This is a genomic window from Komagataeibacter sp. FXV3, from assembly GCF_015155755.1.
In the GTDB taxonomy this organism is placed as follows: Bacteria; Pseudomonadota; Alphaproteobacteria; order Acetobacterales; family Acetobacteraceae; genus Komagataeibacter.
Genome location: NZ_VWPI01000133.1, coordinates 1 through 57,671, shown reverse-complemented (window position 1 = coordinate 57,671; position 57,671 = coordinate 1). Strand labels below are relative to the sequence as shown.

The following is a 57,671-nucleotide window of genomic DNA, read 5'->3' as shown; positions in this document are numbered from 1 at the left end:
GCCGCCAGTCATCAACGCGCGTGCGGTCATTCGCATCAAAATAGAACATGCCCGTCAGCGGCGCGATGCCGGATTCCGCAATGGCCTTGCGGGGATAGAGATAGGACTGGACATCAAAGATCGTCGTCTCACCAGGGCGGATGGTAAAACGGAACGCGCCCACCAAAGACGGACTGTCCAGCAGCGCATGGATGACAACGCTGTCCACGCCAGCCTTGGGCTTTTCCAGCCAGAAGGCGCGGAACAGGGCGAATTCCTCCCCCTTCGGGTCGCCGGTCCCGTTGGCGAAGCCGCGCGCGGACAGGCCGTAATTCTGCCCCTTGGCCACCGCACGGAAATAGGACGCGCCAAGGAAGACGCAGAATTCCTCCATCACGCCGGGCGTATTGATCGGCGCACGCAGCCGCAGGCCGGCAAAGCCGATATCATCATTCACCCGCAGGGCCGGATCGTTATAGGTGAACATGTCGGGGTTGAAGGCAATGGGCCGGGCCTGCCCGTCAATGACTTCATGCATGTCAATGCGCGGGGCGTACAGATAGCCACGGGGAAAGAATTCAACATCGAAGCCCAGGTTCTCGCCATGCCACAGGGCCTGTTCCGAACGGAACGCCATGGAATTGTACTGGTCGAAATTCAGGTTACGCAGCGCGGAAGGCAGGGACTGTGACGGGGCCTGATACGCCTGCTGCGACAGCTGGTGCGCCAGCGTGCGCACGGTGGTGGAATCGAAATTGCCACTCTGCGTCGCGCGGGCAGGACGCGCCACGCCAATCCCCGCCACGGTAATGGCGGACAGGGCTGTTCCCGCTTTCATGAAATCACGTCGTAACACTGAGTTTAACTCCAGTCATTTTTCTTGTTTCACCGTAGTGGCACATCATTTTTACCAATTGGCAAAAAAATAATGCCTGAACGTCCGTGATCGTGACTGCCTATGGCTTTTTCACGGCGAAGGCGCGCACATGGCCGCCAGGGTTTCCATCTGTCCCCGCACGGCGTCCCGCGCCGCGTGTTCGATTTCACGGTACAGCCGCAGCACGGCCTCGCCTTCCGGTGACAGGCCAGCGCCCCCGCCCCCACCAGGCCGGGCGGAAACCAGCGGTCGCACGAAGGTCGTGTTCATGGCCTCGACCAGCAGCCACGCGCGGCGATAGGACATGCCCATGGCCCGCGCCGCAGCGGAAATGGAACCGGTCTGGCCAATCTGTTCCAGAAGCTTGATCTTGCCATGCCCCAGCAGGGGCGAGCCATTCGCGTCCACCCGTAATGTCAGGCGCATTTCTGTCATGGTTTCAAAACTCCTGACCACAGCTATATCATCGCCCCTTCTACCGGAAACGGCTTCACCTGAAACGGAATTTTGCCGCAATGACCCAGCCCATTTCCCCATCCGGGCCACCGTCGGGCACATGGCGGCCCATGGGGGTGCAGGATCTGCCCGCCGTCATGGCGCTGGCCACCGCCATGCATCCCGGCTGCCCCGAACGGATGGATGTGCTGGATGAACGCCGAAGGCTATGCCCGGCGGGCTGCCTGATCCTGCCCGATATGCAGGGAAACCCGGGCGGTTATGTCTTAAGCCATCCATGGCGCATGGCCCGCCCGCCCGCGCTGGACACCTATCTGCACCAACTGCCCGCGCAGGCGGATTGCTGGTACCTGCATGACATTGCAATCATCCCCACCCTGCGCGGACGGGGTGCGATGCATGCGGCCCTGCGCATCCTGATGCAACATGCCCGCCAGCACGACCTGCGCTGGATGACGCTAATGGCAGCGGAAGGGGCACGCCCGGTCTGGGCGCATATGGGATTTGAGCCCATGACCAACATCCCGGCAGATATTACCGCATCCTACGGGACCGATGCCTGCCCCATGCGCCGCGCCATTTCCACAACGAGGCAGGCATGAAGGCCGTCTGGAAATCAAAGAAATTTCTGGCGACGCTTTTTTGCAAAAAGCTTCAGGGAACGCCGCCTTTTTGAAAAAAGGCGGCACCCGGAAACTTCCATTATTTATTATTGCCGGTTTATTCTGAAACAGGTCCTTATGCAGGCAGGCTGGCCCGCACGCCATGATCCCGAATGGCCCTGCGCGCGGCGACAACCGCCGCATCCAGCGCGGTGGTATCCATGTCCCGCCAGCCATCAAATGCCGGCAGACGCAGGGCTGCCGCAAGATCACTGTCATTGACCAGCGCCATCTGGTCGGCATCCAGCGTGGGTTCGATCGGGGCATAGGCCTGGCCCTTTTCATCCTGCCCACGCAGCATTTCCAGATAGGCGGCAATCCCGAAGGCAATCCGGTCCAGATCATGCCCGCTATCCAGTGACCGGCGCACGGTATCGGTCCAGAACACGCGTACCTTGGATGCGCCATCGCTACAGATCCGCAGCAGCGTATCGGCCACGGCATGGTTGGAAAACCGGCTGAGCAGACGCCTGCGGTAAGCATCCAGATCCACGCCCGCCGGGGCATCGATCTGCGGCATCGCGTCCTTTGTCCAGTAAGCGTTGGCCAGGCGGACCAGATCGGCGTCCTCCACCGTTTCATGCGCATAGCGGTGCCCCAGCAGCAGGCCCGCGGAACCCAGCAGCACATGCGACGCGTTGAGCATGCGCACCTTTACCTGTTCATACCCCGCCACATCATCCACGAATTCGACCCCCACCCGTTCCAGCGCGGGGCGGCCGTTGCAGAAACGGTCCTCCAGCACCCACTGGCTGAAATCCTCGGCCAGTACCGGCAGATCGTCATCCAGCCCGCTGGCCGCGTTCAGGGCATTGCGGGTTGCGGTATCCACCCCCGGCGTGATGCGGTCCACCATGGAACAGGGAAACGTCACGTTAGCGTCGATCCATTCCGCCAGATCCGCATCCAGCGCACGGGCATAGCCCACGAACGCCTCATGCGCGACATGGCCGTTACTGCGCAGGTTGTCGCAGGACAGGACGGTAAACGGCCCGGCACCCGCCGCCCGCCTGCGGCGCAGGCCTTCGACCACATAGCCAAACACGGTCGTGGGGCGGCCCGGATCCTTCAGGTCCGCCTGCACGGCGGGGGTGTCGAGGCGGAACTGTCCGGTTTCCTCGTTGATGTTATAGCCCCCTTCCGTGATCGTCATGCTGACGATGCGCGTATGCGGATCCGCAAGGCGGGTCAGCACGGCTTCGGGATCGGCGGGAGCCAGCAGGTATTCACGCAGCGCCCCGATGATGGAGACCGCGCGCCCCCCGTCCGCCGCGACTTCCGTCAGGGAATACAGGCAGTCCTGATGTGTGAAGGCATGGGCCTTGGCCTCGCCACGCGCGCCACCGCCCAGCCCCACGCCCACGATGCCCCACTGTGCCTGCCCCGGCAGGGCGAGGCATCTGTTGACGTACCATGCCTCATGCGCGCGAAAGAAGTTGCCGACACCAAAATGAACGATCCCTCGCCCTACTTCCTCCCGCCTGTAACGCAGCGGCTGGACGCTGGCAGGAAGGTGATTCAGGGTTTTTTCGTTCAGCATGGTGCCTTTTGCACTCCTTGGTTGTGGTCTCAGACCCCGTTCTGTCGCATCACGACCTTATCGGTGGAAGCAGGCTCGAACGAAGCCTCGGCCAGGAATGGATGACCCGAAAGCGGAAATGGCCCGTCATCCGTCTGCCCGTTTGACCAGATGTTACGCACGGCCAGCCGCATGTCCGCATGCAGCAGCCCGATAGCGAAACGCATGACAGGGGTCCAGTGTTCCCCCTGCCGTTCCAGTTCGTCCAGGATATCGCGCATTCCGTCATCGGGCAGCGTGCGCCCGCGACGGGATGCCGCCAGCGCATTACAGCGATCGGCCATCTGGCCCAGTATGCGCGCCAGCATGTCACGCTCCTGCTGCAGGATATCACCCGTCCGGGCGGTTTCCCCTTCCACCGCCGCTCGTGAAATGAAGATGGCGTCCGAACGGATCCGGCGCAGCAGTCCGGGCAGGCGCATCACCAGCGGATCATGCCGCGCCAGTGATCCGGGATGTTCGACCTCCGCCTCCTGCACGCCGTCATTGATGTCCTGCAGCAGGGAACGGCACATCACATCCACCGTGCCCAGCGCATCATGGTCGGGATGCTGGTGCAGCGCCGCAGACAGCAGGTCGGACAGGCGGCGCAGCAGGCTTGCGGCATTGCCCAGCACTTCACGCCGCGCCTCATTGCGCAGCACGAAAAACGAGACCGCGAACGACACGACAACCCCCGTCATGATCGAGGCGATACGCTGCAGCGGCCTTGAGAACGGTTCCCCCGTGGCGGGAAACAGCAGCACGACCATGAGCGTGACAATAGCCACCCGCATCTTGGGCCGCAGCGCCACCAGCACCGCCAGCGGCATGAGCATGACCCAGAACACCATGCCGACCGACAGCGCGCACCACTGTTCCAGCGCGATGGCCGACATGCCCGCCGCCGCCCCGATCAGGGTGCCGACGATCTGTTCACGCCCGGTGGACAGTGTCTGGGTCAGGCGCGTCTGGGTAATGACGATGACCGACGTGATCAGCGCCCAGACCGGTTCATCCAGATGGATGATGGTGGCGACAATACCCGACAGGATGAGCGAGACGTTCATCCGCACGACCTGCCGCCACGTTCCCCGCCGCATGATGGAAAGCAGCAGGTTCTTCAGGCGTTCACGCATACGGTTCAGTGCCCGGCGCCATCCGGCAGGGGAAAGGGCACCCAGCGCAGGCCATCGGAATTCTGCACGAGGAACAGCACGGTCTTGCGATGCTGGGTCCGCGCGGTGTCAAGCTGGCGCCGCAGGTCGGCAGGCGTGTTCACGGCCGACTGCTGCACTTCGGTCACCACGTCACCGGGGCGCAGGCCGCGTTCGGCTGCCGGGCTGTCATCGGTCACGCCAGTAACCAGCACGCCCTTCTGCCCTTCCGCCATATTGTATTTCTGGCGCGCGATATCATCCAGGTCACCCACCGTGAAGCCCATGCCGGTAATGGCCATGCTGCCCTGTGCCGGTTTTTTCGCGGGCGGGTTGGCGCCATCGGCCTTGTCGGCCTTTTCCTCGGGCAGGGCGCCGATGGTGATGGCGACATTCATCTGCTGGCCCTTACGCCAGATCCCCAGATGGGCCACGCTGCCGCCCGCAAGTTCGGCCACAAGGCGCGGCAGGGCGCGGCCATCGATTTCCTTGCCGTTCAGGCTCTGGATCACGTCGCCGGTCTGCAGGTGGGCCACCGCCGCCGGTCCCTTTGGCTCCACCCCCGCGATCAGCGCGCCATGGGGGCTTTTCAGGCCCAGCCCATCGGCGATTTCCTGCGTCACGTCCTGAATGCGCACGCCAATCCACCCGCGCGTGACACGGCCATGGCGGCGAAGCTGTTCGATGATGCCCTGCGCCTCGGCGGAAGGAATGGAAAAGCCGATCCCGATCGACCCGCCCGAAGGTGAGAAGATGGCGGTGTTGATGCCGATCACTTCCCCATGCAGGTTAAACAGCGGGCCGCCGGAATTGCCCTTGTTGATGGGCGCATCGGTCTGGATGAAATCATCATACGGACCCTGTTCGATATTGCGCCCGCGTGAGGAGACGATGCCCGCCGTCACCGTGCCCGACAGGCCGAACGGGTTACCGATCGCCAGCACCCAGTCCCCCACGCGCGCATGGTCGCTGTCACCAAAGGGCACGGCGGGCAGCGGCTTGGGACTGTCCACCTTCAGCACCGCAAGGTCGGTGCGGTCGTCATGGCCCAGCAGTCGCGCCTTGAGCACGGTATTGTCCTGCAGCGTAATGGTGATCTGGTCGGCATGGCGCACGACGTGGTTGTTGGTCACGATCACGCCCGATGGGTCGATGATGAAACCCGAACCCAGCGCCTGCATCTTGCGCGGCGGAGCATTGGGGCTGTCCTGCCGGTTCATGAAATCGTGGAAGAATTTCTCGAACGGCGACCCTTCGGGGAAATTGGGCACCTGTGGCGCGCTGTCGCCGTCGTCGCCATCATCATCGTCCTCACCGGGACGGACCATCTCGGTGGTGGATACATTGACGACGGCGGGCAGCAGTCTGGCCGCAAGGTCGGCAAAGCTGTCGGGCATGTTCCGCCCCTCGCCCGGCAGGCGCAGGGGCGGTGTCGTGGCCGCAGGGGCCGTGGCGGCAGGTGCTGCCGCGGCCGGGGCGGGATCAGCCGCGCACGCGGCATGCCCCCCAAGGGCCGTAACCAGCCCCATGGCAAGGCAGGATCGGGAAAAGGCAGCGGCACGAAAGGACATGGGGCTCATATATCCTGCTGAACGGGGTCTGACGCAGTACCCTATATCACGCCCTTCACGCACGCGGAAACCGCGGCCTCAGTTCCGGCATAACGGTGCATTCGCCGGCAGGCCACCCGGTGCCGATGGCGTGGGCCTGCGGGCCGCCACACGGGCGCGTTCGCGGTTGCGCGCCACCCACAGCAGCACCACGAACCCCACTCCATTCACCACCACCTGCATCACCCAGCCCGTGCCGAAACTGGTCAGCACCAGCCGCCCGTACAGGTCCACCAGCGTGCCCGCCGTAAAGATTTCCAGCGAATGCCGCCCGAACAGCGCCATAAGCTGGCCACCGCGCGTCCCCGCCAGCACGGTGGCCAGCGGCGAGGACTGCACCAGGTAGAACAGCGCCAGCACATCCAGCAGCCGCCACGGGGCAAGGATCATCTTGTCCGGCACCGCCATGCCGACGGGCCGCAGGTCGGCAAAGCCCCAGTCCGTCCATGGAAAGGACTGCACGAAGGAAAAGACCAGATACAGCCCGCACACCGCCGCCAGCACGCGCGAACGCGGCAGGCTGCCATCATGCCGTCCGGCCACCCGCGCGCCGCACACCCCCAGCACGAACAGGAACTGCCACGCCAGCGGGTCGAAATACCATCCATCCGGGTCAAGCCAGTTGGGAAAGTTCAGGCGCGGGTCATAATTGACCAGCAGCCAGACCGCCCCGCTCAGCCCCAGCACCACGGGCGTCCCCACCCCGCGCAGCAACGCGTATAACGGCGCGAATCCCAACAGCAGCACGATATAAAGCGGCAGGATGTTCAGGTTACCCGGCAAGGCCTGCAATGACAGCACCCGCCATGCGGAATCCAGCCCGTGGGCCAGTTCGGGTTCAAGAAAATCGACCGGCACCGGCCAGAAATGCCGCCATATGCGGATGGTGGAAATGCACACCACCACCATCGCCATCTGAAATACATAAAGCTGCCAGCACCGACGCCCGATCCGCGCCAGCACCGACGTGACCGGCTGCTTCCTGCCAAACGCACGGCCATAGGCCAGCCACGAGGCATAGCCCGCCAGCAGCACGAACACCTCCGCCGCATCGGCAAAACCGACATTGCGCATGGTGAAACGGTTCAGCACATCCTGCGGGATATGGTCGATGCACATCATGAGCAGCGCTACCCCGCGCAGCGCATCAATCCGGTGATCGCGCCGGTGGGGTACTGTCCCCTGCGATATGGAAATGCCCATCGTGTCCCCTGTCCGCCTGAACGATGCACAAAATGGCTGCAACCATTGTGGCGCAGCGAGCGTAAAGCAGCAAACCGCACAGCCTGCCATTCCCCCCATGGCAGGGATGCCCCGCATGCCGGGCATGACACACGACCGGCATGCGGGCGGGTGCCCACCGTTTCATGACTCGACCACCATGGGCCGCCCCTTCTATACCCGCACGGGCCAGATAGGCAGACAGCAGGGAGCGCACAACCATGACCAGTCCCGACAGGGCAACCATCGAAACCGTGCTGCAACGCGTGCGCACCGCGGATCACGCCATCAGTGTTGCGGATATGGGCAGCCTGGATGCCTTCATGGTGCGTGATGGCGTCCTGCATGTCGCCATCGCGACCGACCGCACGCGGGCGGGATCGCTGCAACCGCTACTGCCCGAACTGGAACGTGCCCTTGTTGGCGCGGTTCCCGGCTGCACGGCGGCCAGTGTCATCCTGACCTCGCATCGCACCACACCGGCGGCCCCGGTGCCACAGGCGGCGCCTGCCACCGCTGGCGGGGGGCATCGTCCCCTCAACCTTGGAGGCAAGACGCCAAAGGCCACGACCGGCCCGCTGCCGCCGGGCGTGGGCGTGGTCATTGCCGTGGCCTCGGGCAAGGGCGGCGTTGGCAAATCCACTACCGCCGTCAACCTTGCGGTGGGCCTGGGGCTGGAGGGGCTGAAGGTCGGGCTGCTGGACGCGGACGTGCATGGTCCCTCCCTGCCGCGCATGATGGGTGTTGGCGACCAGCCCGAAGTGCGCGATGGCCGCCTGATCCCGCCACACAAATGGGGCATCAGCGCCATGTCGATCGGCATGCTGGTGGATGAAAGCAAGGCCATGATCTGGCGCGGGCCGATGGTCATGGGGGCCATCGGGCAGTTGCTGGGTGATGTGGAATGGGGCGCGCTGGACGTTCTGGTGGTGGACATGCCGCCGGGCACGGGGGATGCGCAGCTGACACTGGCGCAGAAAACCGCGTTGGCCGGTGCCGTCATCGTCTCCACCCCACAGGATATCGCCCTGTTGGACGCGCGGCGCGGTGTTGCCATGTTCGAGAAGATGAACGTGCCGGTGCTGGGTGTCGTGGAAAACATGTCCTATTTCTGCTGCCCTAACTGCAACCACCGCACCGAACTGTTCGGCCATGGCGGGGCAAAGGCGGAAGCGGAAAAGATGGGTGTGCCGTTCCTGGGTGAAATCCCGTTGCTGGCCGATATCCGCGCCAGTGCCGATAATGGCGCACCGATTGTGGTCGCCGCCCCCGACAGCCCGGCGGGACAGGCCTATCGCACGCTGGCCCATACGGTTGGTGGCGCGCTGCGTCGCCTGCTGGAACAGAAAAAAAAGGCCGCGCGCCAGGCGGGGCAGTAAAAAGCAATAAAAGTTTTTGGGTGCCGCCTTTTTTCAAAAAGGCGGCGTCTTTCGAAGCTTTTTGAAAAAAGCTTCACCAAAAACTTTTGATTTCCCAGAATGATTTACAGACAGGTTTCTTTACAGCCTGCGGTCACGCTTGATCCGGTCCCATGCCGCATTGATCTGGGCAATGCGGGCCGCACCCTTCGCCTGCTGCGCGGGTGTCGCCCCACGCGCGGTCATGACATCGGGATGGTGTTCACGCACCAGCCTGCGCCAGACAACGCGCACCTCGTCATTGCTGGCATCGCGTGAGATACCCAGCACTTCATAGGCATCCACCTCGCTCACGCCCGGTCGCGCGCCACCGTCACGTGCCCGGTCCCATGCACCGGGGCTGAGGTTGAAGGCCTTGTGCACCCCGCGCAGGAAGGTTTCCTCGCTTGCATTGACCTCCCCATCCGCGCGCGCGATCACGAACAGGGATGCCAGCGCGTCTTCCAGCATGCCGGTCTTGTTGGCAAAGGCGCGGCCAAGTTCGGTAGCGAAGGCGCGATAGTCATCCGTGCGCTGGCGCGCGCTGTCGAACAGGCGGCCAACTTCGCGCATATTCTCGGGCGGCAGTTGGAAACGGCGCTTGAAGGCATCGATTTCAGCGCGGTTCACCGGCCCGTCGCACTTCGCCATCTTGGCGGACAGGATGATGATGACCAGCCCGTACATCTGGTCGCGCTTGCCCATCGCGGCCGCCATCTTGGCCGCCATGAAGGTTGCCGCGCCATTCGGGTCCGCGTTCAGCCGGGGTCCCCAGCGGTCGGTCCATCCTCCCACCGGCGTTTCCAGCAGGGAACCGTTATCCGCGGCGTGACCTAGTGCCGTGCCCACGACAGCGCCCATGGGGCCGCCAACCGCGAACCCCGCAACGCCACCAAAAAGTTTGCCCCAGATTGCCATGCCCCGACGCTAGCACGGATGTCCGGTCAACCCAACTGATCTTCCCTGTCCGTACCAGCGATTTCCGGCAATGCAGGCATCCATTCCCGCAATGCCTCTACCCGCAATGCGGATGCCAGCGGGCGGTCCGGCGGGCGGCCGGCATCAATGCGTCCCACCAGGCCCGCAAGGGTCAGGTCACGCTTTTGCGCGATCAGGTGCAGGGCGTGCCAGAACTCCGGCTCCAGCGCCACGCTGGTGCGGTGACCTGACAGGTTGATGCTGCGTTTGCGCAGCAGGCGCGCGCCACGTTGCGCGGGCAGCGGCATGCCCGTAGCCTCCGGCCCCGTCATCGGGGTAGCCTGAGCGTGGCCCAGCGCGCGGCGTCGGCCACCACGGGGTCGGCATCATCGCACAGCGCCGCGACACCGGGGCGCAGGGCGGGCTGCCCGCTATTGCCAATGGCCACCGCCACGTTGCGCACGAAACGCCCGCGTCCGATGCGCTTGATGGGTGAGCCGGAAAACCGCGCGCGAAAGCCTGCATCATCCAGTGCCACAAGCACACGCAGCGCGGGCGCGCGCAGATCATCCCGCGCGGCCAGCTTCATGTGGTTGGTGGCCACGGCAAAGCGGTTCCACGGACAGACGGCCAGACAGTCATCGCACCCGTAAATGCGGTTGCCCATGGCGGGCCGCAGCCCCTCGGGAATCGGATCGCGGTTTTCGATGGTCAGGTACGAGATGCACCGTCGCGCATCCATTACGCCGGGGGCAGGAAACGCATCGGTCGGACATGCCACGAGGCAGCGCGTGCAACTGCCGCACCCCCCGCCCGACGGGGCCGATTGCGGCAGGTCCAGCGTGGTATAGACCTCGCCCAGAAACAGCCAGCTTCCATGCTGGCGCGAGACAAGGCTGGTGTGCTTGCCCTGCCAGCCAAGGCCCGCGTTCTGTGCCAGCGGTTTTTCCATAACCGGGGCGGTATCGACAAAAACCTTTACCTGCGTGTCGTCCATGCCCTGCCGCCGCCCCTCGTTCACCACGAACTGCGCAAGGTGCTTGAGCATTCCCTTGACCACATCATGGTAATCCCGATTGCGGGCATAGACGGAAATATTGCCCGCATCGGGCACGCGGGTCGTGGCCAGTGCGTCATCTTCGGGCGTGTAATTCAGGCCAAGGGCAATCACGCTGCGCACTTCGGGCCAGAGGCCACGCGGGTCGCCACGCTGTTCCATGCGCTGCGCCATCCAGCCCATGCTGCCCGCAAATCCGTTTTCCACGAACATGGCCAGGCGGGCGCGCACCGCATCATCCAGCCGGGCGGGCGCAAATCCCACCGCGTCAAAACCCAGATCGCGCGCGTGGCCTGCAATCCGCGCAGCCATCCGCACAGGGTCAGGGCCGGACGGTGCGCTGGCCATCAGGCTACCGGGGGAATGTCGGGAAAGGGCATTTCATCACCACTCCAGTCATCCATCGCCCACTGCGCGCGCAGGTGGTCGGCATGGGCGGTGAAGGCGCCATCGACAATCGCCGCCCGCATCCCGCGCATCAGCCGCTGGTAATAGGCAAGGTTATGCCATGTCAGCAGCATCGGGCCGAGGATTTCATTCGCCCGGAACAGGTGATGCAGGTAGGCGCGGCTGTGGCGCGAACAGGCCAGGCAGTCGCAATGCGGCGAAATGGGCCGCGAATCGGTGGCATGGCGGGCATTGCGCAGGTTCAGCGTGCCCCGTTCGGTATAGGCGCGCGCCGTCCGCCCCGCCCGCGTGGGCATGACGCAGTCGAACATGTCCACGCCGCGTTCCACCGCACCCAGCAGGTCATCGGGCGTGCCGACGCCCATAAGGTAACGCGGGCTGGCATCGGGGATCAACGGGACGGTGGATTCAAGGGTGGAGAACATCAGTTCCTGCCCCTCCCCCACCGCAAGGCCGCCAATGGCGTAGCCTTCGAACCCGATTCCCGTCAGCGCCTTCACGCTTTCGGCGCGCAGTTCCGGCTCGGTCCCGCCCTGGATGATGCCGTACTGCGCGTAACCGGGACGCTGGACAAACGCCGTGCGGCAGCGTTCGGCCCAGCGCATGGACATGCGCATGGATTTCGCGATCACGTCAGGGGCCGCAGGCAGCGCGGGACATTCATCAAAGCACATGCTGATGGTGGCATCGAGCGCGTACTGGATATCGGTCGAGCGTTCGGGCGTCAGCCGGTGCCTTGACCCGTCAATATGCGACCGGAAGGTCACCCCGTCCTGATCCAGCTTGCGCAACGGACCCAGCGACATGACCTGGAACCCGCCCGAATCGGTCAGGATCGGCCCCGGCCAGTCCATGAACCGGTGCAGCCCCCCCAGCGCGCGCACCCGCTCCGCCCCGGGCCGCAGCATCAGGTGATAGGTATTGCCCAGCACGATGCCCGCACCCGTGGACCGCACGCTGTCCATCGTCATGGCCTTGACCGTGCCAACGGTGCCAACGGGCATGAAGGTCGGGGTCGGCACGCTGCCATGGGCGGTGTCCAGCCAGCCGGCACGGGCATGGCCCGCGCGGGCTTCGGGCCGCCAGCGGAATGTGGTCATGGCAGGTCTCCTTCAGTGCGGTGCAGCAGGCAGGCGTCGCCATAGGAATAGAAGCGGTAGCCGCTGGCGATGGCATGGGCGTAGGCCGCCTTCATGCGGTGATAGCCACCAAAGGCGCAGACCAGCATGAACAGCGTCGAGCGCGGCAGGTGAAAATTGGTCAGCAGCATGTCCACTGCGCGGAAGCGGTAGCCGGGACGGATGAAGATCGATGTCTCACCATGGAAGGGATGAACGATGCCGTTTTCATCCGTGGCGCTTTCCAGAAGCCGCAACGATGTCGTGCCCACCGCCACGATCCGCCCGCCCGCCGCACGGGCGGCGTTGATGCGGGCTGCGGCATGGGGGGAAATCGTGCCACGTTCGGCATGCATGCGGTGGGCGGAAATCTGGTCGCTGCGCATGGGCAGGAACGTGCCCGCGCCCACATGCAGCGTCAGCGTCTGGCGGATAACACCCGCCGCATCCAGCCCCGCCAGCAGGCCAGGGGTAAAATGCAACCCCGCCGTGGGCGCGGCCACCGCACCACGGTGCTGGGCGAAGATGGTGCTGTAATCCTTACGGTCCGCATCCGTGGGGCCGTCGGGCCGGGCGATATAGGGTGGCAGCGCCAGATGGCCCACATCATGCAGGAACTGGTCGAATGCCTCCCCTTCCGCGCTGAAGCGCAGGGTCACGTCGCCCCCCTCGCCGCGCGCGATCACCTGCGCCGTGACATGGGACGCGCCAAAGGTCAGCGTATCACCGGGATGCAGGCGGCGGGCATTGCGGGCCAGCACGTGCCATGTGCCATCGGGCAGGATACGGTCCAGCGTAATGCCGATCTTCGCATCCCCCCGCATGGCCGACAGCTGTGCCGGGATCACCGCCGTATCATTGGCCACCAGGATGTCGCCCGCGCGCAGGCACCCCGGCAGGTCACGCACATGGCGGTCCGTGAACGGGCCATCCACCGGCACGTCCAGCAGGCGCGCGCTGTCACGCGGGCGGGCCGGGTGGTCGGCGATATTCTGTGGCGGGAGGGTGAAGTCGAAATCAGAAACCAGATCCGTCATGCGGCTCCCTTTACGGAATCCGCACCATACTTGCCAGCCCGAACTGTCACCATTGCAACAAAGCGGGCAGCCATAGCCCCCATGCATGGCGATGTTGGACAGACGCAGCCGGGGAAGCCACAATAAGATGCGATTCCCGCATGGGAATTTCCGGACCCGGTCCCGGCCGGGCCAGTGAACAGACACAGGAGACACAGCCCCATGTCCTATGCCCAGCTTGACGCCGCCCGCATTACCCGCGCCTGCTACACCGCCCTGCAGGTGCTGGAATCGGTCGAGGAAAAGGACCGGAACGAGACCTACCAGCGCAAGACGCTGATGATCCAGCGCATCGAGGCCCTGGCCCGCGCCGCCGCCGAAAGCAAGAACGGGGATCAGGTCATCACCCTGACCTCGGAAGAATTCTGGCTGATCAGCCAGAACTGGTAATCTTCCCCCAACCGGCCAACGTTGCCCCCTATCCGCGCGGCCTGTCGCGCGGAAAGCAGGAAACCGACATGACCTTTACACTGACAAGCCGTTCCTTTCACGATGGCGACCGCCTGCCCGCAGCGCAGGTGTTCGACGGGATGGGCTATTCCGGTGGCAACATCTCGCCGCCGCTGGCATGGCAGGACGCGCCCGCCGGCACCAAAAGCTTCGCCATCACCATGTATGATCCCGACGCGCCCACGGGTTCGGGCTGGTGGCACTGGGTTGTCATCAATATTCCCGCCACGGTATCATCCCTGCCTGCAGGCGCCGGATCGGGTGACAACAACCTGCCGGAACCCGCTGAAATGACGCGCACCGATTTTGGCGGCAATGTCTATGGTGGTGCAGCCCCCCCGCCGGGACCGGACCATCATTACATTTTCACCATCCATGCGCTGGATATCGAACGGATCGAACTGCCCAATGATGCATCGGGCGCCATGGTGGGCTTTGTCATCAACCAGCACAGCCTGGGTTCCGCCAAACTGACCGCCGTGTTTGGCAAGCAGCCGAAATAACGGCCCGCAAGCGTATCGACCCGATAAACGGTTGATAAAAATAAAAAGTTTTTGGGTGCCGCCTTTTTTCAAAAAGGCGGCGTTCCCTGAAGCTTTTTGAAAAAAGCTTCACCAAAAACTTTTACCACATATTACCCCTGATAGGACGCGATCTCGATCAGGTTGCCATCGGGGTCATGACAGTAGACCGATGTCACCGGTCCCAGCGCGCCCAGGCGGGCCACCGGCCCCTCGGTCACGCGGACACCGCATTTTTCAAGGTGTTCAATGATATCGACACTGTTCAGCGCGGTGGTGAAACACAGATCATTGGTACCAGGCAGCGCATCTTCCGCCGTGGTCCAGCCTTCGGCCCCATAGGGACGGAGGTTGATTTTCTGGCCGCCGAATTTCAGCGCCGTGCGGTTGTTGCGCCCGTATTCCTCACGCTCCATGCCCAGCACGCGCTGGAACCACGAGGCCGAGACCTCAAGGTCACGGACACTCACCACAAGGTGGTCAAGACGATCGACGGTAAAACGCATGGCGCTCCCTAACCCTCCGGTTGTCCGGCCTGACGGACAGGCCGGACGGATCGCCATGCGGTCACGTTCAGCCGGTCAGGCCATCATAAAAATCATTACCCTTGTCGTCGATCACGATAAAGGCCGGAAAATTCTCGACCTCGATCTTCCAGACCGCTTCCATGCCCAGTTCGGGGTATTCCAGCACCTCGACCTTGCGGATGCAGTCCTGCGCCAGACGGGCCGCGGGGCCACCGACGGATCCAAGGTAGAAGCCGCCATATTCCTTGCACGCATCGCGCACGGCCTTGGAACGGTTACCCTTGGCCAGCATGACATACGACCCGCCCGCCTTCTGCAGCATGGCCACGTAGCTGTCCATGCGGCCAGCCGTGGTGGGACCGAAGGAACCCGTGGGCATGCCTTCGGGCGTCTTGGCGGGGCCAGCGTAATAGACGGGATGGTCCTTGAGGTACTGCGGCAGGCCCTCACCCTTTTCCAGCCGTTCGCGGAATTTGGCGTGCGCAATGTCACGCGCCACCACCATCGTGCCGGTCAGGGACAGGCGGGTGCGCACGGGATACTGCGACAGCTTGCGGCGGATTTCGTCCATCGGCTGGTTCAGGTCGATCTGCACCGCCTCCCCATCCAGATCGTCATCCGTGGTTTCAGGCAGGAAGCGGGCGGGATCGGTCTCAAGCTGTTCCAGAAAGACGCCATCAGCGGTGATCCGCGCCTTGACCTGACGGTCAGCCGAGCATGACACCCCGATTCCCACCGGCAGGGACGCGCCATGGCGCGGCAGGCGCACGACGCGTACATCATGGCAGAAATACTTGCCGCCAAACTGCGCGCCGATCCCCAGGCGCTGGGTCAGCTTGTGGATTTCCGCTTCCATCTCAAGATCACGGAAGGCATGGCCATGCGCGCTGCCTTCGGTCGGCAGGCTGTCGAGCCAGCGGGTGGAGGCCAGCTTGACGGTTTCAAGGTTCTGTTCGGCCGACATGCCGCCAATCACCACGGCAAGGTGGTACGGCGGGCAGGCGGAGGTACCCAGCGTGCGGATCTTGCCATCAAGCCATTTCAGCAGGTGTTCCTTGCTGGACAGCAGGGCGCGGGTTTCCTGGAACAGGAAGGTCTTGTTGGCCGACCCGCCGCCCTTGGCGATGAACATGAGGTCCATCTGTTCGGCATGGTAATCACCGGGTGTGGCCGAGATATGGAACTGCACCGGCAGGTTGGTGCCGGTGTTCACTTCCTCGAACATCGACACCGGCGCCATCTGCGAATACCGCAGCGAGGTGCCGGTATAGGTGTCGTACACCCCGCGTGAGAAGGCTTCCTCCTCATTGCCATCCACCCACACGCGCTGGCCCTTCTTGCCATACACGATGGCGGTGCCGGTATCCTGGCACATGGGCAGCACGCCACCGGCTGCAATACAGGCGTTCTTGAGCAGGTCCAGCGCCACGAAGCGGTCGTTTTCAGACGCCTCGGGGTCCTTCAGGATCTTGGCAAGCTGCGCCAGATGGCCGGGGCGCAGCAGGTGCGCCACGTCGTTGAAGGCGCGGGCGGCCAGCGCCGTCAGGGCTTCGGGACGGACATGGACCACCGTGCGGCCACCAAGGACCGAGGTGGTAATCCCCTCGATCTCCAGTTTCTTCCACGGTGTGTCATCATCATGCAGCGGAAACAGCGGGCCATAGACAAATGGCTTGCGCGTGGGTGCGGATACATTCAACGGACGGTCTCCTGCCTTTTCCCCCGGATTGGTTCCGGGTGGCGGCGTTCAGGTTCAGGGCGCGCCCGGCGCATCCGGCGCGCCCGGATGGAAGATGTGGCTCAGCCCGGTCCCGCGGGTCCCTTCTTGCGGAAGGCGGCGAGACTGACAACCTGCGAACCTTCGCCCTTGTCCGCATCCGCGCCATCCGCTGCCGTATCGGCGGCGGGGGTGGGCTGCGCCGTGTCCGCCGTGGCGGCCTGCACCGGCACCACGTTGGGTGTGGCGGCAGCAGTCACGGGCGGCTGTTCGGGTACGGTAAAGCGCAGGGCAAGACGGATATGCGGATCGGCAAAGGCGGATACGGCCGCGACCGGAATCACCAGCGTGGAGGGAATCCCCCCGAATGACAGCCCGACCGATATGATCTGGTGCGTGCGGTCCACCTTCAGGTCCCAGAACTGGTGCTGAAGGACGATGGTGATTTCATGCGGATACTGGGCGCGCAGGCGGTCGGGCATTTCAACACCCGGCCAGTCGGTCCTGAATGTCAGGTAGAAATGATGATCACCCGGCAGTCCCTGCGCCGCCGCATATTCGAGCGCGCGCAGCATGACCTGCCGGTAGGCATCCTCGATCCAGGAATCATAGGGCATGAGGCTGTCGGGAATGGCGGTGTCAAAACCGTTTTCCTCGTCATGATCATCGGACATTATCGGACTTCTCCGTACATCCGCCCGGACGGTTTCCCCGCCGGACCGGATTTTTGCAGACATGCGGGTTCAGGCCACGCCGTGCCACAGCTTCAAGCTGTGCGTCAAACTTCATGGCGTGGCAAGCCACTGGGGTCGGGCATCCCTTCACGAAGCGGATACCGCGCCATCAACCTAACATGAACAGGAGACAAGGTGGGAGGGCTTCTGTTGCCCGGTGCCCTCCCGAACCGCGCTTATCGCTTATGCAGCGACAGCGAGCACCTCAGAGTTATCATTGGCACTTGTAATTTAGCCCGATAACGGTGGTACAATGCCGGGCAAAAGGCGGGTCTTTACCATGCGTGTCGAGCCTGTTTCGTCCCCATGTTCCCCAAGATCTGGGGAAATTGGTGGAGACGCCGGGTACCGCCCCCGGGTCCACAACACTTATTCCACGCGCCGTTTATCGCCATAGCCAAGGGGCAAGCCCCTCCGGCACTTCCGCATATAGGGATTGGCCGTGCATCTGGCAAGGGGACACACGCCCGGTGAAGACATGCGGGGCGCAATCCCCACCGCTGGCACCCGGGCGGATTTTTTTTGCATATGCCAACAGGTCAGTCGCTTCTGGCAGGGGTGAACACCCGGCCTGTCCGATGTGCCCGCTGCCGGTAGCGACAAATGGGGACAGGCCCCAATTTTCCATGGAAAACACGGGCGTTTCCGCCCGAGCGCGCGCCATCATGCCGCCGCAAAGACAGGCCACAGCCACACGACCGGCGCAGGCCATGCGGGCTATCGATACGGGTTATCGTCTTGGATATGACATGGCCCATATGGTATGGCCCGCGTCCTTTGGTATGATCAAGCAAGACAGACGGGACGGGGCGACACATGTTTTCCAGTGAGCAGAAATCGGCAATCGAGGCAGCCCGCGCCGGATGGGCGCAGACGCGCCGCCTGGTCGTCCCCGCGGTGGAAGATGTGCTGTATTCCCCCATTCCCGTGCTGGAAACCGGTTTCATCCGCGCGGTGGACTACATGGGCGGCGATAGCGGCATCGTGCAGGGCGCGCGCGTATCCTACGGCAAGGGCACGCGCAGCACGTCCGATGACCGGGGGCTGATCCGCTACCTCATGCGTCACCGGCACACCAGCCCGTTTGAGCTGGCCGTGCTCAAGCTGCATGTGCGCGCACCCATTTTCGTAACCCGCCAGTGGTTCCGCCACCGCACCGCCAGCATCAACGAATATTCGGCCCGCTATTCGGTGCTGGAAAAGGAATTCTATTTCCCCCGCCCCGAAGACATCGCCGCCCAGTCCACGAACAACAAGCAGGGCCGCGCCGATGCCCTGCCCCCCGAACAGGCGCAGCAGGTCCTTGATATCCTGCGTGATGACGCATCGCGCTGCTATGACCATTACCTCGACCTGCTCAACGAGGACGAAAACGGCGAAAGGCGCGACCCGGACCGTCCGGCCATCGCGCGGGAACTTGCGCGCATGAACCTGCCGGTCAACATCATGACCCAGTTCTACTGGCAGATTAACCTGTGGAACCTGCTGCACTTCCTGCGCCTGCGCGCGGACAGCCACGCACAGTACGAAATCCGTGCCTATGCTGACGCCATCCTGCAGATCGTGCAGAAATGGGCGCCGCTGACCTACGAAGCCTTTACCGATTACATGCGTGACGCGGTCCTGCTGTCCGGTCCGGCGCTGAAGGTGCTGCGCGCGGCCATGGGCGGTCAGCCCGTTGATCCGGCGCAGGCCGGCCTGTCAAAGCGCGAGATCCGGGAACTGGCGGAACTGTTCCCCGAAATCGCGTCGAAGCTTGCACGCTGAGGGCACGATATTTTCAAATAAACGTGATGTCATGCTACTGCGCCAATATCATGGCGTTGAAGGCATTGTGGATTTTACGTCACACTCAGCGCGGCAATTCTGCCAGCCATTCCCGTTCCAAGGTCGCTTCACGGCAGGCTTTGCCCCATGTTCCCCATGCAGGGCAGCCACAATATGCCTTCATCCTGTGGCAAGCGGATTGCACAACAGCGATCCCATGCTAGAGAGTGACGCAAGAATGGGGTGTCATTGCCCGGTTCGGGATTCTTGCAAACGCATTGGGCCATCCCGCCATGCCAGCATGGCGGGCAAGCGAATACAGAGGGAAGCGGAAACGAGTATGCGCGCAGAGACAGGATCGAATTCTTGGTCGTCCCGCCCGTCCCCGCGTCGCCCGTCGCTTCGCGTGGCCGGGATGGCACTTGGGCTGATCGGGCTTGCCTCATGCGCAACCCCGCCGCCCAAGGACCCGGACGCGCTGGCTGAATACAAGGAAGCCAACGACAAGTACGAAAAGCTGAACCGCAAGAATTTCGACCTGACCATGTGGGCCAACAAATACACCCTGCGCCCGGTGGCAAAGGCCTATATCTGGGCCGTGCCGCGCCCGCTGCGCAATTCGATCGGTGGCCTGTACCAGACCATGAACGAACCGGTCGTGTTCTTTAACGACGTGGGCGCGGGCAAGCCACGCCGCGCGGGTGACGCCTTCGTGCGGTGGTGCATCAACATGACGGTCGGCATTGGCGGGCTGATCGACGTGGCCAATTACGCCGGCTACAAGCACCACGACAACGACGCCGGCCTGACGCTGGCGACGTGGGGCGTGCCATCGGGCCCCTACCTGTTCCTGCCGGTGCTGGGTCCGTCCTCGTTCCGTGACGGGGTTGGCTATGGCATCGACGTTGGCCTGTCACCGTGGAACTACGTGCCCCGCGGCTACGGGCTGCTGACCTTCAACTGGGCCTATAACATCATGGGCACCATCAACGGCATGGCAACCAACGTCGACGCGCTGGACCAGGTCATGAAGGATTCGCTTGATCCCTACGCCACCATCCGCAGTGCCTACCAGCAGCAGCGCAAGGCAATGGCGGAAAACATAAAGAATGACCATCGGGCCACCGTGCCGGATTGGTACCACAACAGATAAAAGGGACACAGCGATGCAGACATCCATCCCCCGTCGCCATGCACTGGCTCTGCTGGCAGCGACCGCCGCCGCCATGCCTGTTGCTTCAGCATGGGCGGTTGATGCCGGCGCGCAGGCCCGTTCCTTCGTCACCATGTTCGGCAACAAGCTGGTTGGCGTGGTCAACAGCGATATCTCGCTGGAAAAGAAGAAGCAGGACATCCTGCCCCTTCTGGAACAGTATGTGGATGTGGACGCCATCGGCCGCTACTGCCTTGGCCGCTACTGGCGCACCGCCACACCGGAACAGCAGACACGCTACATCAAGCTGTTCCATCAGGTGCTGGTCAACGCCATTACCGACAAGATCGGTGATTATCGCGGCGTGACCTTCGTGGTCGGTTCCAGCGCACCCGCGGGTGAGGACACGGCCGTGTCCACCGTCATCAACCGCCCCGGTCAGCCAGGCGCGGACACCCAGTGGATCATCAGCACCACCAGTGGCAGCCCGAAGGTCGTGGACGTGGTGGGCGAAGGGGCAAGCCTGCGCCTGACCCAGCGGCAGGATTATGGTTCTTTCATCGCACGCAATGGCGGCAATGTGGATGCCCTGCTGCATGCACTGGACAAGCAGATCGCCAACCATCACTAGAACCTTCCAATTCTGCCATGCAGAGTTGGAGAACAATAAAAAAGCCGGCATTTATGCCGGTTTTTTATTATAATCATGTCTTAAGAAACGCCTGTAATCATAAGAACGTTTTTGGTGAAGCTTTTTTCAAAAAACTTCAATGAATGCCACCTTTTTGAAAAAAGGCGGCGCCCAAAAACTTTTGTTTTTATCAGCGTATTATTTTTTAAACAGACTTTGATAAAAATTTAAATATATTCAATATTATTTGTTATGTTTTTATTATTTACATTATGAATATTTATCAATATTCACTTTAATTAAACTCCACAACAATTACCGTTGATATCATCGCGCGGCTCCAATCCTGATCATTAAATCGGAATTCAGATAGCGCTTTGGCGAAACTTTTATTTCTTAAACTATCGTAAATTATTGGAAGGTAATGAATTTTGCACATCATATTATTCAATTAAATGATAAAATATAATTTTATTCTCTAATATATTACCATTACATTCATATCTATTAATAACGGTTTTGAGGAATTACTTCTGTTTTTTAGTTCTGGCTAATTGTAATCTTCTTTTAATTATTTTCTGAGTGAAACATCCAGAAATTTCCGGATCTTGACCTGTTCCACCTGCATTTACATCACCAGCATATGCGCAGGATGGTTCCAGATTTTTTCCAGTACACTTCTCTCATCGGAAGAGAGTGTTGATAATTTCATTTTATACGTTTTTGACAAAAGGACCTTTGCCTGCACGACCTTCGGGCTGGTGCTGAGATGATCCACCGAATGTCCGTGCCTTGCTGACCGGGGCGGTTGATGACGGTGGACACGGCCATGTCCTCACCCACAGGTGCGCTGGAACCGACCACAAAGGTCACGCCGCGATAATCGCCGATCCTGTCGGTAACGGCGTTGACCAAATACAGCCCTGTCCTTCTTCGTTGTCTTACACATCGCTCCCACAGCAGGCTGGATCGGGCACTGACCGATCCCTAATGCATGCTATGCCCGGTCGGCGCGCTACGCAGGCTGTAGTATAGCAGGATATCCGGTCCACAGTTTTCCGGCTGGTCGCTACACAGGCTCATGCCTGCCCCGCCAAAAACCTGCCGGGCGACAATATCATTTTCACGGACATAGGAAATGATGTGACTGACCCCGGCCTGATGCGCAAAGGCCAGCGCCATGCTGGCGGCCTGTCGTGACAGAACCGTATCGCGTGCATGGGGCAGGATGGCGAACTGCAGTTCATGGCAATCCGGCGTGGTGATGGAAGGCTGGACCCCTGCAAGGCCGATAAAACAGTCCTGCTGGCGCACGGTAAACATCCCCACGCCTTCGCGCCCCCATGTCATGAGGTCGGTCATCATGTCCTGTTCACTCAGGACACGGCTGCACACGCCACCGGCCAGACGCCCTGTTACACCGGCGCTGGCCTTGAGCCGGACCACATCTTCCAGATCGGTCCAGGAGACCGGGTCAAGCTGCAGGTGGCCGGTCTGTATGTGGTATCGACATCCCATGACTGCCTCCATCGTGGCAGGTGCGTGCACCTACCAGTATTGAAGGCAGATAATGTTGCCTATGGCAAATGGAATCAGCGTTCGATGGGGCGATACTTGATGCGGCTCGGCTCGGTCGCATCCGGGCCGAGGCGACGCCGCTTGTCTTCCTCATACGCCTGGAAGTTGCCCTCGAACCACTCGACGTGGCTGTCCCCCTCAAAGGCGAGGATATGGGTCGCCAGACGGTCAAGGAACCAGCGGTCATGGCTGATGATGACCGCACAACCCGCGAATTCGGCCAGAGCCTCCTCCAGCGCGCGCAGGGTATCAACATCAAGGTCGTTGGTCGGCTCATCGAGCAGGATGACATTGCTTTCCTGCCGCAGCATCTTGGCCAGGTGGACACGGTTACGCTCACCACCCGACAGGACACCCACCTTCTTCTGCTGGTCCGGTCCCTTGAAGTTGAAGGCCCCGACATAGGCACGCGACGGCACCGCCCGCTTGCCCAGATAGATGACATCCGTCCCGCCGGAGATCTCCTCCCACACGGTCTTGTTGTCATCAAGGCTGAAGCGCGACTGGTCCACGTAACCCAGCTTCACGGTCTCACCGATGGTAAGCGACCCGCCATCGGGCGTTTCCTGCCCCATGATCATCTTGAACAGGGTGGACTTGCCCGCGCCGTTCGGCCCGATCACGCCCACGATGCCACCGGGCGGCAGCTTGAAGCTGAGGTCATCGATCAGCAGGCGGTTGCCAAAGCCCTTGCGCAGGTCCTCCGCCTCGATCACCGTGCCGCCAAGGCGCGGCCCGGGCGGGATGATGATGTCGGCGACGCCGCCACCCTTCTCGTTATTCTGGGCCAGCATTTCCTCATAACGCGCGATACGCGACTTGCTCTTGGCCTGACGGGCCTTGGGCGAGGAGCCGATCCATTCCTGTTCGGCGGCAAGGGCGCGCTGGCGGGCACTTTCTTCCTTCTCTTCCTGCGCCAGGCGCTTGCGCTTCTGTTCCAGCCAGGAGGAGTAGTTGCCTTCGAACGGATAGCCACGGCCACGCTCGAGTTCGAGAATCCAGTTGGTGACGTTATCAAGGAAGTAACGGTCATGGGTAATGACCATCACGGTGCCTTCGTAATCACGCAGCGTCTTTTCCAGCCACGACACGCTTTCCGCATCAAGGTGGTTGGTCGGTTCATCAAGCAGCAGCAGGTCGGGCTTTTCCAGCAGCAGGCGGCACAGCGCCACGCGGCGGCGCTCACCACCGGACAGCTTGTCCACGGGGCTGTCGGCGGGCGGGCAGCGCAGGGCTTCCAGTGCGATTTCCAGCTTGCGATCCAGTTCCCAGCCATCGCCCGCGTCGATCACTTCCTGCAGTTCGGCCTGTTCGGCCAGCAGGGTGTTCATTTCGTCATCGGACATGGGTTCGGCAAACTTCATCGAAATCTCGTTGAAGCGGTCCACGGCCTTTTTCAGTTCACCAAAGCCCAGGGCGACGTTTTCGCCAACCGTCAGGCTTTCATCCAGCTTGGGTTCCTGCTCCAGATAGCCCACGCGTGCGCCCTCGGCCGCCCATGCCTCGCCGCCGAATTCCTTTTCCACGCCCGCCATGATCTTGAGCAGCGTGGACTTACCGGCACCGTTGACCCCCAGCACGCCGATCTTGACGCCAGGCAGGAAGGACAGGGTAATCCCCTTGAAGACCTCACGCCCACCCGGATACGCCTTGGTCAGATCCTTCATCACATAGACATATTGCGTGGCGGCCATGACGGTCGGCTCCTGATAAACTGAAAGAAAAAATGGCAAGTCACCCGCACGGCCGGACTGGCACGGAGCCATGACCGCTGTGCTGCATGCTAAAAAGCCTGCGCCCGGCAGGACTTGAACCCGCAACCAAGCCGTTATGAGCGGCCCGCTCTAACCAATTGAGCTACGGGCGCGCAGGCAGCCCCTGATCTCGCGCATGTGGAGGGATTTGGCAAGATCCACGCGCCTTTTTCCGCGTAATTTTTTCCATTCCGATGGCAACGTCGCCATAAAAAAAACAACTTCATGATCTGGCTCATGGCCGGGCATCCTGCCACGGAACATGACTTGCACAGGAAACGGTGGGAGATATACCGTCATCCCCCGTTAATTCATGCCGCAACACCCTGGGGCGGCCCTTAACGCACATACAGGCAGCAGGAGGCCTGAACAGCAATGGACGTATCGAAGATTTCCCCCGGCAAGGACGTACCCAACGACATCAACGTCGTAATCGAGATCCCGCAGGGTTCAGGCGTCAAGTACGAGATCGACAAGGACAGCGGCGCGCTGGTGGTGGACCGCATCCTGTTCACGCCCATGGTCTATCCCGCAGCCTATGGCTTCATCCCCAACACCCTGGCCGCCGATGGCGACCCGACCGATGCGCTGGTGCTGATGCCCGCAGCCGTGGTGCCGGGTGTGGTGGTGCGCGCGCGCCCCATTGGCGTGCTGCGCATGGAAGACGAAAGCGGGCAGGATGAAAAGATCATCTGCGTGCCGCATGACAAGGTGCATCCCTACTACTCCAAGGTGGAGAAGCTGGAAGACCTGCCCGAGATCGTGCTGAAGGAAATCGAGCATTTCTTCACCCGCTACAAGGACCTGGAAAAGGGCAAGTGGGTCAAGGTCGCAGGCTGGGCAGACAAGAAGGTCGCAGGCGAAGTGATCCTTGAATCCGTCAAGGCCGTGGCTGGCAAGTAAGCCACGCCCTGCTGTCCGCCGGGCCATGCGGCCCGGTGGTCACGCAACGGCATCGGTCGGCACGGTACGTGCCCCGCGTTCCACAAGCTGACCGATCAGCCGATGATAGCGCGCCATATAGGCGTGCATGTCCAGCGTACGTTCCGCCTGCGCGCGGACATTGGCCCGCAGCCTGCGCGCCAGACGCCTGTCTTCCAGCAGTTCCAGCACGCCTTCGGCAATCCGCCGGGGTTCATAGAACGGCACCAGCCGCGCCGTCCTGCCATCACTCAGGAATTCCTCGACCGGTGGTGTCCGGCTGCCCACGATGGCGCAGCCACACGCCATTGCCTCACGCAGCGACCATGACACCACGAACGGGTATGTCAGGTAGACATGTGCATCCGATCGCTGCAGCAGGCGGCAGAAATCGTCATAGCCGACCTTTCCCGTAAAATGGACGCGTCCCGTATCCAGCGTGGTGCCCAGTTCCGCCAGCATGTGCTGCCGCCATGTCCGGCCATCCGGCGCGCGGCCGCCATAGCTGACGCCATCGCCGCCAACCACGATCACCCGCACGTCACCGCGCGCACGCAGGATATGTGGCAGGGCGCGCATGAAGACGTGAAACCCGCGATAGGGTTCCAGGTCACGGGCAACGTAGGTGAGCAGCTTTTCCCCCGGCGCCACATGAATGTCCCCCAGCACAAAGGATTGTGCAGCCGCCTGCGGATCGGGCGTGCACCGGTCCAGATCCACCCCTTCGGGCAGGAGTGTGATGCGCGACCGTGCCCAGTCGGGATAGGTATCGCGCTGGAACCGGGTGGGGGAATGTCCCCAGCCTGACCCGGCAAGGGCCAGCAGGTTCAGGGTATTACGTGCGCGGACCAGGGGGGCGACGCCAGCGGCGGGGGCAAATTCCGGATCAAAGCCCACATCCAGCCCGGCGGGATGGTAAAAGAATTCGTAATATCCCAGCATCGGCACATCGGGATAGACATCAGCCAGTTCCAGCATCTCGCCCCAGCCATGGTGGCCGATGATGATATCGGGTACATAACCCAGCCCCCGCAGGGTACGGGCCGCACGGGCCACCTCGGCCGCGCGCTGCATGGCGCGGGCCAGTTCGGCCACCGGGGCCGGGGCCGCCACCCGCGCGGGCGGTGGCAGGCGATAGGACACCCGCCGCACGCCGGGCATATGGCCCTGTCCCGTTTCACTTATGAAAACGATTTCATTGCCGCCCCGCGTCCGCAGGTCACGCAGCAGATGCACGAACTGGGCCGGGAAATTCTGGTGCACGAACAGGTATTTCATGTCCCGTCGCTCCGGTTTTTTCCCCTGCATACCGGCTGTTTCCAAACCGGGCAGGCCGGATGGGCGCGCCATGCTGGCAGGTCGTAAATGCTCACGGCTCCGCCATGGTGCGTGACCGCCGTCCCGCCTTGCGACGCCGGTCGCGCGGCACGGCGGTGGATGCGGACGGCGTAGCGTTCCTTTCGGCCCTGCGGTGCCACCATGGCACGGGCTGGCCAGATCTGTTTTCAGGTGCCTCGGGCTGGTGCGTGGACACGCGCGCGGGCACGGCACGCCTGCCCCGCCGCACCCGGGGGACAGGATCGGGCGTGGTTTCGTCACGGGGCACGGTCGCCTGCGATGCATTCTCCGCCCCGCCATCATGGGGCATGGATGGCGACGGGACCGCCTGCCGGGGCTGGATGTCAACCCGGAAGGCTTCCAGCGGGGCGTGCGAGGGCGCCATGACTGACACATCCGCCAGCGGGCCAAGACGGGTACCATCGGTAAAGCAGGCCTCGATATGGCACGTGAACCGCCGCGCAGCGTCCCCCTTCAGCCGGACCCGCAGGCCCAGCAGAGGCAGCGCCATGCCCCGGCTGCCGCAATAGTCGCCACCCCCCACCCATGGGGAAAACCAGTCCTCGCCCAGAATGGCCTGATATTCCACGTCATCCGCACCAAGACCGGAAGCAGGCTGGATGGCGAACCCTTCCAGCCACTGCCCGCTGCCGCCCTGGCCCATCCACATCCCGAGCGGGGCGCTGATGTCACCCCGGCCCTGAATATGGGCGATCATGCTGCCAGCACCGATTTTCCCGGCCGCCTCCACCGCTGGTGACGGGGCGGGCACCGCAGCGTCTGGCACTGGCGGGCCGGACAGCCTGACCACCTGCAACCCCGGCAGGGCTGCCCCGTCATGCACCGGGTCACGATAGGTGGTGACCAGCACCGCACCGCCCCCGTCAGGCATGCGTACAAGGGCAGCCCCACCCTGCGCACCCATCCAGCCAGCCGCGGCAAACGTGCTGACCTTTACCCCGTCCATGCCGGGTGGCGTGGTCACGCGCATGCCGGACAGCGGGCCAAATCCCGCGCCCGCGGGGGCTGAAGCGTGGAAAATGCAGTACGTGCCAGCCTCCAGCCGCATAAGCTGCGCGCTGGCCTGCATGTCACCCACCTGCGCGGCGGGGCGCGTAGCCTCCATTACCGGCATCCCGCCACAAAAAGGCACAACACCGCACACACATGGACTGGGGCAATAACGATCAAGACGGGCCTCTTTCGCTCAAATCATGAATGAACTCTGGCCGTGGCGGGATGCCCGGCCCGGGCATAAGACAGCAAAAACGTATTCAATTGGTGAACGGGCAGCCCCAGCGGCACACATGCCCCCCGCCCCGTCGCATGGATGCGGGCTGCGACCGCGCCAAGGTCAAACGCCACGCAGCGCAGCCCGGCACGCCAGAGCTGGGTCAGGGTGAAGCACCATGTCTCGGGACAGACGGAGGGCACGAACCCCACATCCGCCGCCGCCCCGCGCAGCAGGGACACCGCTTCCGCCGCCGCGTACCGTCCGGTAATAAACACCCGGCCTGTTTCCAGCAGGGCCGCATCATCGGATGTATGTCCCACCACGATGAATTCCAGCGGCAGGTCGCGCGCACGCGCATCGCGTGCCGCCGCCAGCATGATCCCACACCCCTTGTCCGGCCCGATGCCCCCCGCCACAACAACCCGGCACCGGTCATTTCGCGGCGGCAGGCCGGATGCGGGCCGGTCCGCACAGGTCGCGGCAAACTGGCGCAGGGACAGGGCGGGACTGTCATTTTCCAGCGCTGATGTTTCACAGGAGACACCCGGGACGTAACGCGCCAGCCTGCGTGCCACATCCGCCGATGGCACGATCACCCGCCGCGCCCCGGCCAGTTCACGCGTGGTACTGCGGCGCAGACGGTCTACATCCTCCTCACCCACCAGCGAACCCAGCGTGTGGACACAGGTCCGGCAGCCCGTCACATCGGGTTCCCCACAGTACCGCCCGGCAGGCCCCACCAGCGTAATGCGCGGACAGATACCCGCATAATCATGCACATGCCGGTCATAGGGCACGCCCAGCCGCGCACATAGATCGCGCACCCGCATGCCGTGACCCAGATGGTGATGTACCTCGACCAGACGCAGGCCGAGCACACGCAGCAACGCCACCAGCGCATCCCCCTGTTCCGGCCATTTAAAATGCAATACCGGACACGTCGCATCCGGCTGGCCATCACGCAGCGTGAACCCATCCGGCGCCGGTTCCAGAACCAGCGCACGACAGCCAGCCGCCGCCCACTGCCGCGCGCGATGGGCCACCACGTGGGCCACGCCCCCTGTCCCGGCATGGGTCACAAGCAGGACCGCGCCCCCATCCCCTGCCCCGCACGCAGAACGATGCCACACCTGCAGCGACAGGTGCTGGCGTGCCGCAGCCAAAGGGTCCGCCGCGACATGCGCCTGCACCAATGCATCATAACCGGGGAACAGCCGGTTCAGTATCCACAGGTTGCGCTGCTGCAGCGCCCGGCGCTGCGCTCCAAACGACACACCGCCCACATGCCCCACGAACACGCCCACCGCCGCCCGGTGCCGCCAGCCCGCCAGCCGGGCGCGCATGGAAAAATCATTTTCCTCCCCATATCCCCGGCCATACAGTTCGGGACGGAACAGGCCCGTCTGGCGCAGGCAGTCATGGCGGATCAGCATGCAGAAGCCGTGCGCGGTGGGGATTTCCACATCCTGCCCCCCATTGGCCCGCAGGCTGGCGGCCATGAGGTGGCGGATGTCTTCCATATCGCAGGATCGGGGCACCTGCGGGTCCGGCTCGGGCCATGTCAGGATGGAGGCATCATTGGACAGGGGCGAAACCGTACCCGTATCAACCCGTGCATAAGCCACACGCAGCATTTCATCCAGCCAGCCGGGGGCCAGCAGCGTGTCGCTGTTCAGCAGCACGACATCCATGCCATCCGCATCGGATAGCGCGGTATTGACCGCCGCCGGATACCCCAGGTTGGCGTCATGCCGTCGCAGGCGGATCCGCCCTGCCCCCGCCAGATTATCCAGCGCCAGCGCCAGCGCCGGATCCGGTGTCGCATCATCCACCACCATGATTTCCGTAGCCGTGCCATCCGATCGCCGCGCCAGCGAGTCGAACACGCTATCCAGACAGGCCAGCGTACGCACCCGGTCGGCATAAACCGGGATCACTACCCGGCAACGCGCCGCGCGCCGGGGCGTATGGGCGGGAATGCGCACCCGCCGCCGCATGGTGGGGAACACCTGCCGCGCACGGGGCAGGCACACCGGCAGCGGGGCGCCGGTCAACTGCCGCCCATCAGGCAGGGCCACATGCACCATGCCCTGTGGCGCGAGATCGGCCCACGCCATGCCAAAACCCCATACCGGCACGCCCGGCCCCGCGATGTCGTCCCATCCGGTCCCCCATTGCCGCGACAGGACGGGGGAACGCCTGCCATGCGCATCATCGGATACGGACAGTCCGGGCGGTTGATCGGGTTGCGCGGGCATGAAAGCCCAGCCTGTCAGGCCCTGCCCATCGGCCATTACCGCGCCGGTCACATGCAGCAGCGCCGCCCGGTCCGGCCGTGCGCCAAGCAGGGGCGCGCCATCATGGCGCACCACGATATCATGGGCCTGCCGCCAGTACCGGGGCAGCATCACGCACTGCCCGTCATGCTGCCGGGGCGTCCACCCCTGCCCGTCCAGCATCACCTCCGGCGCGTACCCTTCCGGCAGACCGCCCCAGTGCAGCACGCCATCGGGGTCCAGCGCACACCAGCCGCGCAACGCCATATGGCGACATACCAGTCCCGCCGGAATGCGCAGGGCCGGGTCAAAGCCATAGCAGGTGAAAAAGCGTCCCAGCAGCCGGGCCGCCATCGGCCAGACGCGGGCCATGCACTGCGCCAGTATCTGCAGGCGCAGTCCCGCGCGGAATTCGCCCCCCGCCATAACCGTTTCAACCGCGCGGGCCGCGCCAACCCCGTCCCCCGCGCCCAGCCGGGCGGCCGCCAGCGCGTACAGCACGCCCCGGTCCGTCGGGGCCAGCCGCGCCGCGCGTTCCATCCATGCCAGCGCCAGCCCATGCAGCCCCTGTTCGGCCAGATGGCGTGCATGCCGCATGCCCCCCACGACATCCGCACCCGGTCCCGCCACCCCGCCTGATTCACTATGGGGCATGTTCATCCGCATGGGTCATGTGATCCAGTTCATCGCGTGCCGCCCGCACGCCGCCTGCCGCCGCCTGTTCCAGCCAGTAGCGGGCACGCGCACGGTCCACGGGACCCGCCAGACCCTTTGCCAGGTACCGGCCCAGCATGAACTGCGACAGGGCATTGCCCCCGTCAGCACCCTGCGTAAACCAGTGCAGCGCCTGCGCCCTGTCCGGCGGCAGGTCATGGCCACCGCCATACATCGCGCCGAGGGAGAACATGGCTTCAACCCGGCCCATCCGTGCCGCGCGATGATACAGCGCCAATGCGCCCGCATGGTCACGCGGGCCGCCACGCCCATCCAGCCGTAACTGCGCGGCTGCCACACAGGCCTCGGCCAGCCCGTGTCCGGCGGCGCGTTCCAGCCAGTGACGGGCCTGGACCGCATCCGCCGCCACCCCGTCCCCCTTCAGCAGCATGCGCCCGTACCAGTATTCGGCATTGACCACACCCGCGCGGGCCGCGCGTTCCATCCATGCCGCGGCCTGCACCGGATCCGCCATACCGCCGACCCCGTCATGCAGGCAGACCGCAAGGTTGAAGGCCGCAACCGGATCGCCCGTCCGCGCCGCGGGCATGAAATCGGGCAGGCGCGCATCCGGGGCGGAACACGTTTCTTCTCCCTGCGCCACCAGCGATGCGGCAAGGTCCGTCATGGCCGCGACATCACCCAGTTCAGCCGCGCGTTCCAGCCAGTGACGGGCCTGATCGGGATCAGCGGCGACCCCACGCCCGTGCCTGTACAGCAGCGCCAGCATACGGCACGCCACCGCATGATCCTGTTCCGCCGCGCGGCGGTACCACATCATGGCTTCATGATCGCCGGGAAAGGCCGCCTCCCCATGCACATGCAGATCCCCCAGCAGGGCCGCGGCCTCCCGGTCACCGGCAAGGGCCGCCCGGCGCAACCATGTTTCCGCCGTCATGGCGTTGCGTGGCCTGCCGTCCCCATCCTTCAGCAGCAATGCGCCATAACGCGCCTGTGCCGGGCGCACGCCCTGTGCTGCGGCGCGGGCATACCATTGTTCGGCCCGCGCCATATCGCGCGGCAGGCCCCAGCCCCGGTCATGCAGCAGGCCCAGCATGTACTGCGCGGTCGGCAACCCGCTATCCGCCGCGCGAATCAGGGCCGCCACGGCATCCGGGTCGCTGCCCGGCGTTTGGTCCGACGCCATAAAATGGGTGACCGCCAGCCCAAGGTCACCCTGCGGGCAACCGGCGCTTGCCGCGCGTTCGCACCAAATCCGCGCGGCCTGCGGGTCGCGTACGGATTGCGGGCCGGTCGCCAGCAGGTAACCGTACAGGGCCTGCGCATCAGGCAGGTCCCCTTCCGCGGCCTGTTGCGCCCAGGCGGTTGCGGCTTCCGGGTCGGGCCACCGGTCAATGCCCTCGGGCCATGCCATGGGCAGCAGGCCATCGGCCCCTTTGTGATCCCCACCATGGCCCGGCGGGTCAACCAGCAGCATCAGGGCCAGGGAAAAGCAGGCCTCCACATGCCCGGCGCGCGCTGCCATGTGCATCCAGCGCACGCCTTCGACCGGACTGCGCGGAACGCCATGGCCATCCAGATAGGCACGCGCCACCTGATACTGCGCCGCCACCATGCCGCCGCGCGCAAGGCGTCCCAGCAGGGCGAACCCCTGCGCCGAACGGCCTTCGTGTTCCAGCAGGCGACACGCATGGCGGAAACGGGCCGCGGGCGTGATCCCCCCCAGCAGCCCGGACAGAAACCTGCGCACCAACGCCGCCCCCGATCAGGGTTCGCGCATGCCGTCGGTCACGGCAGGCAGCAGGCGGTTGAGCAGGTACTGCATGATGGTGCGACGCCCGACATGGATATCCGCTTCGACCGGCATGCCCGGTTGGGGACGGAAGAAGGGCGGCACGCCATGCAGGGTGTACCGGTCGATCGACAGACGCACGCGGTAATAGGCATTCATCGTATCGCCCGTATCCCCACCCTGTTCCGCGCTGGCGCCGGGCCGGGCGCCAGACGTAGTAAAGGAATCGGGGCTTATGACACGCACCGTCGCCTCCCCGCCGCCATACTGGGTATAGGGGAAGGCCGCGAATTTCAGCAGCGCCGGATCCCCGGCCCGCACATAGCCCGCATCCACCCCGCGCAGCGTGGCCACCACATCCAGATGCCCCCCCGTCGGCACCAGCGTCAGGAGCGGGGTCGCGGCCTGAATGACCGAACCCGCGGACAGGTGCGCGATACTCAGCACCACCGCGTCACGATCGGCACGCATGACAATCAGGTCGTGATGCAGCACCGCCTTGCTGTAACTGCCATCAGCATCCGCCAGACGATGCTGCGCCAGCGCAAGGTCCTGGTACACCGTGGCGTGCCAGTTGCTGGCATAGCCATCACGCTGGGCCTTCATCGCCTCAAGCCGGGCGCGAGTGCTGTCGGCGGAATGACGGGCCGACACCTGCGAGCGCATGACCTCCATAAGCGTATCCTGCGCCGCCAGAGTGGACAGCCTGCTGCCCACCTGTTCATGCTGCAGGCGCACGCGCATGTCCTGCACATCACGCGCGACACGGGCGCGGGCGGCATACATCGCCGCACTGGCCTCATACCCCTGCAGTTCGCTCTGCAGTCCCGCCACCTGCCGGTCGTAATTGGCCATCTGGGCGGTGTATTCCGCCTGACGGCGCAGGTAGGCGGCCGCTTCCTGCACGGATGCCGGATCGTTCATGTCCGCCGCGTAGGGATGGCCCTCGGCTTCGGCCGTACGGCGGGCAACCTCCGCCCGGTAGGCCGCGACCTGGCGGCGCATGTTGGTGACATCCGCATCCGTCACCGTGGGGTCCAGCCGGGCCAGCACCTGCCCCTTGTGCACGGTATCGCCCTCATGCACCTCCACCGTGCGGATGATGGAGGTTTCCAGCGGCTGCAGCACCATCGTGTTGTCAAACGGTGTCAGGCGGCCGTTCACGCTGACCACCCGGTCCAGCGGGAAGAACGTCATGGCTGCCAGTCCCGCCCCGGCCAGCGCTGCGACCAGCCAGATGACATGGCGCGCCGCATCGGATGGCGGCAGGTCAATCAGTGCCGCGGAAGGGGAATAGAACGCCAGCAGCGCAGGGGGCAGGTCGGTGGGAACATCCGCCGCAGGTGGCGGCAGGACCGACAGCACGCCGGATTCTTCCGCCCCCACGGCCGTGGGGGGTACAAGGTCATGGCCGCTCATGCCGCGTCTCCCGTCATGTGGGAAACCGCCGGCGGCCCGTCCCCACAGTCATCAGGATGGTTCTGCTGCATCCACAGGGTGCGGTAGATGGTGCAGCGCGACAGCAGTTCGTCATGCGTGCCGATATCGACCACCTGCCCATGATCCATGACGCAGATCTGATGGCATGCCACCAGCGAGGCCAGACGGTGCGAGACGATCACCATCGTGCGTCCACGCGCAAGGTGGCGCAGGTTGGCGTTGACCACCGCCTCGCTTTCCGGGTCGAGGGCGGATGTCGCTTCATCAAGGATCATGAGCTTGGGGTCGGAAATCACGGCGCGCGCGATGGCCAGGCGCTGGCGCTGGCCGCCGGATATGTTGGTGGACCCTTCCTCGATCCACGTATCGAAGCCCGCGGGCATGCGTTCGATGAATTCTTCCGCCCCCGCAAGGCGGGCGGCCCGCACCACGTCTTCCAGCGTCAGGCCGGGACGGCCCGCGATGATGTTGTCGCGGATGGTGCCGCGGAACAGGAAATTGTCCTGCAGCACCACCCCGCAGGACCGGCGCAGGTAGGTCAGGTTGATTTCACGCAGGTCGATGCCATCCAGCCGCAGGTGGCCGGTATAGCTGCGGCTGACACCCTGCAGCAGGCGCGTGATGGTGGATTTGCCCGACCCGCTGCGCCCGACCAGCCCCAGCATGGTGCCCGCGGGCACGCTGAACGTGACATCGGACAGCGCGGGCGAGGAGGCGCCGGGATAGGTGAAGCACACATCCGAAAACGCCAGCGCGCCGTGGATGGGCGGCCGCAGGCCGGTGGTCAGCGCCCGGGTTTCCGTCGGGCGGTTGAGCACGGACCCCGCTTCCGCCAGCGCGCTGCGCACTTCGTTCAGGTCGTCGATCAGCCGCGCCATGCCCACCAGCGGGGCCGCGACCCGGCCACCCAGCATGGTGAAGGCCATCAGCGCCCCGGCCTCCATCCCCGATGTGGTCGAGGTAATGGCCAGATACGCCCCGATCAGGATGATGCCGCGATTGATGAACAGGTCCAGCGGCATGACCGCCGTCGCGACACAGTTGCCCATGCGCCCCGCGTCAAGGGACGCGGTCACCACGCTGGCGGTCTTTTCATCCCATACCTCGCGCCGCACGGGTTCCAGCGCCAGCGTCTTGATGGTGCGGATACCTGCCACCGTTTCATACAGCGCGCCGCTGCGCTCCATCTCCGCACGGACCTGCCGGCCCATAAGTCGCCCCACGGCAGGCATGGCCAGCAGGATGACCACCCCGATCAGTCCGGCCGCAACCACCGTCAGGCAGGCCAGCGTGGGGCTGAGCCAGAACAGGAAAGGCATGACGACCACCAGGGTGAACAGGTCCAGGAACGTGCCCAGCAGGCGCCCGGTCATGAACTGCCGCACCTTGTAGATCGCGCTGACGCGGCCGATCACGTTGCCCGCCTGCTCGCGTTCAAAGAATTCCAGCGGCAGGGCGAGCAGGCGGTCGAACACCGCCAGGGATATGCGCGTATCCAGCCGCGTGGTCAGCACCAGCGTGATCTCGCGCCGGGCATAGGTCAGCAGGATTTCGTAAAACGACATCACCCCCACCAGCCCGGTCAGGGAAACCAGCGTGGACATGGAATGGAAGTTCACCACCCGGTCAATGACCTGCATGACGATCAGCGGCGGGAAGATCGCCAGCACGCTTATGACCATGGAGGCGATGATCACGTCACGCAGCAGCCGGCGTTCCCCCAGCACCATGCGCCGCAGCCATGCGAAATTGATCGCGTCCTCCCTGCATGCGCCGTCCTGCCCGCCGCGCACCAGCAGCGTGTCGCCACGCCACACGCCCTCCAGCCGCAGTTCGTCCACCGCCACGGGGGGCGTATCGGGACTGGCGAAGGGATCGGCCAGCCAGACCACGCCGCGATCCGCGTCCGCGCCGACCATAAGGCCCGCCGACCCGTCCATGAACATCAGCACAACTGGCGGCACGTCACGCAGGCGCACGATTTCGCGCCATTGCAGGTGCATGCCCTGCGCGCTGCCGCCATTTTCCTCCACCCACCGCGCAAGGGCGGGAATGGTGGGCACGGGCTGCCCGGCCTCACCGGCGAAATCGCGCATGTCAAGGTCAATGCCGTGGAAGCGGGCCGCGCGCAGCACCGCCTGCAGGCGGATCAGTTCCGGCGCGTGGCGGGTATCCGCCTGCCCGCGTCCATCCGGGTCCGCTGATTGGTCTGTATGGCCCACGGTACCCCTTTTGCTTTGCACGCTCTGTCCATTCACGCGGTCCAGACTAGGGGCAGAAAGCAAAGGGTTCCTTAACGGGCGTGTTTTTGGTGCGGGGGCTACCGCACGGCAAAGCGCGCGCTGACCAGAACGTCGCCTGACAGCGCGGCCCGCCAGGCGGCGGCCTGCCCATCGGGCGGCAGTACGGCCACGCGGTCGAACCATTGCAGGTCGCCCGTGGCGCGCCTGCGGAAAACATCGCCCAGCACCGCCGCCAGCCCCCCGCCGCGCCCCGTGCAGCACGCGCACCCTGTCGCGTGCATGAACGGCGACGCGGCCGGCTGGTCCACCGTGACAACCCCGGCCCATGACGCCGCCTGCGGGGGAACATGCCCCGCGCCCGTCACCAGCAGGGTATCGGCACGCGGATGGATGGCGGCGCGATCGGTCAGGAATTCCAGCGCAATACGCCCGTCACGGGTCATGACATTCTCCATTCATCCATATGGGCGCGGGCCTTCGCCATTTGGGCGATGGCGCTGGACACCAGCCGAAAGTTAAGGGAATAAAGGGCACCGGACATAACTTTATGCAAGACAGTTACCGGACACCTGGCGGCGGGCCGCCAGCCCGCGCCGTGTCCCCCTTCATGAGACATTCAGGATAACAATGACCACTCGTCCCCATCTTCTCGATGCCCTTCGCGATCAGGTCCTGCTGTGTGACGGCGGCATGGGTTCGCGCGTACAGCTTCTGGACCTTGAGGTCGAGCGTGATTACTGGGGGCAGGAAAACTGCACCGAAATCCTGAACCTGTCCCGTCCCGAACTGGTGCGCGAAATCCACCGTGGATATTTTGAAGCCGGGGCGGACATGGTGGAAACCAACAGCTTTGGCGGATCACCCATAACGCTGGCCGAATTCGGGCTGGCCGAGCGCGCGCGTGAAATCAACCGCACGGCGGGCCATCTGGCGCGTGAAGCCGCCGAGACCTTTGCCGATGGCCGCCACCGCTACGTTGTCGGCTCCATCGGACCGGGGACCAAGCTGCCTTCGCTGGGCAACATCGATTACGATACGCTGGAAGCGGGCCTGGCCGAACAGTGCCGGGGCCTGATCGAAGGCGGCGTTGACTGCTTCCTGATCGAGACCTGCCAGGACACGCTGCAGATCAAGGCCGCCGTCAACGGGGCCAAGATCGCCCGCGCGGAGCTGGGCGTGGACACCCCCATTTTCGTGCAGGTCACGGTGGAAACCACCGGCACGCTGCTGGTTGGTCCCGATATTGCCGCCGCCGCCACCGTCATCAACGCGCTGGATGTGCCGCTGATGGGCCTGAACTGCGCCACCGGCCCGCAGGAAATGTCCGAACACGTACGCTGGCTGTCCGAAAACTGGCCCGGCCTGATTTCGGTCCAGCCCAATGCGGGCCTGCCCGAACTGGTCAATGGCACCACGCATTACCCGCTGACCCCTGCGGAAATGGCAAGCTGGGTCGAGCGTTTCATTACCGAGGACGGGCTGAACCTGATCGGCGGGTGCTGCGGCACCTCGACGCCGCACACGCAGGCGCTGGACCAGATGCTCCGCCGCCGCGCCGAGGGCACGGGCCGCATCCGCCCCGCCCCCGTGCCGCGCAGGCCGGTGTGGATCCCATCGGTTGCCAGCCTGTACTCGCAGGTGCCGCTGCGGCAGGAAAACAGCTATTTCTCGATTGGTGAGCGCTGCAACGCCAACGGATCGAAAAAATGGCGCCAGCTGCAGGAAGCCGGCGACTGGGATGGCTGTGTCGCGCTGGGCCGCGAACAGGTGGCCGAAGGCTCGAACGCGCTGGACATCTGCACCGCCTTCGTCGGTCGTGACGAAATGAAGGAAATGAACGCGGTCGTCACCCGCTTCACGTCCTCGGTCAACGCGCCGCTGGTGATCGATTCCACCGAAACCCCGGTGATCGAGGCGGCCCTGAAGCTGCATGGCGGCAAGCCGATCATCAACTCCATCAATTTCGAGGACGGGGAGGCGATCGCCACCGAACGCATGCTGCTGGCGCGCAAGTTCGGTGCCTCCGTCATTGCGCTGACCATTGATGAAGTGGGCATGGCCAAGACGGCGGAAGACAAGCTGCGCATCGCGACACGGCTGGTCGAATTCGCCTGTGAAAAGCATGGCCTGCCGCAATCCGACCTGATGATCGACCCGCTGACATTCACCATCGGCACCGGCACGGAAGATGACCGCAAGCTGGGGGAATGGACGCTGGAGGGCATCCGCCTGATCCGCGAACGCTTCCCCGATATCCAGATCGTGCTGGGGCTGTCCAACATCTCGTTCGGCCTGAACCCTGCGGCGCGCGCGGTGCTGAACTCGGTCTTCCTTGACCACGCGGTACGCGCGGGCATGACGGCGGCGATCGTGCATGTGTCGAAAATCCGCCCGCTGCACCTGATCCCCGCTGATGAGGTGAAGGTGGCCGAGGATCTGATCTTTGACCGCCGCGCCGAAGGCTACGACCCGCTGCAGCGCATCCTTGAAATCTTTGCAGACCGCAAGGCCGCCGATGCGGTGAAGAAGGCCCGGGCCGAGACCGCGCCCGAACGCCTGAAGGACCGCATTGTCGATGGCGACCGCAAGGGGCTGGAAGACGACCTGGCCGAGGCCATGCGCGACATGGCGCCACTGGATATCATCAACACCGTGCTGCTTGATGGCATGAAGGTGGTGGGCGAACTGTTTGGCGCGGGCAAGATGCAGCTGCCCTTCGTGCTGCAGTCCGCCGAGACGATGAAGGCCGCCGTGGCGTGGCTGGAACCCCACATGGAACGCACCGAAGGGCAGGCCCGTGGCACCATGGTGCTGGCCACAGTGAAGGGTGACGTGCATGACATTGGCAAGAACCTGGTCGACATCATCCTGACCAATAACGGCTACCAGGTGATCAACCTTGGCATCAAGGTACCGGTGGCCGACATGATCGCGGCCGCGCGTGAGCATCGGGCGGACGCCATCGGCATGTCGGGCCTGCTGGTCAAGTCCACCGTCATCATGCGCGAAAACCTTGAGGAAATGCAGCGTCAGGGCCTTGATGTGCCCGTCATGCTGGGTGGTGCGGCGCTGACGCGCAATTATGTGGAAGAAGACTGCACCGCGGCCTATGGCGAGAACGGGCGCGTGGCCTATGCGCGCGATGCGTTCGATGGCCTGTCGCTTATGGACAAGGTGGTGCAGGGTGAATTCGACACCTACCTTGCCGCCATCCAGTCACGCCGCGCGGGCAAGGCCACGCGGGCCAGCCGCACGCAGGATATCGAGGCCGCCGAAACCCGTGGCTTCGGCCCCGTGGACAAGGTTGCGGCCCGCGCGCGTCGTGAAAAACTGACGGCGGATGAACCCGTGCTGACACCGCCCTTCTGGGGGCCGCGCGTGCTGGAGGCGACGCCGGAGGCGGTGCTGCCGTTCCTCAATGAACGTTCGCTGTACCAGTTCCAGTGGGGTTTCCGTAAGCAGGGCCGCTCGCTGGATGACTTCATGGTCTGGGCGCGCAAGGAACTGCGCCCCGTGCTGCGCCACATGCTTGCGCTGTGCGCGGAGCAGGACATCCTGCACCCCAAGGCAAGCTACGGCTACTGGAAGGCGGCAGGCGAGGGAAATGACCTGGTACTGTTTGGCGAGGACGGCACGAACGAGGTCGCCCGCTTCACCCTGCCCCGCCAGCCACGCGCGGACGGAGCCTGCATTGCGGACTTCGTGCGCGATATTGACGATGCGCAGCGCGACGTGATCGGCCTGCAGGTCGTGACCGTGGGGCAGGATGCATCCGACCGCGCGCGTGAATGGTTCGAGGCGGACCGGTACAAGGACTACCTCTACCTGCACGGCCTGTCGGTGGAGATGGCGGAAGCCATGGCGGAATACACCCACAAACGCATGCGCGCCGAAATGGGCTTCGCCGCCGAGGACGACCGCGACATGGCCAGGCTGCTGCAGCAGGGCTATCGGGGGTCACGCTATTCCTTCGGCTATCCCGCCTGCCCCCGGCTGGAGGAGCAGGAGCCGATCCTGAAACTGCTGGACGCACAGAAAATCGGGGTATCCCTGACCGATGGCTTCCAGCTGCACCCTGAACAGTCGACATCGGCGCTGGTGATTTTCAACCCGCACGCGAAGTATTTCTCAATCTGAAAAACGCATCGGGGCCATCCGGCGGGATCTGTTGACCGGTGGGCGAAATAATGTCCATCATCACCCCATGTCCCGTTCCCGCCCCACGTCTTCCCCGCCACCAGCCCGGCCCGGCGCCGACCATGCGCTTGGCCGGTTGCAGGCGCGTCTGGACGCGGCCCGCGCGCCTGATGGCAAGACCCGCAATATCCGCACGACACACAGGGCCGGCCGTGCCTTCACCTGTGCTGCCGAACAGTGTGTGATGGATCTCATGACCCATGACCGCGCGGGCCTGATCGAACACAGCGCCGATGTGCTGAGCCACCTGCTGGAAATCTGGGCCGCCGATGGCATCAACCCCGAGGACGTGTGGACCGAACTTGACCGCCGCACCCGCATGGGCAACCTGCTGCTGGCGCTGAACATGGGCGAACGTACATCCGTCTCCACCGCCGCGCGCAGGCGGCCATGGAAAATCCGCACCACCAAGCTGCCCTGACAGGCCGCCCGGCCCCCATGCATGGGTCCGAAATCGAAACGGACCATTTTTGGCCTATGCGTTGCCGCACGCCAGTGGCATAAGCTGGCCGCAGGCGGAACAGCAGGAAATGTCGCGATAGATGGACCAGGTCCATGCCTGTTACCTGCCGGCGGGTACCCCCCCGGTCCGGCACGCATGAACTGGATTGATGCAACAGGCATCGCCATTGTCGCCCTGTCGGCTGTGGTTGGTGCGGTTCGCGGCTTTTCACGCGAAGTACTGGGCCTTGCCGCCTGGGTCATGGCCATCATCATGGCCGTGGCGTGGTATGGCGCCCTCATGCCCTATGCCACGCAATGGATCAGCAACCACACGCTGGCAGCCCTTGCATCCTTTGCCGTGCTGTTCCTTGTGCTCCTTGTCATTTTTACCACGACTGCCCATCTGTCAGGTCAGGCGGTACAGGGGTCCATCCTGGCCGGGATCGACCGTATGCTGGGCCTGATCTTCGGACTGGCGCGCGGGTATGTCTGCCTGGTACTGCTGTACACGGGCATCACCGCCCTCATCCCCGCAGCCGAATGGCCCGATGTCATGCGATCGAGCCGTATCGTCCCGCTTGTCGGCGACAGCGTGACGTATCTGAACGCCTATACGCCCGATAACTTTCACGCGCACCTTGCGCAACCCGCCGGGACGCGGCATGACGCGCCCATCTGAACCTTCTGTCGGTACCCCCCCGCACCCGTCCGTCAAGGAAAGATTGCTGACCATGTCCCGCACCTCCTTCCATGCTGTTTCCGGCAATCCGACAACACAGCATGAACGCGATGATATCGCCGCCCAGTGGCGGCATGATGATGACAAGCCGCATGAGGAATGCGGGGTTTTTGGCGTATGGAACACCAAGGACGCGTCCGCCCTGACAGCACTTGGCCTGCACGCGCTGCAGCATCGCGGGCAGGAAGCCAGCGGCATCGTGTCCTTTGATGGCGAACGCTTCCACACCCACAAGGGACTTGGGCTGGTTGGCGAGGTGTTTGGCGATGCCCGCGTCATGGCCACCCTGCCGGGTAACTGCGCGGTGGGTCACAACCGTTACGCCACCACGGGGGCGACACTGATCCGCAACGTGCAGCCGCTGTTTGCCGATTTTGAATTCGGTGGCCTGGCGGTGGCCCATAACGGCAACCTGACCAATGCCGAAACCCTGCGCAAGGCGCTGGTGCGGCGGGGCTGCATCTTCCAGTCCACGACCGATAGCGAGGTATTCATCCACCTGATCGCCATCTCGCTGTATTCCAACGTGGTGGACCGGCTGATCGATGCGCTCAAGCAGGTGCTGGGGGCGTATTCCCTGATCGTGCTGTCGCGCAATGAACTGATTGGCGTGCGCGACCCGCTGGGCGTGCGTCCGCTCATTCTTGGCCGCCTGCGGGAAGAAGACGGTTCGGAAGGCAAATGGGTTCTGGCCAGCGAGACCTGTGCGCTGGACATTGTCGGGGCGGAGTTCGTGCGCGACGTGGAACCGGGCGAGATCGTGATCATCAACGATGATGGCATCCGTTCCCTCAAGCCGTTCGACAGCAAGCAGTCGCGCTTCTGCGTGTTTGAATACATCTATTTCGCCCGGCCCGATTCCGTCATGGACGGCAAGGCCGTGTATGACACCCGCAAGCAGATCGGCGTGGAACTGGCGCGTGAAAGCGCGGTGGAGGCCGACGTGATCGTGCCGGTGCCCGATTCCGGCGTGCCCTCGGCCATGGGATTCGCTGCCGAAAGCGGCATTCCGTTCGAACTGGGCATCATCCGCAACCATTACGTGGGCCGCACCTTCATCGAACCGACCGACCAGATCCGCAATCTGGGCGTGAAGATGAAGCATTCCACCAACCGTCCCGTGCTGGATGGCAAGCGCGTGGTACTGGTGGATGATTCCATCGTGCGTGGCACCACATCGCGCAAGATCGTGGACATGGTGCGCGCAGCGGGTGCGAAGGAGGTGCACATGCGCATTTCCTCCCCGCCGACCACGCATTCCTGCTTCTACGGCATCGACACGCCCGAGCGCAGCCAGCTTCTTGCCGCCCAGCACAATCTGGAGGAAATGGCCAAGCTGATCGGGGTGGACAGCCTTGCCTTCATCTCGTTCGACGGGCTGTACCGCGCGCTGGGCTACAAGGACCGCAAGAGTGCGGCCAACCGCTACTGCGATGCCTGCTTTACCGGCGATTACCCGATCGAACTGGTGGATTACGAAGCCGAACACCACCCCGAACCCGCGTGACGGATCCGCTGACCGATCTGGCCGGGCGGGTCGCGCTGGTCACCGGCGCCAGCCGGGGTATCGGGCGCGCAGTTGCCGTGGCGCTGGCACAGGCTGGCGCGCACTGCATCCTGACCGCACGCACGCAGGGTGGGCTTGAGCAGACGGACGACCTGATCCGCCAGCATACGGGGCACAATGCCACCCTGCTGCCGCTGGACCTGCTGGATGGTGAAAAGCTGGATACGCTTGGCCCTTCCATCGCCACACAATTCGGCAGGCTGGACTGCGTGGTCCATTGCGCGGGGGAACTGGGTGTCCTGTCCCCGCTGTCACACATGCAGCCCAGCGACTGGGAACGAGGCATGCAGGCCGGCCCCCTGACCACATGGCGGCTGATCCGCACGCTGGCCCCCCTGCTGGAACGCAGCCCGGCCGGGCGTGCCGTTTTCATGACCGACCAGCATGGCCAGACGCCCGCACCCTTCTGGGGACTGGTAGCCGCCACCCGCGCGGCACAGGACGCCATCATCAGGACATGGGTGCGTGAACTGCCACAGGGCAGTCCGCTGCGCATCAATCTGTTTGAACCCGGCATGGTCGCGACCCGGCTGCGCCGGCTGGCCATGCCCGCACTGGACATGGACAGCCTGACCCCGCCCGAGACGGTAGCGCCCCGGATCGTCAGCCTGTGCCTGCCCGGTCCCCAGCCACAGGGGACTTATGTACGCTTCGGAATGGAAACAGAAAATAATTGTTCAAAAACAACCTGTTAATAAAATAAAAGTTTTCAGATTCCACCTTTTTTCAAAAAAGCGGAAGTTCTTTGAAGCTTTTTGAAAAAAGCTTCACCAAAAACTTTTGTATGATTTTCCGGGAAAAGGAAACCGTATGAGCAGGGCGACACCCGCCACGGCGGCGCTGGAAAAGGCAGACGTTCCATTCAGCGTCATTGAATATGAGTACGATACCAATGCCGGACAGACGGGCAACCATGCTGCCGCATCCATCGGGGAAGATCCCGCACGGGTGTTCAAGACCCTGATGGTAATGGTGGACGGTCGTCCTGCCTGTGTCGTGGTGCCCGTGGCAGCAACATTGAGCATGAAGAAGGTCGCGGCAGCCTTTGGCGGAAAATCAGCTGAAATGATGCCACCGCCGGATGCCGAACGCAGCACGGGCTTCCGCGTGGGCGGGATCAGCCCGTTCGGGCAGCGCAAGCGGGTACGGACCGCCCTGGCGCAGGAAGCGCTGGCACAACCCTATGTTGTCATCAACGGGGGGAAACGGGGCTATCTGGTCCGACTGGCGGCCACAGACGCCGTATCGGCAACCGGGGCAGTCACAGCCGATCTGCTGGCCTGAAAATCATCAAGAAGTTTTTTGGGGAAGCTTTTTCAATAGCTTCAAAAAGAATGCCGCCTTTTTGAAAAAAGGCGGCACCCGAAAACTTTTACTGCTTTCTCAATAATCGCCCGGCGATCATTCGCCGCCGTTATCAGCGGGCTGGAACGGCATGACCGGGTATTTGCCGCTCTTGGCAATTTCTTCGGGATCTTCGGTCGCGGCGGGGAGGTACACCGACGGCAGCGCCTGATTCAGATAGGTCACGACCTGATCGCTGATATCAAGGCTGTTGTCATGCAGGGCTGCGGTACCAGCCTGCAGCACCATGGTCATGCCGCGGGCTGAGGCAATGGCGCTGACGATCTGCTGCATTTCGCGCTGCACCTGATTCAGGGCAACCTGCGCGTCTTCTTCCAGAATCCGGTTCCGGTTACCGAATTTGGTGCGATCGGCGTTCACGCGCTTCTGCAGTTCCTGCTGCTGTTCGGGCGTGGGGGCCTTGCCTGCCTTGATGATGGACTGGCGCAGGGCCTGAAGCTGTCCATCCTCGGCCCGGACGTCACGCACCAGTGCTTCGCGCCGGGTGCCCAGTTCGGTCTGCAGCTTCTGCACGGCAGTGGACTGCGCCATGATCTGCTGGGTGTTGAAAATGCCGATGACAGGGGCCACAGGCTTCGTGCCCGGGGGCAGCGGCTTGAATTCCGGCACGGGCGGCATGGGCAGTATGGGGGCCTGCTGCTGGCCGCCACCGGCATCCTGCGCCATGGCAAGGACAGGGGTCAGGGCAAGTGCCGCCCCACAAACCGCGCCACATAGCCGCGCGTATCCGGTCCGGGCCATAATGCTGCTGCGCATACCTGTCATTATCCGATCCATTATTGTTCCGCTATCGTGGTTTCTGCGTAGCGGATCGTATGGCGAATGAACATACCCGCACAGCCCAAAAAACGCATTTTCCCCTAAATGCACCCCGCATCACAGCGTTACAGCCGCCAGATCAGCGGGGTATGCGACAGGAAAATCAGGCACAGCCCCCCAAGGAACAGGACACGGAACCCGCGATTGGCCCCTTTTTCCAGAAGTTCGTCACGGGTGATGATCTGCATGAAGGAATCGGATATGCCGCCGCGCGCCTCTTCCGGCAGGGCGGCCAGCCTGCCACGCCATTCGTTGCGGTGCCGCGCCTGCTCGGTATGGGAAATGTTGGCGCGGCGATAGAGGCTGTCCACGTATTCGTCCAGATCCTCGATCCGGAACATGACCCCGCTCTTGTTGCGCATGGCGGCGTGCGGCCCCGCATTCACCAGACGCAGGCTGCGCAGCCGCAGCAGCGTGATGCCCACATACTCCGCAGCCTCGCGCACCGACAGCATGCGCTTGAGGGGGAACATGTGAACTGTCGCCTGCGGATCGCCTACGCTATCGGATGATGGGGGAAGGCTCATGATGTCCCAAAGGGTCAACCATCCATCCGGACCAAGTCAATCGGAATATGGCCCCTGCCTGCCCGCCCGCGACATATGACCCATGCAGCGTGTCATGAGCCGGGTGCTAGCGGCAGACCCGTCGGCTGCCATCGGCGGCGATATAGGTGCCGGTCTGCGCATCGAAACACGCGTTGGCGGCACAACTGCTGGTGGTGGGGGTGATGTCGGGGTGCACGGTGGCGCCGATGCTGTTCGCCTCCCGTGCGGCATGGCCACATAGCGGCGTATCCGCAGGGGCCGAAGGGTCATTGGTCAGGATGGTGCCCTGTGGCGGCGCGCCTTCTTCCCCCGTCAGTCCGGGGGCGAAATCCTGTGGCGGGATGCGCCCCGGCGTTGTGGCCTGCCCCACGGCGGGACGGGGGGCGGACCGGTGCGCCGCGTGCCCCGCGCATCCCGCCAGCAGCAGGGCGGCGCCCATGGCGCAGAATCGTGTCGTTATCGTCATGTTTCGTGCCCGTATGTGCATTACAGATCCAGATGCCCCTGCTGCCTGTCCTCCGCCCCGATGGGACGGGCGGCGACCTGGCCATCGGCAAAGGTCAGAGTCACCTGTTTCGCCCGGCGCGCCTGCGCCGCATGCGCCAGCGGTTTGCCCGCGCTGTCGGTCACCAGCACATAGCCGCGTTCCAGCACGGCCTGCGGGGAAAGGGAAGCCAGTTGTCCCGCCGCCCCGGCAAGGCGGCTGGCGCTGGCGCGCAACTGCGCCACCAGCATGGCGGGCGGCACGCGCAGCCCCCGCAATGTGGAAACGCGGCGGTGCAGGTATCCGGCCATCGCCTGCTGGCACGCGGCATCAACCCGCGCAAGGTCGGCGCGGCGCAGGGCAAGAACCATCTGCGGCGCGGGCAGCCGGTCGGACGCATTGCGCAGGCGGCTGCGCAGCTGTTCCATGCGTGTCGGCAGCGCCAGATCCAGCCGGTAAGCCCGGTCATCCAGTCGCCGCCGGGCGTTTTCCACCACGGCGGGCAGATCCGGCAGCCCCGCCGCCGCCCGGTCCAGACGCGCGCGCGCCAGTTGCAGCGTGCGTCCAAGTCCACCGCGCAGGCGCGCGTCACGCTGCGCCAGGTCCGCCTCCAGTTCGGCACGCACCGGCACCGCCATTTCGGCTGCCGCCGTGGGCGTGGGCGCGCGACGGTCAGACACGAAATCAACCAGGGTCGTATCCGTTTCATGCCCGACGGCGGAAATGACCGGAATGCGGCACGCCGCCACCGCGCGCAGCACCGCTTCGTCATTGAAGGCCATGAGGTCTTCCAGCGCCCCACCCCCACGCGCGACGATCAGCACATCAGGGCGTGGCACCCTGCCGCCACCCGTAATCGCGTCAAAACCCGCAATGGCATGGGCGATCTGTTCGGCGGCACCCTCTCCCTGCACCGCCACCGGCCAGACCAGAACGGGATGGGGAAAGCGGCGGGCAATGGTGGTGCGGATATCATGCAGCACCGCACCCTGTGGTGACGTGACCACCCCGATCACGCGCGGCAGGAAGGGCAGTGGCCGCTTGCGGTCCGCATCGAACAGGCCTTCCGCCGCAAGGCGCAGGCGCAGGCGTTCGATCCGGGCCAGCAGCGCGCCCTCGCCCGCGTATTCCAGCCGGTCGATCACCATCTGGTAGGAAGAGCGTTCGCCATAGGCGGAAATCCGGCCCGTGGCGATGACCTCCACCCCGTTTTCCGGCTTCAGCCCCAGCCGGGGCACGGTGCCCCGCCAGACGACGGAGGATAGCTTGCCCCCTTCGTCCTTGAGCGCAAAATACAGGTGCCCGGACCGTGCACGCATGAATTCCGTGATTTCACCACGCACGCGAATGCGGCCGAACGTGCCTTCAAGCACACGGCGGATGGCCCCTGAGATCTCGGCGACCGAAAATTCAGGGGTATTGCCGCCCATGGCGCGGCCGGAGTCGGGAAACTGTTCATCCATCCGCGCAAGGTATGATAGAGACGGCCACCCCGAAAGGGCAGAGATGAAAAACGGGAGAAACGAGTGATGCGGGTGCTGCTGGTTGGATCAGGCGGACGGGAACATGCCATGGCCGCTGCCATTGCGCGGTCGCCATTGCTTGATGCCCTGTTCATTGCGCCGGGCAACCCCGGCACGGCAGTGCTGGGCACGAACTGTCCCGTCCGCGCCGATGACGTGCCGGGCCTGATCGCGCTGGCGCAGCGTGAACGCATCGACCTGATCGTGCCCGGCCCCGAAGCGCCGCTGGTGGCGGGCATTGCCGATGCCTGCGCCAAAGCGGGCATCGCCTGCGCCGGTCCCACGCAGGCTGCCGCCGCACTGGAAGGCAGCAAGACCTTTACCAAGGAAGTCTGTGATGCGGCGGGCATCCCCACCGCACGGTGGGAACGCTTTGACGCGGCCGCCCCTGCGCTGGATTACGTGCGCCGCCATGGTGCGCCGGTCGTGGTGAAGGCCGATGGTCTTGCGGCAGGCAAGGGCGTGGTCGTGGCGCAGAGCGTGGCCGAAGCCGAACAGGCGATTACCGACATGATGACCGACGGCACGCTGGGACAGGCGGGCCACAGCGTTGTGATCGAGGACTGCCTGATGGGCGACGAGGTCTCCCTGTTCGCCTTCTGCGCGGGGGAAACCGCCGTACTGATCGGTGCGGCACAGGACCACAAGCGCATTGGCGATGGTGACACCGGCCCCAATACCGGCGGCATGGGCGCGGTTTCCCCCCCCACCGGGTTTGACCACGCGCAGCAGGAAGCGGCGCTGGACCTGCTGGTGCGCCCCATGCTGCGTGAAATGGCGCGTCGCGGTACGCCGTTCACCGGCATCATTTTCGCGGGCCTCATGCTGACCCCGACCGGCCCACAGCTGATCGAATACAATGTCCGCCTTGGCGACCCGGAAGCGCAGGCCCTGCTGATCCGTCTGGAAAGCGACCTGCTGGCCGCCCTTGCCGCCGTGGCGAAGGGCCAGCTGGAACACACCGATATCCGCTTTTCCAGCCAGTCCTCGATAAGCGTGGTCGTGGCCGCGCGTGGCTATCCCGGCAAGCCGGTGACGGGCGGCGTGATCCGTCATATTGCGGCGGCCGAGGCCATGCCGGGCGTGCATGTGTTCCAGGCGGGCACGAAACGGGATGCGACGGGCGAACTGGTGGCGGCAGGTGGTCGCGTTCTGGCGGTCTGCGCCACGGGGGACACGCTGCGGCAGGCGCGTGACCGGGCGTATGAGGCCGTAAAGGCCATTGACTGGCCCGATGGCATTTACCGCCATGACATCGGCCTGCGCGCGCTCAACGCACAGGGCTGACCGTACGACCCTGCCGCACCATTTCCCCTGCATCCGCATGGATGTCGGGGGCGTTGCGGTAGAACCATGTTACGTTGCATAGACGTAACAGATGACTCCCGCCTGAAAAGCCGCTGCCATGTCCCCCCGATCCACCCCTGTCCTGACCGAAGGCGAAGGCCTGCATGGCGCGGCCCGCGTCCGCGCTGTGACGGCGGTGGCGCTGTCGGTGCTGCTGGCGCTGCTGGATTACGCCATCGCCAACGTCGCACTGCCCACCATTGCGCAGGATATTCATGTCTCGCCCGCATCAGCGGTGTGGATCGTCAATTCCTACCAGCTGGCCAGCGTGGTCTCGCTCCTGCCCATGGCGGCACTGGGGTCACGCATCGGCTTTGCGCGGCTGTGCCAGATCGGGCTGGCGCTGCTGACGGTGGCGTCACTGTTCTGCGCGCTGTCGCATTCGCTGCTCATGCTGGCACTGGCGCGCGCGGTACAGGGCGTGGGTGGTGCGTGCATCATGAGTGTCAGCATCGCGCTGATCCGCTTCATCTATCCCCATGCCATCCTTGGTCGCGGCATTGCACTGAATGGCGTGATGGTGGCGCTGGGCGTAGGCGGGGGGCCGACGGTGGCCTCCATCATCCTGACGGTCGCCACATGGCCATGGCTGTTCCTGATCAACATTCCGCTGGGGCTGACGGCCCTTGTGCTGGCACTGGTTTCCCTGCCGCGCACGCCCATCAGCGCGGGCACGTTTGACGGGATCAGTGCCCTGCTGAACGTGCTGGCCTTTGGCGCGCTGATCATGGCGGGGGATTCGGTGGCGCACCATGCCGGCATGCCACAGGTCATCGTGCTGCTGTTGACCGGGATTGTCGCGGGCTGGCTGCTGGTGCGCCGCCAGCGTGGGCGCGCACATCCCATGTTTCCGGTGGACATGTTGCGTATTTCCGCCTTCCGCATGGGCACGCTGGTGGGATTCGTAGCCTTTGTGTCCTCCAACCTGTTCATGATCTCGTTTCCGTTCACGCTGCAGTCCATGTTCCATTACCCGCCATCCATCGTAGGGCTACTCATGACACCGTGGCCGGTCGGCATCATGGCCGTCGCCCCCGTCATAAGCAGGCTGACGGACCGGGTACCGGCCGCCATCCTGTCATCAGTCGGGCTGTTCATGACTTCGATGGGGTTCCTGACGCTCTATTTCCTGCCGCCCCATCCGCAATGGTACGACATTGCGTGGCGCATCACGATCGCGGGCATGGGCTTTGGTGTTTTCCAGCCCCCCAACAACCGCATCATGATGATTACCGCGCCACCGGGGCGTTCGGGCAGCGCATCGGGCATGGTGCAGATCGCGCGCCAGTGCGGACAGGCCACCGGGGCCATGTGCGTGGCCATGGCCTTTGGCCTGATCGCGCATGACGCGGAACGTAGCTGCCTGGGCTTCGGGTCGGCTGTCGCCTTCATCGGCATGCTGTGCAGCGCCAGCCGGCTGGTCAGCCGCCGGGCGGCATTGCCAACAATTTCAAAATAAAGGAAATTTCCAGGTATTGCGGTTTTTCAAAAAAGTGGCGTCCCTTGAAGCTTCTTGAAAAAAGCTTCACCAAAAACGTTTTCACACAGGGTCAGGGGGCGGCGCGTTCGTCCATCCTGTCCACCACGCTTTCGACATCCGGCGCGCTTTTTCCCACAATCATGTTCAGCAGCACGCCCGACAGGATACACAGCAGCACGCCATTGCCCAGTAGCAGTCGCGCCAGCCCGTTCAGGTGGGTAAAAAGATCCGGGCACGCCATGGGCAGAACACCCAGACCGATGGACACGGCGGCAATCAGGCCATTGCGCGTGCCCTCGAAACGGACATGCAGCAGTTCACGTATGCCACCAATGGTGGTCATGCCGAACATGACCAGACCACATCCCCCCAGCACCGGCGGCGGCAGGGCCGCAATCAGCGCACCCAGCTTGGGAAACAGTCCCAGCCCGATCATGACCACGCCAGCGGCAGCCACGACGAAGCGGCTGCGGATATCGGTTATGGCGATCAGCCCGGTATTCTGCGTAAAGGCGTTGTAGGGAAAGCTGTTGAACGTCCCGCCCAGCATGGTGGACAGGCCATCGGCCCGCAACGCGCCCGCAATGGTGGCGTCAGTCACCGGCACATCGACCACGCGGCCAATGGCCAGGCAGTTTCCGGTGGTTTCGGCCACGATGATGACCATGCTCAGCAGCATGATGACCACCGGCATGGCATGGAATTCAGGCAGGCCGAATGCAAAGGGCATGCTGACGGCAAACCACGGGGCATCGGCCACCATGCCATAATGCCCCATGCCGCACAGGGCCGCGAGGATACTGCCCGCGATCAGCCCCACCAGAACGCTGATATTGGCCACGAACCCCTTGCCCCATGCCTGCACCCCCACGGTGATGAGGATGGTGACAAACGCCAGGCCCAGGTTGGCAATACTGCCGAAACCGGGCGCACCGGGCGTGCCACCGCCAATCCACCGCCCTGCCACCGGCACCAGCGTCAGGCCGATGATGGTAATCAGGCACCCGATCACCACGGGTGGGAAAAACCGCATGAGCCGCGCCATGACTGGCGCCAGCACCACCATCGCCAGCCCCGCGCCAATGACCGCGCCAAAGACAGAGCGTACCCCGTATATCTGGCCGATCAGCAGCATGGACGCCAGCATGGCGAAGGATGACCCCTGCACAATGGGCAGGCGGGAGCCGAACCTGCCGATCCCGATGCTCTGTATGATCGTGGCGATGCCCGATGTCATCAGCCCGCAATTGATCAGCAGGACAGTCTGTGCCGGTGACAGATGCATGGCCGCGGCAAAGACCAATGGCACGGCGACCGTACCGGCGTACATGACCAGCGCATGCTGCAGGCCAAAGGCAAACAGCATGCCTGCGGGCAGCATTTCATCAACGGGGTGTACCGGGCCTGTTTTCACAATCCATTTCCCATACTGACTGCCCCCGCGTTGTCGCCACGGCGGGACAGCATTGACACAAAGAACCCCGCCTTTTGGAAAAAAGGCGGGGTTTGCCGTGTGTGATGACGATCAGAAGGAAGTGGAAATCGTGCCGGTCATGGTGAAGCGCGGCTCGACCATGAAGGAGTTGCCGTCTGCTGCACGACCCGTGGGGCTGGATGCACCATAGAACACCGGGTAGCTGCCACTCTGGCTGCCGGCATGATAGATGGCCCCCATGGCCCCTGTCCGCACGATGGAGCCGGTCAGGTTGGTAAAGTTCAGCTTGAAAGAAGGCGACTTGGCATACATGAACGGCTTGAAGTGATACCCCAGCGACAGGGTATCGGTCACGTAGCCGGGCATGCGCTCACTGTTGTCCAGCGCGACAGACTGCGGACCCGTGTAGTGCACGGCAGCATTGGCAAAGAAACCCTTGTATTTATAGGTCAGGCCAAAGTTTGCCATCACATGCGGCGCCATGATGGCCTGCTGGCCTTTTGCCGCAATCGTCTTGCCGTAGCTGGCATCAAACGGGTTGGAGTCCACCACATTGGAATCCTGCGTTGCGTGCAGGTATTCAAACGAAGCGTAGGGGCTGAACCCGTGGAACGGGCGGCTGGCGATCATGACGTCAAAGCCACGCATGGTCTGGTTGCCACCCTCGATCGGCATGTACTGGTTGGCGCCCAGATAGGTGCTGAGAATACGGTTCGTCACATTGTAGTTGAACAGTGACAGGTCAAGCATCACGTATTTGTCGTGATAGCGATAACCCAGCTCTTCCTTGATGGAATACTGGTTTTTCAGCATGGGTGAACCCGTCGTGGGTGACAGCCAGCCCAGATCCGTAGCACTCGGCTGACGGTAATCACCTTCGGCATTCACATAGATCTGGTGATGATCGTTGAAGGTGTAGCTGATGGAAAGCTGCGGCAGGGGTTCGGTCGTATTGGCGCCGTTATGGCCCGTTTGGTGCCCATTCTGGCCATAAACCCACTTGCGCGCATCGGAATTGGCTGCCCAGCCCTTGTTCCATGCATCAGACATGACGAATTTAAAGCCCGCATGGATCTGCAGCTTGTCGTTAAAGTACTTCGCGGTATCCTGAATGAACAGCGAATGCAGTTCATAACCGGCATCAACACCGGTAATACCGTACCCATTGGCGGCCGTACCCTGATATTGCTGCCAGTTGGGGCTAGGTGCTGCCCCGTTCGCCATGGTGTACCCGGTGGGATAATTCTGGATGGTCTGGTTGTTTTCATACCAGTACCCAAACGAAAGATGGTTGTGCCGATCGATGTCGTAACTCACCTTGGCGACCGCACCGACCTGCCGGGCTTCGTTTTCCAGGAAATAGCTGGTGTAGTTGCGGTTTTCGGACGCACTCCAGTTCTGGCCGTACAGGGTATTGTTCCCCGGTGAGGCATCCCACCCCTGACCGAAGCTGAAATAAGGCTGCAGGTCGAAGGCGAATTTCGCAGGCAGCACGACATGGATCGGCGCCGTCAGGAAGATCTGGTTCCAGTGGTCGTTGTTGTTTTTCCAGTAGTTATCGCTGGTCGGGTCGGAATTACGGCCGTAACCGGTGCCCGTGTGCTTGTAGTTATAGAACGCCGTGCTGTCGGGATAGGCGTCGATGGTGAAGTCCTCGGAGTTCCATGACACAAACAGCTTGGCATTGGATCCGTTGGCCCAGTCCTTCTGCAGCCCGAAATCAATATGCTTGCGCTGGTTGATGCCGGATCCCATCCACGAACGTGAATGCGTGTTGGAGAACGAGAAGTAGCTACGGATACCGGTCCTGCCGATGTCACCCGATTCAAGACGGATGAACTCACGCGACATGTTGTTCGTCCCGTAGGAGAAATCGGTCATGCCACCGAATTTGTGCGATGCCGTGTGAGAACGTTCGTTCATCACACCGCCTGCAGCGGACATGGCGGGCAGGTCCGTGGCGGAACTGCCGGGCGTGACCTCCACGCTTTCCAGGTTTTCGGAATCGATGTCTTCGTTAAGGTACTTCGCCGCTGCTGCTGGTGCGCCATCCAGCATAAGCCCCATGTCCAGATCAGTCAGACCACGGGTCTGGATCTGGCCGCCTTCCATGCCCGACGGGTCAGGTGTGGTCACGTTCATGCTGGGCAGGTTCTTGACCAGATCCAGTGCGGTGCTGGTCGGGCTGCGCATTTCGATGAACTGCTTGCCAATGGTCTGGACCGCATGCGGCGCCGTTTCCAGCCGCATCATGCCGCCGCCGCCGTCACGCGCCTGACGGGACGAGGCGACACGGATCATTTCCGGCCCCTGATGGTCCACGATACCTGCGGGCTGTGCCGGGGCGGCAGCCTTCGGTTGTGCCGCCGCAACATGTCGGGGCGTGACATGGCGGTGCTGCTGCGCCGGTGTGGTGGTGGGCGTGGCCGTCTGTGCCCACGCATCCGACCCCGTGGCGATACAGACGGTCCCCACCAGGCAGGACATGGCACGCAGCCGTGTCTTCAGCCCCGGCATCCGCAGACCGGCAAGTCCGGCGCGCGCTCCCGTGACCCGTACCTGACGTTTTACTGCGCTATAGATATCCCGGCCCGTCTTCATGTATTCCCCCGCAAATATATGTGGTGTCCGCGCTCACGGACACAGCCATACGGTTTCCAGTGGCAGCCATCCCCGTCTGCCTTCCTGTCCACAGCCCCGTCCCGTCCGGTCATGTGAAGTAATTACGGAAACTGAACATTCCGCCTGTCTGTTGACTTATGAAATACACATGCGCAGGCAAAGTTTAAAAAATGCAACACGCTGTTTATCTATCTGACCATAGCCCGTCGACCCCGACGGGTATCAGCACGTATCCCGCACAAATACAACGATTTTTGCATTTTTTCTGTTTTGGGGAACAGGTGCCGGGCGGCACGGAATACGCTGAACAATGTGGCCTGTGTGTCTTTGATACCACAGGGTAAATCACCAGAATGCCTTAAAAAACAGCATTTCTTGCGGCTGGAACCGGGCATAAAAAAACGGCCCCTCCCGAAGGAGGGGCCGTTGCGCTGATTGTTATACAGTAATCAGGAACTGACTGGCTTACTGCGCATCCATGAACTGATCGCTGCCCATGATACCCAGCTTGCTCACACCCAGGCGCTGCGCATCCGCCAGCACCTTCGCCACGACCTTGTAACTGGCCAGGCGATCGGGATGGATGTGCATTTCCGGCTGGACCGGCTGGGCTGCCGCGTCCTTGAAACGGGCCTGAAGGTCCGCGTCACCGGCAACGGGTTCGCCATTCCACGTGATGGTGTTGTCAAAATCGATCGCCACCGTGTCCACAACCGGATCCGGAGCGGTGGAAGGCGGGGGATTGCCCTGCGGCAGATCGATCGAGACCGAATGCGTCTGGAGCGGAATGGTGATGATCAGCATGATCAACAGCACCAGCATGACGTCAATCAGGGGCGTGGTATTGATATCGACAATACCTTCGTCCTCGGTCGTGCTGTCTGAGCCGATATTCATGCCCATGGTCTACTCTCCCGAAATTGGCCGGGACACACAGGCCCCGGCCGGGAATGGATATCAGCCGTGCGGCTGCTCGGTAATGAAGTCGATGTGGATGATACCCGCCTGCTGACAGGCTGCAATCACCTTGCCCACACCTTCATATTTCGCCGCCTGGTCACCACGGATCTGGATCTGTGGCTGCGGGTTTTCCGCCGCCACGTGTTCCAGATGGGATTCCAGGTCGGCATAACTGGTAAGCGGCGTTTCGTTCCAGTATGCCTGCCCCTGCGGGGTCACCGCGATGACGATGTTGTTCATCATCGTCCGGGTGGGCTGGTTAGCATCCATGGGGAGGCTAACCTTGATGGTATGTGTCGCGACGGGGATGGTGATCAGGAAGATGATCAGCAGCACCAGCATGACATCGACAAGCGGTGTGGTGTTGATGGCGGACACCACCTCGTCTTCATCGCTGCCACCTCCAACTTGCATACCCATGATCAGGCCACCCGGTTATCGATAGTCGTCGTGGTCGGGGAGTTGTCCGGATGAATGGTGATGTCCGCACCATGGCGATAACCACCCATCAGGATCGACTGCACGTCAGCGGCGAAGTTGCGGATCTTGTCCATTGCACCCTTGTTGCGGCGGACCAGCAGGTTGTAGCCCAGAACCGCAGGCACGGCGGTGCCCAGGCCGATGGCGGTCATGATCAGCGATTCACCAACCGGACCGGCAACCTTGTCGATCGAGGCCTGTCCCGCGATGCCGATGGCCGTCAGCGCGTGATAGATACCCCAGACGGTCCCGAACAGACCCACGAACGGGGAGGTCGAACCCACGGTGCCGAGGAAGGCAAGGCCGCCCTGCAGCTTGGTCTGGATCACGTCAACCGAACGCTGGATGGACATGGTGGTCCAGGAATGCAGGTCGATGGATTCCTGCATCGTGCCTTCGTGGTGTTCGGCGGCCTTGACGCCGGTATCGGCGATATAGCGGAACGGGGAGTTCGCGGGCAGGGCGGCAGCACCGTCCTTGATGGAACCCTTGGTCCAGAAATCGCTCATCACCTGCTTGGCGGCGTTCATGACACGCGCCTGCTCAAAGAACTTGGTGATCATGATGTACCATGTGCCAAGCGACATGAAGACCATGATCAGCAGGACGCCACGGGCGATGAAGTCACCATTGGCCCAAAGCGCGCCAAGGCCGTACGGGTTACCCTCGGGCGCCTTGGGGGCGTCGGCCGGCGGGGATTCAGCAGCGGGAGCAGGCGCAGGCGCCGGTGCCGGTGCCGGTGCCGGGGCGGCTGCCTGCGGGGCCGGGGCGTCCGCGCCGGGTGCCGGGGTGGCGGCAGCGCCGCTGCCATCGGTTGCAGGGGCGGAAACCGCCGGTGCCGTGGCCGCATCGCTAGCGGCCGGGGCGGCATCCTGGGCCAGCGCGGCAAGCGGGGAAGCCGCGCACAGCATGGCAGCGAAAGCAGCCGAGGCAACAAGAGTGTGTTTACGATGCAGTCTGATCATTTAACCAAAATCCTCTGGAGCAGGATGTTTTTTCCGAGGCGGCGGGGTGCTGCCGGCCCCCGCCGTGCCTGACCTAACATTCAGGCTCAGTCATTCAGACTGAACGTGATCGTATAGAGATGGTGGAACTCCTTGACGGGCACACCATTTTTGACAGCCGGCGCATAACGCGAGCGGCGGACTGCCTTCAGCGCGGCGTCAGCGAATGCCTGACCGCCCTTTACATTGACCACCTGGCAATTGCTGGTGACACCGCTGGGTTCCACGTCACATGCCACGGACACAACGCCTTCTCGACCTTCTTCCGACATTTCTTCCGGATATTCCGGAACGACATGGTTCAGCGGCGACGTGCCGGCCATGTGATCGGGTACCGGCGGGGCGTTGGACACGGGCGCATCAGCCGGCGGGGTCGCCTTTGCGGGCGGCATCGCCTTCGGCGGCTTCGTGT

General features: G+C 63.4%; 49 protein-coding genes, 1 tRNA gene and 1 other RNA gene (1 of these 51 running past the window's edge). 16 read left to right on the top strand and 35 right to left on the bottom strand.

The window, feature by feature from the left end:
• Together F1542_RS12405 and F1542_RS12400 are read right to left on the bottom strand one after the other, a co-directional pair.
• Positions 1 to 817: part of a glucan biosynthesis protein coding region (locus F1542_RS12405; protein WP_193733317.1), annotated on the bottom strand (this coding region is incomplete at its 3' end). The annotated region extends 272 nt beyond the left edge of the window; the window shows 817 of its 1,089 annotated nt.
• Between the two features lie 129 nt (positions 818 to 946).
• A complete protein-coding gene (locus F1542_RS12400; protein ID WP_193733309.1) occupies positions 947 to 1,291 on the bottom strand; it encodes a winged helix-turn-helix domain-containing protein in 345 nt (114 codons plus the stop codon).
• Positions 1,292 to 1,371: 80 nt separating this feature from the next.
• On the opposite strand from F1542_RS12400, the gene F1542_RS12395 reads away from it, so the two are divergent.
• On the top strand, positions 1,372 to 1,914 hold the full coding sequence (locus F1542_RS12395) for a GNAT family N-acetyltransferase (RefSeq protein ID WP_193733308.1): 543 nt from the start codon (positions 1,372 to 1,374) through the stop codon (positions 1,912 to 1,914).
• 136 nt (positions 1,915 to 2,050) lie between these two features.
• Here the strand turns inward: F1542_RS12395 and F1542_RS12390 are convergent, their stop codons facing one another.
• The 4 genes from F1542_RS12390 to F1542_RS12375 all read right to left on the bottom strand — a co-directional run bounded on the left by F1542_RS12390 (position 2,051) and on the right by F1542_RS12375 (position 7,502).
• Entirely contained in the window at positions 2,051 to 3,514 is a 1,464-nt protein-coding gene (locus tag F1542_RS12390; RefSeq protein ID WP_193733307.1) for a mannitol dehydrogenase family protein, read from the bottom strand.
• A 29-nt stretch (positions 3,515 to 3,543) separates the two neighbouring features.
• Positions 3,544 to 4,671, bottom strand: coding sequence for an FUSC family protein (locus tag F1542_RS12385; RefSeq protein ID WP_193733306.1), 1,128 nt, complete (start codon positions 4,669 to 4,671; stop codon positions 3,544 to 3,546).
• 5 nt (positions 4,672 to 4,676) lie between these two features.
• On the bottom strand, positions 4,677 to 6,218 hold the full coding sequence (locus tag F1542_RS12380; protein ID WP_408886256.1) for a DegQ family serine endoprotease: 1,542 nt from the start codon (positions 6,216 to 6,218) through the stop codon (positions 4,677 to 4,679).
• 120 nt (positions 6,219 to 6,338) lie between these two features.
• Positions 6,339 to 7,502 (bottom strand): OpgC family protein, encoded by a 1,164-nt coding sequence (locus tag F1542_RS12375; RefSeq protein WP_193733304.1) that lies wholly within the window; start codon positions 7,500 to 7,502, stop codon positions 6,339 to 6,341.
• Positions 7,503 to 7,741: 239 nt separating this feature from the next.
• Here F1542_RS12375 and F1542_RS12370 point away from each other — a divergent pair, with 239 nt between their 5' ends.
• On the top strand, positions 7,742 to 8,899 hold the full coding sequence (locus F1542_RS12370) for an Mrp/NBP35 family ATP-binding protein (RefSeq protein ID WP_193733303.1): 1,158 nt from the start codon (positions 7,742 to 7,744) through the stop codon (positions 8,897 to 8,899).
• A gap of 120 nt (positions 8,900 to 9,019) precedes the next feature.
• Here F1542_RS12370 and F1542_RS12365 read toward each other — a convergent pair whose 3' ends face one another.
• From F1542_RS12365 to queA, 5 genes are read right to left on the bottom strand one after another with little or no spacing between them, the layout of a single operon-like run.
• A complete protein-coding gene (locus F1542_RS12365; protein ID WP_193733302.1) occupies positions 9,020 to 9,835 on the bottom strand; it encodes a TerB family tellurite resistance protein in 816 nt (271 codons plus the stop codon).
• Positions 9,836 to 9,861: 26 nt separating this feature from the next.
• Positions 9,862 to 10,167, bottom strand: coding sequence for a ribbon-helix-helix domain-containing protein (locus F1542_RS12360; RefSeq protein ID WP_193733301.1), 306 nt, complete (start codon positions 10,165 to 10,167; stop codon positions 9,862 to 9,864).
• A complete protein-coding gene (queG, locus tag F1542_RS12355; RefSeq protein WP_193733300.1) occupies positions 10,164 to 11,240 on the bottom strand; it encodes a tRNA epoxyqueuosine(34) reductase QueG in 1,077 nt (358 codons plus the stop codon). Before queG ends, F1542_RS12360 begins: the two co-directional genes overlap by 4 nt.
• On the bottom strand, positions 11,240 to 12,400 hold the full coding sequence (gene tgt, locus F1542_RS12350) for a tRNA guanosine(34) transglycosylase Tgt (protein ID WP_193733299.1): 1,161 nt from the start codon (positions 12,398 to 12,400) through the stop codon (positions 11,240 to 11,242). Before tgt ends, queG begins: the two co-directional genes overlap by 1 nt.
• A complete protein-coding gene (gene queA, locus F1542_RS12345; RefSeq protein WP_193733298.1) occupies positions 12,397 to 13,455 on the bottom strand; it encodes a tRNA preQ1(34) S-adenosylmethionine ribosyltransferase-isomerase QueA in 1,059 nt (352 codons plus the stop codon). The genes tgt and queA overlap by 4 nt, the downstream gene beginning before the upstream one ends.
• A gap of 201 nt (positions 13,456 to 13,656) precedes the next feature.
• On the opposite strand from queA, the gene F1542_RS12340 reads away from it, so the two are divergent.
• Both F1542_RS12340 and F1542_RS12335 read left to right on the top strand, forming a co-directional pair.
• Complete coding sequence (locus tag F1542_RS12340) at positions 13,657 to 13,884, top strand: hypothetical protein (protein ID WP_010508270.1); 228 nt, start codon at positions 13,657 to 13,659, stop codon at positions 13,882 to 13,884.
• Between the two features lie 68 nt (positions 13,885 to 13,952).
• Positions 13,953 to 14,447, top strand: a complete 495-nt coding sequence (locus F1542_RS12335; protein WP_193733297.1) for a kinase inhibitor — start codon at positions 13,953 to 13,955, stop codon at positions 14,445 to 14,447.
• Between the two features lie 131 nt (positions 14,448 to 14,578).
• On the opposite strand, the gene F1542_RS12330 is transcribed toward F1542_RS12335, so the two are convergent.
• From F1542_RS12330 to ssrA, 4 genes are all read right to left on the bottom strand, one after another.
• Positions 14,579 to 14,971 carry a VOC family protein gene (locus F1542_RS12330; protein ID WP_193733296.1) on the bottom strand — a complete coding sequence of 131 codons (393 nt, stop codon included), beginning with the start codon at positions 14,969 to 14,971 and terminating at the stop codon, positions 14,579 to 14,581.
• Positions 14,972 to 15,038: 67 nt separating this feature from the next.
• Positions 15,039 to 16,691, bottom strand: coding sequence for a fumarate hydratase (locus tag F1542_RS12325; protein ID WP_019090804.1), 1,653 nt, complete (start codon positions 16,689 to 16,691; stop codon positions 15,039 to 15,041).
• A gap of 101 nt (positions 16,692 to 16,792) precedes the next feature.
• Complete coding sequence (locus F1542_RS12320; RefSeq protein WP_193733295.1) at positions 16,793 to 17,383, bottom strand: SspB family protein; 591 nt, start codon at positions 17,381 to 17,383, stop codon at positions 16,793 to 16,795.
• 194 nt (positions 17,384 to 17,577) lie between these two features.
• Positions 17,578 to 17,902, bottom strand: a transfer-messenger RNA (tmRNA) gene (ssrA, locus tag F1542_RS12315).
• Positions 17,903 to 18,259: 357 nt separating this feature from the next.
• Between ssrA and thyX the strand changes: the two genes are divergently transcribed.
• The 3 genes from thyX to F1542_RS12300 all read left to right on the top strand — a co-directional run bounded on the left by thyX (position 18,260) and on the right by F1542_RS12300 (position 20,994).
• Positions 18,260 to 19,210 carry an FAD-dependent thymidylate synthase gene (gene thyX, locus F1542_RS12310; RefSeq protein WP_193733294.1) on the top strand — a complete coding sequence of 317 codons (951 nt, stop codon included), beginning with the start codon at positions 18,260 to 18,262 and terminating at the stop codon, positions 19,208 to 19,210.
• A 415-nt stretch (positions 19,211 to 19,625) separates the two neighbouring features.
• Positions 19,626 to 20,363 carry a VacJ family lipoprotein gene (locus tag F1542_RS12305; RefSeq protein ID WP_010508262.1) on the top strand — a complete coding sequence of 246 codons (738 nt, stop codon included), beginning with the start codon at positions 19,626 to 19,628 and terminating at the stop codon, positions 20,361 to 20,363.
• 13 nt (positions 20,364 to 20,376) lie between these two features.
• Entirely contained in the window at positions 20,377 to 20,994 is a 618-nt protein-coding gene (locus tag F1542_RS12300; RefSeq protein ID WP_010508261.1) for a phospholipid-binding protein MlaC, read from the top strand.
• 987 nt (positions 20,995 to 21,981) lie between these two features.
• Here the strand turns inward: F1542_RS12300 and F1542_RS12295 are convergent.
• From F1542_RS12295 to F1542_RS12285, 3 genes are all read right to left on the bottom strand, one after another.
• Complete coding sequence (locus F1542_RS12295; RefSeq protein ID WP_193733316.1) at positions 21,982 to 22,524, bottom strand: GNAT family N-acetyltransferase; 543 nt, start codon at positions 22,522 to 22,524, stop codon at positions 21,982 to 21,984.
• A 62-nt stretch (positions 22,525 to 22,586) separates the two neighbouring features.
• Entirely contained in the window at positions 22,587 to 24,266 is a 1,680-nt protein-coding gene (gene ettA / locus F1542_RS12290) for an energy-dependent translational throttle protein EttA (RefSeq protein WP_193733293.1), read from the bottom strand.
• Between the two features lie 99 nt (positions 24,267 to 24,365).
• A tRNA-Ile gene (locus F1542_RS12285) sits at positions 24,366 to 24,439 on the bottom strand.
• Between the two features lie 262 nt (positions 24,440 to 24,701).
• Between F1542_RS12285 and ppa the strand changes: the two genes are divergently transcribed.
• A complete protein-coding gene (gene ppa / locus F1542_RS12280; RefSeq protein WP_010508257.1) occupies positions 24,702 to 25,229 on the top strand; it encodes an inorganic diphosphatase in 528 nt (175 codons plus the stop codon).
• A 39-nt stretch (positions 25,230 to 25,268) separates the two neighbouring features.
• Here ppa and F1542_RS12275 read toward each other — a convergent pair whose 3' ends face one another.
• The 7 genes from F1542_RS12275 to F1542_RS12245 all read right to left on the bottom strand — a co-directional run bounded on the left by F1542_RS12275 (position 25,269) and on the right by F1542_RS12245 (position 36,688).
• A complete protein-coding gene (locus F1542_RS12275) occupies positions 25,269 to 26,525 on the bottom strand; it encodes a glycosyltransferase (RefSeq protein WP_193733292.1) in 1,257 nt (418 codons plus the stop codon).
• 91 nt (positions 26,526 to 26,616) lie between these two features.
• Positions 26,617 to 27,711 carry a hypothetical protein gene (locus tag F1542_RS12270; protein WP_193733291.1) on the bottom strand — a complete coding sequence of 365 codons (1,095 nt, stop codon included), beginning with the start codon at positions 27,709 to 27,711 and terminating at the stop codon, positions 26,617 to 26,619.
• 86 nt (positions 27,712 to 27,797) lie between these two features.
• On the bottom strand, positions 27,798 to 30,761 hold the full coding sequence (locus tag F1542_RS12265; protein WP_227672709.1) for a glycosyltransferase: 2,964 nt from the start codon (positions 30,759 to 30,761) through the stop codon (positions 27,798 to 27,800).
• The gene (locus tag F1542_RS12260; RefSeq protein ID WP_193733290.1) at positions 30,739 to 32,523 is read right to left on the bottom strand and encodes a tetratricopeptide repeat protein; all 1,785 of its coding nucleotides are present in this window, start codon (positions 32,521 to 32,523) and stop codon (positions 30,739 to 30,741) included. Before F1542_RS12260 ends, F1542_RS12265 begins: the two co-directional genes overlap by 23 nt.
• 12 nt (positions 32,524 to 32,535) lie before the next feature.
• Positions 32,536 to 33,981, bottom strand: coding sequence for an HlyD family type I secretion periplasmic adaptor subunit (locus F1542_RS12255; RefSeq protein ID WP_193733289.1), 1,446 nt, complete (start codon positions 33,979 to 33,981; stop codon positions 32,536 to 32,538).
• Entirely contained in the window at positions 33,978 to 36,224 is a 2,247-nt protein-coding gene (locus F1542_RS12250; RefSeq protein ID WP_193733288.1) for a peptidase domain-containing ABC transporter, read from the bottom strand. The genes F1542_RS12255 and F1542_RS12250 overlap by 4 nt, the downstream gene beginning before the upstream one ends.
• 98 nt (positions 36,225 to 36,322) lie before the next feature.
• Entirely contained in the window at positions 36,323 to 36,688 is a 366-nt protein-coding gene (locus F1542_RS12245) for a hypothetical protein (protein WP_227672708.1), read from the bottom strand.
• A gap of 184 nt (positions 36,689 to 36,872) precedes the next feature.
• Here F1542_RS12245 and metH point away from each other — a divergent pair, with 184 nt between their 5' ends.
• The 6 genes from metH to ybaK all read left to right on the top strand — a co-directional run bounded on the left by metH (position 36,873) and on the right by ybaK (position 44,476).
• A complete protein-coding gene (gene metH, locus F1542_RS12240; protein WP_193733286.1) occupies positions 36,873 to 40,382 on the top strand; it encodes a methionine synthase in 3,510 nt (1,169 codons plus the stop codon).
• Positions 40,383 to 40,449: 67 nt separating this feature from the next.
• On the top strand, positions 40,450 to 40,863 hold the full coding sequence (locus F1542_RS12235; RefSeq protein ID WP_193733285.1) for a phosphoribosyl-ATP pyrophosphatase: 414 nt from the start codon (positions 40,450 to 40,452) through the stop codon (positions 40,861 to 40,863).
• Between the two features lie 177 nt (positions 40,864 to 41,040).
• Positions 41,041 to 41,565 carry a CvpA family protein gene (locus tag F1542_RS12230; RefSeq protein ID WP_193733284.1) on the top strand — a complete coding sequence of 175 codons (525 nt, stop codon included), beginning with the start codon at positions 41,041 to 41,043 and terminating at the stop codon, positions 41,563 to 41,565.
• A 52-nt stretch (positions 41,566 to 41,617) separates the two neighbouring features.
• Entirely contained in the window at positions 41,618 to 43,132 is a 1,515-nt protein-coding gene (gene purF, locus F1542_RS12225; protein ID WP_193733283.1) for an amidophosphoribosyltransferase, read from the top strand.
• Positions 43,129 to 43,887, top strand: a complete 759-nt coding sequence (locus tag F1542_RS12220) for an SDR family NAD(P)-dependent oxidoreductase (protein WP_193733282.1) — start codon at positions 43,129 to 43,131, stop codon at positions 43,885 to 43,887. Before purF ends, F1542_RS12220 begins: the two co-directional genes overlap by 4 nt.
• Positions 43,888 to 44,002: 115 nt before the next feature.
• On the top strand, positions 44,003 to 44,476 hold the full coding sequence (ybaK, locus tag F1542_RS12215; RefSeq protein ID WP_193733281.1) for a Cys-tRNA(Pro) deacylase: 474 nt from the start codon (positions 44,003 to 44,005) through the stop codon (positions 44,474 to 44,476).
• Positions 44,477 to 44,593: 117 nt separating this feature from the next.
• Here the strand turns inward: ybaK and F1542_RS12210 are convergent, their stop codons facing one another.
• The 4 genes from F1542_RS12210 to xseA all read right to left on the bottom strand — a co-directional run bounded on the left by F1542_RS12210 (position 44,594) and on the right by xseA (position 47,871).
• Positions 44,594 to 45,313 carry an OmpH family outer membrane protein gene (locus tag F1542_RS12210; RefSeq protein ID WP_193733314.1) on the bottom strand — a complete coding sequence of 240 codons (720 nt, stop codon included), beginning with the start codon at positions 45,311 to 45,313 and terminating at the stop codon, positions 44,594 to 44,596.
• Between the two features lie 128 nt (positions 45,314 to 45,441).
• Positions 45,442 to 45,849, bottom strand: coding sequence for a DNA-binding protein (locus tag F1542_RS12205; RefSeq protein WP_193733313.1), 408 nt, complete (start codon positions 45,847 to 45,849; stop codon positions 45,442 to 45,444).
• A gap of 160 nt (positions 45,850 to 46,009) precedes the next feature.
• Positions 46,010 to 46,363 (bottom strand): BA14K family protein, encoded by a 354-nt coding sequence (locus F1542_RS12200; protein ID WP_193733312.1) that lies wholly within the window; start codon positions 46,361 to 46,363, stop codon positions 46,010 to 46,012.
• 47 nt (positions 46,364 to 46,410) lie between these two features.
• Complete coding sequence (gene xseA, locus F1542_RS12195) at positions 46,411 to 47,871, bottom strand: exodeoxyribonuclease VII large subunit (RefSeq protein ID WP_193733280.1); 1,461 nt, start codon at positions 47,869 to 47,871, stop codon at positions 46,411 to 46,413.
• 66 nt (positions 47,872 to 47,937) lie between these two features.
• On the opposite strand from xseA, the gene purD reads away from it, so the two are divergent.
• Positions 47,938 to 49,218 (top strand): phosphoribosylamine--glycine ligase, encoded by a 1,281-nt coding sequence (gene purD, locus F1542_RS12190; protein WP_193733311.1) that lies wholly within the window; start codon positions 47,938 to 47,940, stop codon positions 49,216 to 49,218.
• 118 nt (positions 49,219 to 49,336) lie between these two features.
• Complete coding sequence (locus F1542_RS12185) at positions 49,337 to 50,737, top strand: MFS transporter (protein ID WP_193733279.1); 1,401 nt, start codon at positions 49,337 to 49,339, stop codon at positions 50,735 to 50,737.
• Between the two features lie 91 nt (positions 50,738 to 50,828).
• Here F1542_RS12185 and F1542_RS12180 read toward each other — a convergent pair whose 3' ends face one another.
• The 6 genes from F1542_RS12180 to F1542_RS12155 all read right to left on the bottom strand — a co-directional run.
• On the bottom strand, positions 50,829 to 52,172 hold the full coding sequence (locus F1542_RS12180) for a nucleobase:cation symporter-2 family protein (protein WP_346011925.1): 1,344 nt from the start codon (positions 52,170 to 52,172) through the stop codon (positions 50,829 to 50,831).
• Between the two features lie 111 nt (positions 52,173 to 52,283).
• Entirely contained in the window at positions 52,284 to 54,710 is a 2,427-nt protein-coding gene (locus F1542_RS12175; RefSeq protein ID WP_227672705.1) for a TonB-dependent receptor, read from the bottom strand.
• A gap of 570 nt (positions 54,711 to 55,280) precedes the next feature.
• Positions 55,281 to 55,718 carry a biopolymer transporter ExbD gene (locus F1542_RS12170; RefSeq protein WP_193733277.1) on the bottom strand — a complete coding sequence of 146 codons (438 nt, stop codon included), beginning with the start codon at positions 55,716 to 55,718 and terminating at the stop codon, positions 55,281 to 55,283.
• Positions 55,719 to 55,772: 54 nt separating this feature from the next.
• Positions 55,773 to 56,195: a biopolymer transporter ExbD gene (locus tag F1542_RS12165; RefSeq protein ID WP_010508229.1), complete on the bottom strand. Its 423-nt coding sequence runs from the start codon at positions 56,193 to 56,195 to the stop codon at positions 55,773 to 55,775.
• Positions 56,196 to 56,197: 2 nt separating this feature from the next.
• Positions 56,198 to 57,220 carry a MotA/TolQ/ExbB proton channel family protein gene (locus F1542_RS12160; RefSeq protein WP_193733276.1) on the bottom strand — a complete coding sequence of 341 codons (1,023 nt, stop codon included), beginning with the start codon at positions 57,218 to 57,220 and terminating at the stop codon, positions 56,198 to 56,200.
• Positions 57,221 to 57,306: 86 nt separating this feature from the next.
• The coding region (locus F1542_RS12155; protein ID WP_193733275.1) for an energy transducer TonB at positions 57,307 to 57,671 on the bottom strand (365 nt) is incomplete at its 5' end.

Coding starts and splice junctions, on each gene's coding strand:
- F1542_RS12400 (WP_193733309.1), bottom strand. CDS start 1,291: ATGACAGAAATGCGCCTGACATTACGGGTGGACGCGAATGGCTCGCCC.
- F1542_RS12395 (WP_193733308.1), top strand. CDS start 1,372: ATGACCCAGCCCATTTCCCCATCCGGGCCACCGTCGGGCACATGGCGG.
- F1542_RS12390 (WP_193733307.1), bottom strand. CDS start 3,514: ATGCTGAACGAAAAAACCCTGAATCACCTTCCTGCCAGCGTCCAGCCG.
- F1542_RS12385 (WP_193733306.1), bottom strand. CDS start 4,671: ATGCGTGAACGCCTGAAGAACCTGCTGCTTTCCATCATGCGGCGGGGA.
- F1542_RS12380 (WP_408886256.1), bottom strand. CDS start 6,218: ATGGGGCTGGTTACGGCCCTTGGGGGGCATGCCGCGTGCGCGGCTGAT.
- F1542_RS12375 (WP_193733304.1), bottom strand. CDS start 7,502: ATGGGCATTTCCATATCGCAGGGGACAGTACCCCACCGGCGCGATCAC.
- F1542_RS12370 (WP_193733303.1), top strand. CDS start 7,742: ATGACCAGTCCCGACAGGGCAACCATCGAAACCGTGCTGCAACGCGTG.
- F1542_RS12365 (WP_193733302.1), bottom strand. CDS start 9,835: ATGGCAATCTGGGGCAAACTTTTTGGTGGCGTTGCGGGGTTCGCGGTT.
- F1542_RS12360 (WP_193733301.1), bottom strand. CDS start 10,167: ATGACGGGGCCGGAGGCTACGGGCATGCCGCTGCCCGCGCAACGTGGC.
- queG (WP_193733300.1), bottom strand. CDS start 11,240: ATGGCCAGCGCACCGTCCGGCCCTGACCCTGTGCGGATGGCTGCGCGG.
- tgt (WP_193733299.1), bottom strand. CDS start 12,400: ATGACCACATTCCGCTGGCGGCCCGAAGCCCGCGCGGGCCATGCCCGT.
- queA (WP_193733298.1), bottom strand. CDS start 13,455: ATGACGGATCTGGTTTCTGATTTCGACTTCACCCTCCCGCCACAGAAT.
- F1542_RS12340 (WP_010508270.1), top strand. CDS start 13,657: ATGTCCTATGCCCAGCTTGACGCCGCCCGCATTACCCGCGCCTGCTAC.
- F1542_RS12335 (WP_193733297.1), top strand. CDS start 13,953: ATGACCTTTACACTGACAAGCCGTTCCTTTCACGATGGCGACCGCCTG.
- F1542_RS12330 (WP_193733296.1), bottom strand. CDS start 14,971: ATGCGTTTTACCGTCGATCGTCTTGACCACCTTGTGGTGAGTGTCCGT.
- F1542_RS12320 (WP_193733295.1), bottom strand. CDS start 17,383: ATGTCCGATGATCATGACGAGGAAAACGGTTTTGACACCGCCATTCCC.
- thyX (WP_193733294.1), top strand. CDS start 18,260: ATGTTTTCCAGTGAGCAGAAATCGGCAATCGAGGCAGCCCGCGCCGGA.
- F1542_RS12305 (WP_010508262.1), top strand. CDS start 19,626: ATGGCACTTGGGCTGATCGGGCTTGCCTCATGCGCAACCCCGCCGCCC.
- F1542_RS12300 (WP_010508261.1), top strand. CDS start 20,377: ATGCAGACATCCATCCCCCGTCGCCATGCACTGGCTCTGCTGGCAGCG.
- F1542_RS12295 (WP_193733316.1), bottom strand. CDS start 22,524: ATGGAGGCAGTCATGGGATGTCGATACCACATACAGACCGGCCACCTG.
- ettA (WP_193733293.1), bottom strand. CDS start 24,266: ATGGCCGCCACGCAATATGTCTATGTGATGAAGGATCTGACCAAGGCG.
- ppa (WP_010508257.1), top strand. CDS start 24,702: ATGGACGTATCGAAGATTTCCCCCGGCAAGGACGTACCCAACGACATC.
- F1542_RS12275 (WP_193733292.1), bottom strand. CDS start 26,525: ATGAAATACCTGTTCGTGCACCAGAATTTCCCGGCCCAGTTCGTGCAT.
- F1542_RS12270 (WP_193733291.1), bottom strand. CDS start 27,711: ATGGAGGCTACGCGCCCCGCCGCGCAGGTGGGTGACATGCAGGCCAGC.
- F1542_RS12265 (WP_227672709.1), bottom strand. CDS start 30,761: ATGCGGATGAACATGCCCCATAGTGAATCAGGCGGGGTGGCGGGACCG.
- F1542_RS12255 (WP_193733289.1), bottom strand. CDS start 33,981: ATGAGCGGCCATGACCTTGTACCCCCCACGGCCGTGGGGGCGGAAGAA.
- F1542_RS12245 (WP_227672708.1), bottom strand. CDS start 36,688: ATGACCCGTGACGGGCGTATTGCGCTGGAATTCCTGACCGATCGCGCC.
- metH (WP_193733286.1), top strand. CDS start 36,873: ATGACCACTCGTCCCCATCTTCTCGATGCCCTTCGCGATCAGGTCCTG.
- F1542_RS12235 (WP_193733285.1), top strand. CDS start 40,450: ATGTCCCGTTCCCGCCCCACGTCTTCCCCGCCACCAGCCCGGCCCGGC.
- F1542_RS12230 (WP_193733284.1), top strand. CDS start 41,041: ATGAACTGGATTGATGCAACAGGCATCGCCATTGTCGCCCTGTCGGCT.
- purF (WP_193733283.1), top strand. CDS start 41,618: ATGTCCCGCACCTCCTTCCATGCTGTTTCCGGCAATCCGACAACACAG.
- ybaK (WP_193733281.1), top strand. CDS start 44,003: ATGAGCAGGGCGACACCCGCCACGGCGGCGCTGGAAAAGGCAGACGTT.
- F1542_RS12210 (WP_193733314.1), bottom strand. CDS start 45,313: ATGCGCAGCAGCATTATGGCCCGGACCGGATACGCGCGGCTATGTGGC.
- F1542_RS12205 (WP_193733313.1), bottom strand. CDS start 45,849: ATGTTCCCCCTCAAGCGCATGCTGTCGGTGCGCGAGGCTGCGGAGTAT.
- F1542_RS12200 (WP_193733312.1), bottom strand. CDS start 46,363: ATGGGCGCCGCCCTGCTGCTGGCGGGATGCGCGGGGCACGCGGCGCAC.
- xseA (WP_193733280.1), bottom strand. CDS start 47,871: ATGGATGAACAGTTTCCCGACTCCGGCCGCGCCATGGGCGGCAATACC.
- purD (WP_193733311.1), top strand. CDS start 47,938: ATGCGGGTGCTGCTGGTTGGATCAGGCGGACGGGAACATGCCATGGCC.
- F1542_RS12185 (WP_193733279.1), top strand. CDS start 49,337: ATGTCCCCCCGATCCACCCCTGTCCTGACCGAAGGCGAAGGCCTGCAT.
- F1542_RS12175 (WP_227672705.1), bottom strand. CDS start 54,710: ATGCCGGGGCTGAAGACACGGCTGCGTGCCATGTCCTGCCTGGTGGGG.
- F1542_RS12170 (WP_193733277.1), bottom strand. CDS start 55,718: ATGGGCATGAATATCGGCTCAGACAGCACGACCGAGGACGAAGGTATT.
- F1542_RS12165 (WP_010508229.1), bottom strand. CDS start 56,195: ATGGGTATGCAAGTTGGAGGTGGCAGCGATGAAGACGAGGTGGTGTCC.
- F1542_RS12160 (WP_193733276.1), bottom strand. CDS start 57,220: ATGATCAGACTGCATCGTAAACACACTCTTGTTGCCTCGGCTGCTTTC.